The organism is Acidobacteriota bacterium (assembly GCA_040752915.1).
Taxonomy (GTDB): domain Bacteria; phylum Acidobacteriota; class UBA4820; order UBA4820; family DSQY01; genus JBFLVU01.
In genome coordinates this window covers 1-51,498 of the sequence record JBFMHB010000013.1, presented here as the reverse complement: position 1 = coordinate 51,498, position 51,498 = coordinate 1, and the positions used below count along the sequence as shown (strand labels likewise).

Sequence of the window (51,498 nt, the reverse complement as noted above, 5' to 3'; positions counted from 1 at the left end):
GTGGGGAGCGCGGCGGCCACCCCGGAGGCGCGGAAGGGGATCGGGACGGAAGGATGGGAAAGGCCTGGATAGGGCCGTGCCGACCCCATCCCGCTCCCCTCGCCCACTCAGCGAGGCCCCGACTCCCGGGCGATCAGGGCCGCGCCGAGGGCTCCCGCGAGCTGGGGCTTTTCGGGAACGGTGAAGGCCAGGCCGAGGACCGATTCGAGGCAGCGGACCAGATCGCCGTTGAGGGCCCCCCCGCCCGTGAAGGCCGCCGGCTCCTGGGCGCCCACCAGGCGCACGAGGCCGGCGAGCCGGCGGGCCATGGCCAGGTGCACGGCGTGGGCCACGTCGTCGGCCTTCTCGCCGCCGGCCAGGAGGGAGATGACCTCGCTTTCGGCGAAAACGGTGCAGGTGCTCGAAAGGACCACGTCCCTTCGGGAACGGAGACCCGCGGGCCCGAGGCCCTCGATGCCGGTGTGCAGGGTCTCGGCCATGGCCGAGAGAAAGCGCCCCGTCCCCGCGGCGCACTTGTCGTTCATGGCGAAGTCTTCCACCCGTCCGCCCGGCCCGACCCGGATGGCCTTGCTGTCCTGCCCTCCCACGTCCACCACGAGGCGCACGCCCTCCACGAGTTCCGCGGCGCCTCGGGCGTGGCAGGTGATCTCCGTCACCGAGCGCGCGGCCCCCGGGACGCTGGCGCGTCCGTAGCCCGTGCCCACCGTCGCCCGAGGTTCCGCGCCGGGCGAACCCGCCGAGCTGAGGGCCTCCCCGAGGGCGCGCCGGGCCGACTCGGCGAAGTCCGGGGAGGTCCGGACCAGGGACTCTCCCAAGCGCGACCCGTCCTCGCCCAGGATCACCGCCTTGGCCGTCAGGCTCCCCACGTCCACGCCCGCGTAGAGGTCCATGGCTTCACTCCCCGGCCGGCTTGACGAAGAACCGCTTCCACCTAAGGCCCCGGCTCCTGCGCGCCCTCGTCCAGGAGGTCATGCGTTCACTGGGCCGCTCGAGTTTCGGATGGTCTGCCCCTCCAGCGCCTCGAAGAAGGCCTCCAGGCGAGTGCGGGCCTGGGCCTCGGACCAGACCCGGTGGTCCGTCATGTCCGCCTCGAGCACCACGGAGGGGATGCCCGGTATGTCCATCAGGCTCTGCTTCAGGTCGTACTGTCCGATGGAGTAGGGCTTGCAGGAGCGGGCCGAGTGAAGCACCGCTCCGTCCACGGTGTATTCCCGCGCAAGGGTCTCGAGGAAGGCCCGGCGGTGGGCCAGGTCCCGGTTCAGGAAGATGCCCCCGTAGGTCCGGGCGAGGGCGCCGAAGGGGTCCTGGAGGTCCATCTGGTGGGCCGTCTCCGCCCAGGCGTGGGTGTAGGTCGCCACCACGGGGACGGCCCCGTGCTCGGCGAAGAGGCGGGCCAGGGGGCCGAGGGCGAACCAGATGGCGATGTTGTCCCAGAGGAGCCGGTGACGCTCCCCGGGAACCGCCGCCACCCCCCGCTCCACCCGGTCCTGAAGTTCGGCAAGAAGGCCCTCGTAGTAGCGCTCGCAGACGGGAAGGCCCCGGAGGGAAACGATGGGCATAAGATGGACGAAGGCGTCGAAGATCGTCATGGGGGCGGGCCGGCGGCGCAGGGTTTCGAGGACCCCTCCCCAGAGCTGGGAGGCCCTCCGCGAACTCTCCAGGACCTGAAGAAACCGCTTCTCGTCGAAGTCCTTCCGGGCGAAGCGCTCCAATTCCGTCACCGCCCGCCGGAGCTGGCCCTCCACGTAGGCGAAGGCGGGAGCTTCATCCCGCCCCCCGTGGAGGTATGGGGTGTCGAGCAGGATCAGGGGAATCCCGTGTTCCCGGGAGAGGGCCTTGAACCAGTAGAGCACCGTCTGGCAGATGTTGTTCGTGCAGAAGAGGAGATCCGGCGCGGGAAGAGAGCCGACGGGGGTCCTGCCCGAGAAGGCGTGGCCCAGGTCCACGCGCGCGTAGGAGCAGAGGTCCTGGGAATAGCCCCTCGCCTCGGCTTCGGCGGAGATCTCGGGGCCGAGCTTTCGCGCCCCGCACAGGGCCGAGTGGTTCTCGGGATAGACGGTGTAGAAGCCGAAGGCCCGCAGAAGCTCGACGGGAGCGCCGCTCGTCACCCAGGCCACGGGCATGGCGCCCTTGGCGTGCCGGGCCAGGGCGTAATGGCGGGCCATGATCCTCCGCAGGTCCGCCGTGCTCTTCAGGGGAGGGCCGAAGAGGGGATCGGGCGGTCGGGACTTCCTTCGGCCTCCCTTGAAAGCCAGCGCCGCCGGCAGGAGGGCATCCCTCACGAAGCGGTAGCGGAGCCTCGCGAAGGCGCTCACGGCAGGGTCTCCAGGAACGCCTCGATGCGGGTGAGGGTCTGGGCAGGGACCTCGCCTCCCATTTCCACCTCCAGAACGAGGCACGGGACGCCCCGGGATCGAAGGCCCTCGGCCAGAGCCGGGACGTCGAAGAGTTCGGGCTCGCAGAACTTGAGCGAAAGGAAGACCACCCCCCGGGCCGACGAGCGGCCCGCCAGGCGGGCAAGGAAATCGAGCCGGTCCGAGACGGGGGATCCCGCCGTGGAGCAGGGCGGCAGGGCGAGAAGGCGTCGGGCCACGGTGGAGAGGACCTCTCCGGCGGGCGGAAGGGCGCCGCGGACGAAGCGCCGACCGCAGGCGAGGAAGTCGTCCTCGACGATGCGAACGCCCAAGCCGTCCAGGCGGGCGAGGAGGCCGGCGGGCTGCGGAAGGACGCCCGAAAAGACGAGGGGAACCCCCGGGGGGGAAGGCCCGGATCGCTCCCTCCGGAAGGCTTCCAGCCGCTGGACCGCCTCCTCGGGCCACAGGTACTCGCAGGCGCGCACGGAAGCGTAGAAATCCTCGTTGGAGGCCGCCAGGCCCCCCGCGGCCCGGGCGTCGTAGAGGTCGTTCAGGGCGCGCCCCCTCGCTTCCCCCCAGGCCACCGCCCGCTCCAGGGCGCCCTCGCCGGCTCGCCCCGCCGCCTCGTCGAGCCGCTCCGAAAGGCCCGCCAGATGGTCCACGAGATACCGTTCCGCGAGGTCGTCGCGGCGGCCCTTGGGCGGGTAGAAGAAGAGGCAGGGCCGCTTCTCCCCGAGCAGGTGCGGGACGAGGGTGGAGAGGTTCTGAAGGGAGTCGCAGGTATGGGAAAAGAGAAGGAAGTCGGCCACTTCCGTCCCCCCCGACAGCCAGAGGGAGAGCCCCCGCTGCACCACGGAACAGACGTTGGCCTGAAGGTGCGCCTGGGCCGCCTGGCCGCCCGCGGGCGGGTCCCAGACCTCCACGGGGCAGACCTCGCGCGCCCACAGAAGCTCCGCCGGATACCGCGCGGGGAAGACGGCGGCCACTTTCCGGCCCCGGGACTTCTGTTCGAGGGCGTAGACCCTGCGGCTCGGAGTGCTCACGTCCCCTCCTCGGGCGGCGCCTCCAGCGAAGGCCTCCCGCCCTCCTTGAGACCCTCGCGGATCCTCGCCTCCAATTCCGCCGCCATGGCCCTTCGCGCCCCCGCCCCGTGGCGTCCGATGAGGTCCCTGCCGTAGACCTTCTCGAGCTGGCGGATTTCGATGTTGAAGGGCACCGGAAGCGGGTCCCCCTTGGGCAGCGCCCGTTCCGCGCCGACCAGGGCCACCGGATAAATGGGGACGTCGGGAAATTCCTCCGCCAGCGCCCCGATGCCCGGCTTGAAGGGCATGAGCACCCCCGGCTCCCCGCGGGTCCCCTCGGGGAAGATCACGAGGGAGCATTTCGCGCGAAGGGCTTCCCGGACGGGTTCCAGGGCCGCCGCGGGGTCCCCGCTGGCCCGTTGAACCAGGATCGTGTTGAAGGCGAGCTTCGCGCCCACGCCCAGAAACCCCTTTCCGAAATAGTCCGCCGCCGCCACGGCCCGCACCCGGCTCACCCGCCAGAGGGGAAAGAGCGAGAAGACGAGGAAGACGTCCAGGTGGGTGTCGTGGTTGGCCACGACGATGGCGGGCCAATCCCCGATGGTCTGCCGGGGTGCGGCGCCGAAGATGACCCTTAGCAGGAGCCTCAGGACCGCGTGGAGCAGAACGCGCATCGGCGCTCCCTAGAAGAACCGCCAGTAGAAGAGGTGAAAGGTGAGAGGCACGGTGAACACGAGGCCGTTGACGCGGTCGATGACCCCCCCGTGGCCTGGGAGGAGCGAACCCGTGTCCTTCACGCCGATGTCCCGCTTCACCATTCCGAAGACGAGGTCCCCGAAGAGGCCGAAGAACCCGATGGCGAATCCCGCCGCCGCGGCGAATTCCCGGGTCGCCCCTTCGCCGCCGAAGGGAGGGAGCAGCGGCTGGAGGGCCACCGACAAACCCGCCACCGCCAGCGCGGACAGCAGGCCCCCCGCCCAGGTCTTCCGGGGGTTCACCGTGGGCGCGATGGGGAGATCCAGCAGACGCCTGGCCCCTCCTTCCGGAAGCGCCGACGACAGCGCTCCGAGGGCCTTTCCCACCCAGAAGGCGATGACGTCCCTCGACTCGGTCAGGAAGAAGCAGAAGAACAGGAGCATGGGCCCGACGTTGATCATGAAGAGGGCGTGGCCCAGGCAGAAGGCGAAGAAGAGGGTCCCCAGGGAGATGGCGCCCATGGACTTCAGTGCTCCCTCGGTCCGGTCCTGGATGACGAAGAGGATGGGGATGAGGAGGAAGAAGTAGACCGGCACCAGGATGATGAACAGTTCGTACCACCGGATGTAGGCGACGCAGATGGAGAGCGGCACCATGCAGTAGGCGAGGAGGATGGACGGCCGGTCCCGGAAGGAGAGGATCTGGCCCGCGGAGTCGTCCCGCATGGGCAGGAGGGAAAAGTACTCCCTCAGCGCGGAAAAGCACAGGAAGCCCAGAAAGAGGAAGGAGACGATCCGGTGGGTGGAGAAGGCCAGCATGAAAACGGCCGCCATCCACCACCACGTCTCCGTCCGCGCGCCCACCTCCTGCGCCAGGGCGGCCTTCCTCCAGCGCAGGAAGACCGACACAGTGGTGAAGAAGCCCAGGAGGCCCGCCGCGGCCAGGAGGATCCCGAGCATGCCGCTCTCGCCCTTTTCCCGCAGTTCGTAGGCGGAAAAGGCCAGGAGGAGGAACGGGACCGCGAGGTGGGAGAGAGACCTCATCGGCCGACGGGGGTCCGGGCGTCGTAAGCCAGACCCTTTGCCCCGCGAACCGCGGCCCGGGCGCGCCATACGGCGGTGAGGCCCACCAGTACAGAAACAGCGGCGAGGTAGCGCGGCGTGTGGGCGAGGAGGCGGGGCTCGGCCCACAGCGCCAGGGAGAGCAGGGCCATCCAGAAGGCGCGGTCCGGCTTTCCGCCCAAGGCGGCCTCGTACCTTCGAACCCCTCCGGGGAGGCCCTTTCCCAGAACGCCGAAGAACTCCGCCGCCCAGGTGCACAGGAGGAAGACGGCCACCGTGAGCCGGGGTCCGTCGGGGACGAAGTAGAGAACTCCGTAGGCCAGGGTGTCCCCGACGACGTCCGCGCCCTCGTTGAGCACCTCTCCCAGGGCGGAGGCCTGGCCGCGCTCCCGGGCCAGCAGCCCGTCCAGGGCGTTGAGCGCCATCCGAAGGAGAAGGGCGGGCGGAACCAAGAGGAGCAGCCATCGGCCCTCTGGGAGGACCAGGCCTCCGTACAGGCAGGCCCCGGCTACGAGCGTCACGAGAGCCCCTCCCGCCAGGGCCATGTCGGGCGTCATCCAGTCCCCCGCCATGCCCCTCACGAAGGTCTGGAACCGGGCCTTCCAGCGGTAGATCATGGGCCCTCCCGCGCCCAGTCTAGCGCCCCCTCCGGCCCCCGCGCAAACGGAGCGGAGGGCCGGAACGGGACTCCTCTTCGCGGACCGGCGCGCGCCGCCGGGGGGCCGGGCGGAAGCAGGGTGTGTTCGGCCCCGGACAGACGCGGTCTCCCTTCCCTCATCCGGCGCGCCCCGCCCCTTGACAAGGGCGCGGGTGGGCCCTAACATTCACTTGTGGACCAAAGTGGACCAAAGTGGACCGGACCTCCGGACCCATGCGGCCACTGGGTCCGCCGGTGAGGGGTGGCCATGTTTCGCGGAAGCGCCGCGGCCAAGATCGACGAAAAGGGCCGCCTCAAGGTCCCGAGCAAGTTTCGCGAGGTCCTGAGGCAGAACTACGGCGCCCAGGTCTTCATGACCTCCTTTGGAAACCCCTCCCTGAAAGTCTACCCCCTCTCCGAGTGGATCCGGAACGAGAAGACCCTGCGTGAGGGCCAGTACGCCGAGGACCCCGTGGTGAACCGCTTTCTCACCACGGTGGGCCGGTACGGCGACGAGCAGGAAGTGGACGGGCAGGGGAGGCTATTCATCCCTCAGCACATTCGCAAGCACACGAGGATGGACGGGGACGTGGTGATCATCGGCCACGCCACCGGCGTCCTCGAAGTCTGGAACGAAGAGGTCCTGAACGAGTATGAGGCGCGGGAACCCCTGACGGAGGACGCGGTCCGGTACGTATCCAAGATCCTCCGGGAGGCGAGGGATGGAAGCGGAACCTCTCCACGTTCCGGTGATGGTTCGGGAGGTGGTGGAGGCCCTTCGTCCTGAGGGCGGCGGCTGGTTCGTGGACTGCACGCTGGGCATGGGCGGACACGGCCGGGCCATCCTCGAGGCCGGGGCTGGAGCCTGCCTCCTCGGGCTGGACCGCGATGCCGACGCCCTCCGCATCGCGGAGGAGAGGCTCTCCGGATCGGCGGGCCGCTTTCGGGCCCTGCACGCGAATTTCAAGGATGTGGACCGCTGGGCCCCCCTCCTGCCGGAGGCGCCCGCCGGAATCCTGGTGGACCTGGGAATGAGCGGATACCAGTTAAAATCCGGGCGGGGGTTCAGCTTCCAGGACGCCTCCGCCCTGGACATGCGCATGGACCCCTCCGGCGGAGAATCCGCCCGGGACTTGCTCAACGCGCTTCCCGAGAAGGACCTGGCGAGGCTCCTCCGGACCTACGGAGAGGAGCCCTTCGCCGGGCGGATCGCGCGAGCCGTCTGCCGGGAGCGGCTTTCGGCTCCCCTGGAGGACGCCGCCACCCTCGCCCGCATCGTGGAGGAGGCTGTGCCCGCCGCCGCCAGGGGAAGGATCCATCCCGCCACCCGGACCTTCCAGGCGCTCCGGATCGCGGTGAACAGGGAACTCGACGGATTGGGGGAGTTCCTCGAGCGCGCCGTGGGCCTTCTTCGAAGCGGCGGCCGTCTGGCGGTCCTCGCCTACCACTCCCTGGAGGACCGGACCGTGAAGGAGACCCTCCGGCGGCTCTCCCGAGGCTGCGTCTGCCCTCCGCGTCTCCCTTCGTGCGCGTGCGGCCGGTCCCCTTCCGTGGACCTTCCCCACCGGAAAGCCCTTCGGCCGGCCCCCGCCGAAGTCTCGGCGAACCCGGCCTCCCGGAGCGCGCGCCTGCGCGTGGCGGTGAAGCGATGAAGCGCGGGGAGATCCGGAACGAACCGGTGCGCCTGCCGGACCGGAAGGGGACGGCCGATCTGGTTCGCATGGTGGCGATGGCGGCGGCCGTGGCGGCGCCCGTGGCCCTCTACGTCCACTTCTCCTCCCGCCAGATCGAGGCCGAATACAAACTGTCGGGCCTCGTCGCGGAGCGGAGCACCCTCTCCCGTGAGCGGGATCGTCTCCTGCTGGTGAAGGCCTCCCTCCTCAGCCCCGATCGTGTGAAGGAGGTGGCCCGGCGGGACCTGGGCATGGTCGAGGAGGGCCCGGCGGAGATGACCGTGGGCGTCGTTCCCGACGCCCCTCCCGGTGGCGCCCCGTCCCGAAGCGCCGAGAAATCTCCCTCCGCCGCTCCGCCCGGGCGGCCCACGGCTGAAAAGCCCCGGTCCGGGGCGTCGGTCGCCGGGAGGCGGCGGTGAGCGCGGCCGTGCAACCGAAGAGGATGCTGATTCTGGTGTGCATCGTCGGGGTTGTGGCCCTGGGCATCCTCCTGCGGCTGATCCACCTCCAGATCCTTCAGGGGAGGCGATTCTCGGAGGTGGCGAGGGATCAGGCCCAGGAGATCATCGAAGTGGACCTGCCCCGGGCCAACCTCGTGGATCGCAACGGCTTCCCGCTGGCCGCCAGCACGCTCTGTCCATCGCTCTACACCTTCGATCCACAAAAAATCCGCGATCGGGAGGGGCTGGCCCGGTCCGTGGCGGCCCTTTCGGGAAGGAACGCAGGCGACATCCTGAAAGACCTGCGCACGCGCCGCAAGTTCACGTGGCTCGCCCGGAAGCTCCCCTTCGAGAGGTACCCGGAGGCCCAGGCCCTCTGCGACCGCTTCCCCGGGGTGAAGGTCATGGACGAAGCCGGACGGTACTATCCCAACGGCACGGCCGCGGCCAACCTCCTGGGGTGCATGGGCACGGACGGCGGACTTGCCGGGCTCGAACACCACTGGAACAAGGAACTCCAGGGAGGCTCCAGGAAGTACCTGGTCTTCCGGGACGCGCGTCCCACCCGGCTGATCCCCGTGGAGGTGGTCCCCAAGGTGGACCCGCCTCCCAGAACGGTCCGCCTCTCCGTGGACCTTCCCCTCCAAAGCCTCTGCGAGGAGGTCCTCCACGCCACGGTAAAGGACCTGAAGGCCCTGGACGGAGTCGTCGTGGTGCTGGACCCGCGCAACGGCGACATCCTCGCCATGGCCGTGTCTCCGACCTTTGACCCGAACCGCCCCCAGGATTCCCCCCGCGGAGCCTGGCGGAACCGCGCCGTGACCGACTCCTACGAGCCAGGAAGCACCTTCAAGGTCGTGACCCTCGCGGCGGCGCTGGATACGGGACGCTTCGGCCCGTACGATCCCGTCACGGTCGGGAACGGGACGCTCACCATCGGGCCCAAGACGATCCATGACGACGAGCCTCCGGTGAAGTCGGTCTACACCCTGGAGGAGGTCCTTCAGCATTCCTCGAACGTGGGGGCCGCCCGCGTGGGCATGGCCCTGGGCCCCGACGTCATGTACCACTACATGCGGCGCATGGGCTTCGGGGAGCCCACGTCCCTGGGCCTTTCGGGGGAAGTGGCCGGGCGCCTGAGGAAGCCCAAGGACTGGTCGGCCCTTTCTCTCCCCTCCCTTTCCTTCGGCCAGGAGCTTCGCACCACTCCCCTTCAGCTCGCCCTGGCCTACGGGGCCGTGGCCTCCGGAGGCCTAAAGGTGACCCCGCGCCTCCTGGCGGACGCGCCCGTGCCTCCGCCCCAGAGGATCCTGAAGCCCGACACCGCCTCCCACCTGACGCGGATGCTCGTGCGGGTCGTGGAGGAGGGAACGGGCAAGAACGCCGCCGTTCCGGGCGTGGCGGTCGCGGGCAAGACGGGGACGGCGCAGAAGCTGGGGGTCAAGAGTTCCGACGGGCGAAAGCTCTTTATCGCCTACTTCGTGGGGTTCGCCCCCGCCGAGGACCCAAGGGTCGTGGTCCTGGTCATGGTGGACGAACCCTTGGGACGAATCTACGGCGGCTCCGTATCGGCGCCGGCCTTTTCCCGAATCCTGGCGTACGCCCTCAAGCGTCTGTCCTACCCCGAGGAGCCGCCCGCGCAGGACCTCGCGCTCATGAGGAGGCCGCGGTGAGGGTCCCCGGGATGTCCCTGGCCGATCTCCTGGCCCTCGTCCCCCACTCGAGCGTCGAGGGCTCCGCCGAAGCGACCCTCACGGGGCTCACCTGCGATTCGCGCGAGGTTTCCCAGGGGGATGCCTTCTTCGCCCTTCGGGGATTTCGGGAGGACGGACGACGCTTCGTTCCGGAGGCGGTCTCCCGCGGGGCGGCGGCGGTGTTCTCCCACGCCGGTCCCGAAGGCGTGGCGCCGAAGGTCCCCTGGATCGTCTGCCCCAGGGATCGCGAGTCCTTTTCCGCGGCGGCGGCGGCCCTCTACGCGACGCGGGACCTGCCCGTCAAGATCGTCGGCGTGACGGGCACCAACGGAAAGACCACGGTGGCCTACCTCCTCCGGAGCATCTTCCGCCAGGCCGGCGGGTGCGGCCTCCTGGGCACCATCGAGTACGACGACGGGAGGGGCCTGACCCCCGCGGCGAGGACCACCCCGGAGGCCCACGAAATCCACGCCTGGATCCGAAGGCTCGCCGAGGGAGGGGTGCCCTTCGGAGCCATGGAGGTTTCTTCCCACTCCCTCGTCCTGCACCGGGTCCGCCACGTGTCCCTCTCCGCCGCCGCCTTCACGAACCTGACGCGGGACCACCTGGACTTCCACGAAACCATGGAGGCCTATTTCCAGGCCAAGAGGCAGATCTTCGACCTGCTTCGCCCCGGAGGGACGGCCGTCCTCAACCTGGAGGACGGGTTCGGCCTGAGGCTGGTCTCCGAGCTGGAGGGGCCCCGCATCCTGACGGTGGGGCTCTCCAAACCCGCCCAAGTCAGGCCCAAGCGCTTCACCATGGACCTCCAAGGGATCCGCGGCGTCTTCTCCAGCCCCTTCGGGGAGGTGGAGGTTCGCTCGTCCCTCCTCGGGAACTTCAACCTCCAAAACCTCCTCGTGGCCACGGGGGCGGCCTTGGCCGCCGGAGCCGCGCCCGACCAGGCGGCCGCCGGGATCGAAGCCATGAAGGGTGTCCCGGGGCGCGTGGAGCGGGTGGACGCGGGCCAGCCCTTCACCGTCATCGTGGACTACGCGCACACCGACGACGCCCTCAAGAACCTGCTCTCGACTCTCCGCGATCTGCGACCCGACCGGCTCCTGACGGTCTTCGGCTGCGGCGGGGACCGGGACCGGTCCAAGCGCCCCCTCATGGGCGCCATGGCCGCTCGGCTTTCGGACGTGGTGGTCCTCACATCCGACAACCCCCGGTCGGAGGACCCTTCGGCCATCGCCGCCGACGCGGAGGCGGGCATCCGCCCGGAACTCACCCCCCGGAAGGAGTACCACTGCATCCTCGACCGCCGGGAGGCCCTGGCCGCGGCCCTCCGGATGGCCCAGGCCGGGGACGTCGTGGTGGTGGCCGGCAAGGGGCACGAGAGGACTCAGACCTCCAAGGGGCGCGTCCGGCCCTTCCACGACCCGACGGTGCTTCGAGAACTGCTGGGAGAGATGGGATGGCCGGGATGATCCTGCCCCTGGACACCATCGCCGCCGTGACCGGCGGCCGCGTGCTGGCTCCGGCCGAGCGGCCCTCGGTGGGGCTCGCCCTGGATTCGAGGCGCTGCGAGGGAGGCAGGCTCTTCGCCGCCCTCCGGGGCACCCGGAACGACGGCCACGATTATCTCGCCGACGCGGCGCTTCACGGGGCCGCCGCCGCCCTCGTGGAGCGGGAGTTGCCCGTCCCGGCCGGCATGGGCGCCGTCCTCGTCCCCTCCGTCGAGAGGGCCCTCGCCGCCCTGGGCCGGCACGTGCGCGACGCCTTCCCGGGAACGGTGGCGGGCGTGGTGGGTTCCTGCGGCAAGACGACCACGAAGGACTTCTGCGCCGCCCTCTTGAGGAGGCTCGGCCCCGTCCACGCCACGGCCGGGAACCGGAACAACCTCCTCGGTCTCCCCGCGACCCTCCTCGAGGCCGACGCCTCGGCGCGCTTCTGGGTTCTGGAGATGGGCATCAGCCGTCCCGGAGAGATGGAAGACCTGGCCCCCATCGCGCGGCCCACGGCCGTGGTCTTCACGACGATTCAGCCCGTCCACACGGAGTTCTTCCCCTCCCTGGAGGCCATTCGGGACGAGAAGGCGAGGGTGCTGGCCCACGTTCCCGCCGGGGGACTCGCCGTCCTCAACCATGACGACCCCCTCCTTTGCGGCATGGAGATCCCCGGGGGGCTCCGCCGGGCGACCTACGGCCGGAACCCGGGAGCGGACCTGAGGGTCTTCCCGCTGGAGAAGCCCGGTCCCGAAGGGTCCCTGTTCGTCCTGGAACGAGGCGGCCGCCGGGCCGAGGGCATCCTGCCCCTGGCGGGGCGGCACAACCTCATGAACCTGGCCGCCGCGGCCTGTCTGGCCGTGGAGGAAGGGCTCTCCCTCGAGGAGGCGGCCCGGGTGGCCGCGGACCTCCGGCCCGCCCCCCACAGGGGGGAGAGGCACCACCTGGCCGGGTCGGTCCTGCTCCTCGACGACTCGTACAACTCGAACCCGGCGGCCCTCTCGGAGGTTCTTGCCGAGACCCGATCCTGGGGCCGGCCCGTGGCGGCCGCTCTGGGCGAGATGCTGGAACTGGGCCCCGCCTCCACGGAACTGCATCGGGAGGCGGGGCGCCGCGCCGCCCGAGCCGGAGTGACGGTCCTCCTGGCCGTGGGAGGACCGGACGCGGGAGAAATGGCTCGGTCCTTCGGCGAATCGGGGGGCGAGGTCCGGCACGTGGGCCACTGGAGCGAGGGGGCCCACTGGATCGAGGAGCGCCTCCCGGAGGGCGGCGCGCTGTTGGTGAAAGGGTCCCGAGGCATCGGGCTGGACGCTCTCGTGGCCTGGCTCCTGGAACGGAGGGGCCTCTGATGCTCTATTTCCTCCTCTTCCCCTTCCACGAGCACGCGGGCTTCCTGCGGATCTTTCGGTACATCACCTTCCGCGGCGCCCTGGCCATCGCCCTCGCGCTCCTGCTGAGCCTGCTCCTCGGACCCCGGCTCATCGCCGCGCTCCAGCGGATGAACCTGAGGCAGTACATTCGCGAGGAGGGCCCCAAGGCCCACCAAGTCAAAGCGGGAACGCCCACCATGGGGGGGCTCCTGATCCTCCTGAGCCTCACCGTGGCCTCGCTCCTTTGCATCCGCTGGGATTCCCCCCTCTTCTGGCTCCTTCTCCTGAGCACCCTTTCCTTCGGCGGCATCGGCTTCGCCGACGACTACCTGAAAATGAGGCGCAGGCAGAACCAGGGGCTCACGGCCCGGCAGAAATTCGCCCTCCAGTTCGCGGCCGCCTTCGCCGTGGCCGGATTCCTGTATTACTACGCCCAGGTCGGGCCCTACGACACCACCCTCACGGTGCCCTTCTTCAAGAACTTCCACCCGGACCTCGGGCTCTTCTTCATCCCCTTCGCCGCGGTGGTTCTCGTGGGCTCCTCCAACGCGGTCAACCTCACCGACGGGCTGGACGGGCTCGCCATCGGCTGCACGCTGATCGCCGCCTCCACCTACGCCATCCTGGCCTACGCCGCCGGCAACACGATCATCGCGGGGTATCTCGGCATCCCGTACGTTCGGGACACGGGGGAGCTGGCCATCTTCGCCGCCGCCCTGGCGGGATCGAGCCTCGGCTTTCTCTGGTTCAACGCGCATCCGGCCCAGGTCTTCATGGGAGACGTCGGGTCCCTGGCCCTCGGGGCCGCCATCGGGACGCTGGCCCTCATTATCAAGCAGGAGATCCTCCTGGTGGTCGTGGGGGGACTCTTCGTCGCGGAGGCCCTCTCGGTCATCCTCCAGGTGGCCTCCTACCGGCTTCGGAACAAAAAGCGCATCTTCCGCTGCGCGCCCCTCCACCACCACTTCGAACTGGGGGGGTGGGCCGAAACCCAGGTGGTGATCCGGTTCTGGATCGTGGCCATCCTCTTCGCCCTCATGGGGCTCGCCACGCTGAAGATCCGATGAGCGGAAGGGGACAGGGAGGCGGAATGAAACTTCTCGTCGTGGGCATGGGAGACTCGGGATTCGCGGCCGCCAGGCTCGCCCTGGAGCTCGGCCACGCCGTGGCGGCCTGCGACGAGCGAACGAGCGAGGACCTCGCGGTGGACCTCTCCCCGCTCCTGTCCCGGGGTCTCCTCTTCTACGGAGGGAGCCAATCCCCCGCCCTGCTCCAAGGCGTGGATTCGGTCATCCTCTCCCCCGGCGTCCCCCGCGCCTCGGACCTGGTCCGCACGGCTCTCCAGGCCGGAATTCCCGTGCTGGGCGAGGTGGAGTGGGCCTTCCGCTCCGCGAGGGGCCGCATCGCGGGCGTCACGGGAAGCAACGGCAAGAGCACCACCACGACCCTGCTCTCCGAAATCCTGGCGGCCCATTTCCCCGACGTTCGCGCGGGCGGAAACCTCGGGCGCCCCTTCTCCGAAATGGTCATGGGCTCGACGGAAGACACCTGGCACGTTTTGGAGCTGTCCTCCTTTCAGCTGGAGAGCATCGACACCTTCCGCGCCGACGTGGCTCTCCTCCTCAACGTGACCCCCGACCACCAGGACCGGTACGCCACCTTCGACGAGTACTCGCGAGCCAAGGCCCGCGTATTCCTCAACCAGAAGGCTTCGGACGCGGCCGTTTTCTCCGCCGCCGACGCCGAGGCCCTTCGGTGGGGCGAGGCGGCCCCGGGCCGCCGGTTCCCCTTCACGGCCGTCGGGACCCTGCGAGAGGGGGCCTTCGTCCGCGGCGGGCGGGCCCTCTGGGCCCACGACGGGCGGGAGGAGACCCTCTTTCCCCTGGAAGCCCTTCCCCTGCCGGGGCTCCACAACCTCGAAAACGCGCTCGCCGCCTGCCTCGCCGCCCGCCTGGCCGGAGTCCCGGAAGGAGGCCTGAGGGAGCCCCTTTCGCGCTTCAGGGGCCTGCCGCACCGGCTGGAAAAGGTCGCCTCGGCCGGCGGGATTTCCGTGTACAACGACTCCAAAGCCACCAACACGGATGCCGTCCTGAAGGCCCTCACCGCCTTCCAGGGAGGGGTCATCCTCCTCGTGGGGGGGAAGGACAAGGGGGCCGACTGGAATGTCCTCCTGCCCGAGGTCCGCAGGTGCTGCCGGGCCGTCCTGGCCTTCGGCGCGGCCCGGGAGAAGGCCGCCGCCGCCTTGCGGGACGGGGCCCCCCTCGTCGAGAGCCACCCGACTTTGAAGGAAGCCACCGACCGGGCGCTGGACCTCGCCAGGCCCGGGGACAGCGTGGTGCTCTCCCCGGCCTGCGCCTCCTTCGACGAGTTCCGCAATTTCGAGGACCGCGGGGAGAAATTCGCCGCGTGGGTCCGAGGGAGGATGGGCGAGTGAGCCGGACCCTCCGGTACGACCGTCAACTGGCCGTCGTCGTCCTCGCCCTCATGGCGGCGGGATTGGTGATGATCTACAACGCCTCGGCGGTGGTGGCGCTCAAGCACAAGGGCGACCCCATGTACTTCTTCACCCACCAGGCCGTCTGGATGGTCGTCGGAATCGCGGTCCTCCTCGTGGGCCTGCGCATCCCCTACACCTGGTGGAAGGACCGACGCGTGGTCCTCACGCTGCTGTCCGCCGAGTTCCTCCTTCTCGTGGTGGCGCTCTTCATGCCCGCCATCAACGGGTCTCACCGCTGGATCCGCCTCTGGAAGATGACGCTTCAGCCCTCCGAGTCGGCCAAGCTCGTGCTCGTGATCTTCGCCGCCTACCTGCTTGAGCGCAAGCAACGGGAGGGACGAGACTGGGTCCAGACGCTCGTTCCCCTCGCCGCCGTGGGAGGCCTCGCCTCGGTCCTCATCCTCCTCCAGCCGGACCTCGGAACCGTCGTGATCCTCTGGTTGATCCTCGGCTCCCTCCTTTTCGTGACCGGGCTTCCCTGGAAGTGGATCGCCCCCGCCGTCGCCGGGGGGTTCGCCGTCTTCCTCCTGCTGATCGTGGCGGCCCCGTACAGGTTCCAGCGCGTGTTCGTCTTCTTGAATCCAGGCTCCGATCCCCAGGGGAAGGGATTCCAGGCCCAGCAATCCCTCATCGCGGTGGGAAGCGGGGGCCTGTTCGGGAAGTGGTTCGACGGCTCCAGCCAGAAGCTCATGTTCCTTCCGGAGCCGCACACGGACTTCATCTACGCCATGGTGGGCGAGACCTTCGGCCTCCTCGGATGCACCGCACTCCTGGGACTTTTCCTGTGGCTCGGGTACCGGGGACTCCGTGCCGTGAAGGGAGCCCCGGACGAATTCGGGGCGCTCCTGGCCGTGGGGCTCACCACGTGGATCCTCGGACAGGCCCTGATCCACATCCTGGTGACCCTCTGCATGGTCCCCACCAAGGGCCTGCCCCTGCCCCTGTTCTCGTATGGGGGATCGAATCTCGTGGTGACGTTGTCGGGGCTCGGGATCCTTCTCAACGTGAGCCAGCATGAATGACGGGAGGACGCGGGTGAACAGGGAGAGGTTCCGGCTGATCGTGGCGGGCGGAGGAACGGGGGGTCATTTCTTCCCCGGCCTTGCCGTGGCGCAGGCCGTGGTCGCCCTCCAGCCCGACGCGGAGGTCCTCTTCGTGGGAAGCGCCCGCGGAATCGAAGCCCGCCTCGCCCCGAGAAACGGGTTCCCCTTCAAGGCGCTGCCCGCCTCGGGATTCGCCTCCGTGGGAGCCGCCGCGCGGGTCCGCGCCCTCGCCTCCGTTCCGGCGGCCCTCGCGCTGGGCCTGGGAACGCTCCTTCAGTCGAAACCCCACGCCGTCCTCGGCGTGGGCGGCTACGCCTCTGTCCCCATGGGGCTGGCCGCGGGACTCGCGGGGATTCCCCTGATCCTCCTCGAACAAAACGTATCGCCGGGCCTCGCCAACCGGCTTCTGTCCCGCTTCGCGGCCCTCGTGGCCGTCGCGTTCCCCCAGACCAAGACCGCCTTCCGCGGCAAGGGCCGCCTTCTGGGCAATCCCGTGCGGGCCTCCTTGACCGCCGTCCCTCCCGAGTCGGGACCCGAACGCCCCTTCCGCCTCCTGGTTTTCGGGGGAAGCGGGGGGGCCTCGGCGCTCAACGCGGCCCTGGAGGAGGCGCTCCCCGCCCTGCGCGCCTTCCCCGGGGGGGTGGAAATCCTCCACCAGACGGGCGAGAAGGATCTGGAGCGCGTTCGGACGGCCTATGAGGGCTCGGGCATCCCGGCGCGGGTGGAGCCCTTCCTCCACGACATGGACCGGGCTTACGCCTGGTGCCACGCCTGCGTCTGCCGGGCAGGCGCAACGACCCTCGCGGAGATCGCCGCCGCGAGACGCCCCGCCCTTCTGGTCCCCTTTCCCCACGCCGCGGGAGGACACCAGTCCGCCAACGCTCGGGGCATGGAGGAGCTGGGCGGGGCCATCCGGATCGAGCAAGCGGACCTCACCACCGGGATCCTCATGGAGGCGCTGGGCCGCCTGGCAGAGAGGACCGTCCGGGAGAGGATGGCGAGGGCCCTCGGGAAGGCCGCCCGGCCCGACGCGGCCCGCGCCATCGCCGAGTACGTGCTTCTCGCGGGAGGGCGGCCATGAGGCTCTCCCGGCTGAACCGCGTCCATTTCGTGGGAATCGGCGGGAGCGGGATGAGCGGCATCGCGGAGGTGCTCCTCAACCTCGGTTTCCGGGTCACGGGCTCGGACCTGAAGGAGGGCGCGGCCGCCAGGAGCCTGGCGGCGAAGGGCGCCGTCGTGTCCTTCGGCCACCGACCGGAGAACCTCGGCGACGCGCAGGTCCTCGTGTACTCCTCCGCCGTCTCCCCGAACAACCCCGAGGTCTTGGAGGCGCGGCGCAAGGGCATCCCGGCGATCCCGCGCGGCGAGATGCTCGCCGAACTCATGCGCCTGAAGACCTCCGTCGCCGTCGCCGGATCCCACGGCAAGACCACCGTCACGGCCATGGTGGCCCACCTCGCCCAAGCGGCGGGGCTGGATCCGACGGTGGTCATCGGCGGCCGCCTCTCGACCCTCGGATCGTCGGCGCGCCTGGGCCGGAGCGACCTCCTGGTGGCCGAGGCGGACGAGTCGGACCGCTCCTTCCTCCTCCTTCATCCGGTCCTTTCGGTGGTGACCAACATCGACTGGGAACACGTGGACTGCTACCCCACGCTGGAGGATCTGAAGGCCGCCTTTCTGGAGTTCGCCAACCGCGTGCCCTTTTTCGGCGGGTGCGTGGCCTGTGGGGACGATCCCAACGTGCGAGCCATCCTCCCGGAGGTTCGCCGGAGGGTGGTCACGTATGGAACCGAGTTCCCCGCCGACTTCGTCGCCGTCTCCATCGATCCCCCGCCGGGGTACGGGGAGGCCTTCGACCTTTACGCGGGCGGGGACCTGAGGGGAGAGATCGCGCTGAAGCAGGTCGGGCATCACATCGTACTCAATGCCCTGGCCGCCGTGGCGGTGGCGGAGGAACTCCAGATCCCCTTCGAGGCCATCCGCCAGGGGCTCGCCTCGTTCCCCGGGGCGGATCGCCGGTTCGAACACAAGGGCGAGCGCGCCGGAGTCCGGGTGGTGGACGATTACGGCCATCACCCCACGGAGATCCGGGCCGTGCTGGAGGCGGCGCGAAGGGTGGCGGGAGAGGGCCGCGTCGTGGTGCTCTTCCAGCCCCACCGGTACACCCGGGTCGCCGCGCTGATGGACGCTTTCGCCGAAGTCCTCGGGCAGGCCGACCTCCTCCTCGTTTCCGACATCTACGCGGCCTCCGAAGCCCCCATCCGCGGGGTCTCGGGGAAGGAGCTGGTCCGCAGGATCCGGCGACTCGGCCACAGGGCCGTCCGCCACTGCCCGCGGGTGGAGGACATGGCCGAGGCGATCCTCCCCGCCCTGCGGCCGGGGGACCTCGTGATCACACTGGGCGCGGGCCACATCACCACGGTGGGCGAGCGCCTTTTGGCTCTCCTGGAGGGGCTCCATGACGCTTGAATCCCTCCGAGCCGCCGCACGGTCCTGGGGAGCCGAATGGGTCGAGGGGGCCGAGATCCGCACCCTCCTCACGCTCCGTATCGGAGGAAGGGCCCTCTTCCTCCTTCGCCCGGGATCCTGGACCGCCGCCGCGTCCCTCCTGGAGGTTCTGGAGGGTGAGGGGCTCCCCTACCGGGTCCTGGGCGCAGGAAGCAACGTCCTGGCCTCCGACGGCGACCTTCCCTTCGGAGTCGTTCTCCTTCGGCGCCTGGGCGGGTCCGTGCGCTGGTCGGGCGAGGAAGCCGAGGCCGACGCGGACGTCCTGCTCCCCGCCCTCGCGGCCGAATCGGTCCGCCGGGGTCTGCGGGGAATGGAAGGGATGGGCGGCATTCCCGGCACCGTTGGCGGCGCCGTGATCATGAACGCCGGCGCCTTCGGGTGCGAGATGGCCCCCCTGATTCGAGAAGTCGGGCTTCTGGAGCCGGGAAAGGGCCTCGTGTGGCATCCCGCCTCCGATTTTTCCTTCACCTACCGACGCACCGACGTGGCGAAGAGGGGCATCGTCGCGGCGTGCAGGCTTCGCTTCGAGGTTGGAGACAAGAAGGACCTCCAGTCCGCCTTCGACCGCAACCAGGCACTGAGGGCCGAGCGCCAGCCCAAGGGCGTTCTCACCTCGGGGTCGGTCTTCATGAACCCCCCGGGAGATTTCGCGGGCCGGATCCTGGACGAACTCGGGTTCCGGGGACGAAGAAGAGGGGACGCCGGCTTCGCCGACAAGCACGCCAACTGGCTCGTGAACCACGGGGCGGCCCGCTACGAGGACGCCTGGGGCCTCTGCGAGGAGGCCCGTCGGGCGGCCCTTCACGCGGGATACGCGCTCGAATACGAGGTGGAGGTGTGGACATGATTTCCCCCGAATCCGTCGTGCGATCCCTCCTGAGGGCGCGCCGCCGGGAGCGTCCCGCCGTGACGACGCTGCAGCGGAGGGAGCGGCGCAGGACGGCTCGCCGAGTTCTCCTCTCGGTTCTCGCCGTCGCGTGTCTCTCCGGCCTCGCCGCCCTGGCCGGCACGGGTTGGAATCTGCTGAGGGAGGACAGCGCCTTCGCCGTGCGCCACATCCAGGTGGTGGGCCTCAATCGCCACGCCCCGGCGGATCTCCTCGATGCGCTTCGCCTCCTCAGGGGAAAGAACCTCGTGAGCCTCTCGCCCCAGGACGTGGCCGCCAGGCTCTCACGGTTTGCGTGGCTCAAGGGGTTCCTTTGCCGCAAGCACCTCCCCAACACCCTCATCGTGGAGGTGGAGGAGCGCGAGGCGCTCTGCACGCTTTCCACTCCACAGGGGAATTACGAGATCGACGGGGCGGGGTTCGCCTGGAAGGCGCCGCCGGGGGCCGGAGGACATTTTGCCCTGGGTCCGGGTTTGTCCCCGTCGGACCCGGCCGTGCAGTCCGCCGTTTCGGACCTGCTCCGCCTGGGGCTCGTCGGGCGCGTGACCGCCCTTTCGGCGGCGCCGGGAGAGCCGGGTCTGCTCCTTTCTGCCGAGGGAGGTTGGACCCTCGTGGCCGACCCGGAGAACCTCGCCGGGCAGTGGGACCGATTCCAGCGGGCACGGGCGTGGGCGGACCGTTTCGCAAAAGACAGGAAGACCGTGGACCTCAGGTGGTCGGGACGGGTGGTCCTGAGGGAACCCGAGGTTCCGCCCGAGGAAGATCCGCCGGCACCGCCCGGAGAAGGAGGGCCCCAGCATGGCTAAGGACACCCCCCACGTGGTGGGAATCGATATCGGCACCTCCAAGGTGGCCACGGTCATCGGTAAGGTACAGGAGAACGGCGCGCTCGAAATCACCGGGATCGGGAAAGCGGACGCGCGCGGCATGCGGCGGGGCGTCATCGCCAACCTGAACGAGGCGGCGGAGTGCCTCAAGGCCTCGGTGGAGGAGGCCGAACTCATGGCAGGCTGCTCCATCGACCGGGCCTACGTCGGCGTCGGCGGGTGCAACGTGCGCGGATTCAACAGCCGGGGCGTGGTGGCCGTCACCAACCGCGAACGCCTGGTGGGCCGCGAGGACATCCAGAGGGTTCTGGAGGGGGCGAGGACCATCAGTTTTCCCCAGGACCAGCAGATCTTCCACACCTTCCCCCAGGAATTCATCGTGGACAACCAGGACGGAATCAGCCAGCCCCTGGGCATGACGGGCAGCCGCCTGGAGGCCAACGTCCACATCATCACCGGACCCGTGACCTGTCTGCAGAACCTGACGACGGTGGTCAACCGGTGCGGGATCAGCGTGGCCGAACCCGTCCTCTCCCTCATGGCCGATTCCCAGTCGGTGCTCACCCCGGACGAGCGGGAGATCGGCGTGGGGCTCATCAACGTGGGCCACGGCACCACGGGGATCGCCGTATACGAGAAGGGGGCCATCTGGCACACCAAAGTCATCCCGCTCGGGGGGGAGCACTTCACGAACGACATCGCCGTCGGGCTCAAGACGGGGATCCTGGACGCGGAGATCCTCAAGAAGAAGTACGGGTGCGCCCTCACGAGCCTCATCGAAGAGGACGACATGATCGAGGTCCCCTCCGTGGCCGGCAAGAAGAGCGCCATGGTTCCAAGGTCCCGGCTGGCGGAGATCCTCCAGGGGCGAGCCGAGGAGCTCTTCCAGCTCCTCTTCGAGGAGATCCGGAGCGTGGGTCTCGAGAAGACCATCAACGCGGGTCTCGTCCTCACGGGCGGGGGCGCGAGCCTGCAAGGGCTCCCCGAGGTGGCGGAGGGCATCTTCGACCACCAGGTCCGGGTCGGGGAACCCATGGGCGTTCAAGGGCTCACGAACATCGTCTCCACACCGATCTTCGCCACGTCCGTGGGGTTGGCCGTGTACGGGGCCAAGGCCGAGGCCCAGGACGGGAAGGGAGCGAAGAAGGGCGGAATCTTCCGGAGGATCTTCTCGTCGCTCAAGGACACCTTCTAGCGGCCGGGAGGCCGCCGGATGCGGACATAGGGATGATCGAAAGGGGGTCGCACATGGATCAGGACGTGGGACTGAACTTCACCATGGTGGAGGACCCGGCGCCGAAGGGCGTGAGGCGGGTGCGGATCAAGGTCGTCGGCGTGGGCGGCGCGGGTGGAAACGCCGTCAACCGGATGATCCGGGCGGGCCTCTCGGGCGTGGAATTCGTGGCCGTCAACACGGACTTTCAGGACCTCGAGAAGTCCCTGGCGCCCACCCGGGTGGCCATCGGCCAGAAGCTCACCCAGGGACTGGGCACGGGCGGGTTTCCGGAGCGGGGCGAAAAGGCCGCCATCGAGGACACGGACCTCCTGGTGGAGCACCTCCAGGGGGCGGACCTCATCTTCATCACCGCCGGGATGGGCGGTGGAACCGGCACGGGAGCCGCCCCCGTTCTCGCCCGGCTCGCCCAGGAATCGGGAGCCTTGACCGTGGCCGTGGTGACCCGCCCCTTCTCCATGGAGGGAAAGGTCCGCGAGAAGAACGCCCTCTACGGCCTGGACCAGCTGAGGGAGGCGGCGGCCACCCTCATCGTCATCCCCAACGACAACCTTCTCCTCAACCTCCCCGAAGACGTGAGCGACGACGAGGCCTTCGAGGCGGCGGACGACGTCCTCCGCCAGGGCGTCCAGGGCATCACGGACCTCATCACCCGTCCGGGCAAGATCAACCTCGACTTCGAGGACGCCCGGACGGTCCTCTCCGCGGGAGGCCGGGCCGTCATGGGCATGGGCCAGGCGCTTGGCGCGGACCGCGCGGTGGCCGCCGCCTCCAAGGCCGCCAACAACCCCCTCCTGGAGGACGCATCCATCCAGGGCGCGCGGGCCATCCTGATCAACTTCACGGGAGGCAACCGGATCGCTTTGAAAGAGATGAAGGAGGCCTGCGACCTCGTCCTCGAGAAGGCCCACCCCGAGGCCAATCTCCTCTTCGGGACAAGCATGGACGAGACCCTGGGCGACGAACTCCGCGTGACGGTGGTGGCCGCGGCCTTCGACGACGCCGAGGTGAAGGCGCCGCGCAAGCCCTTGCTCGCCGCCGTCCAGGCCCCCGCGGCCCAGGTCGCGGAGGCGCCTCCGGCCAACGCCTTCGGGTCCGTACCGGGCGTGGATTCCGCCCTCCCTGCGGCGGCCCCTTCGGGGTTTCTGAGGGGCTTCGGCAAGAGGGGGCTTTTCGTCAACCCCAACGAGACACCGATCACGCCCGGCTCCCCCATGGAGCGGGACTACGAGGAGTATCAGACCCCGACCTTCATCCGGAAAAGCCGGGAATAGGAAAACGGGGCGCCGGAGCGCCCCCTCGCGTTTCGCGGTCCCGGCCGGACCCCGGGACCGGCACCTCCCCCGGGGCTTCGGCCCCAGATCCATCCCTCCCCGCATCGGGGCGGCGCGAGCCGCCCCCCTTTTTTTGGGGGGAGACAGGCGGGAAGGGGCCACCGGCCGGAGGACCCAGGGCAAGGAGGGACGGGGACGCGGCCTCTTCCCCCCCGGGCCTGCGTTCCTGGGTGGCGCGCCCAAGAACCGGACCCCCCGGCTCCTCGGCCGGCTCAACCCTCGCGCGAATGAACCGTACTGCCTCGGGCGGGCCGAGTTACCGTGCCCGCCTTTCGCCTCGTTTCCTGAGCCTCTTCCAGAGGTCCTGTTCGAGGAAGCTCCCGGAGACGTTCGCTTCCATCCTCCGGAACAGGGGGGCGGGCACGGCGAAGGTGAACAGTCCCGGATCCAGGTGGGGACGGGCCGAGAGGTCCATCCCCCCCAGGACGGCCCGGGGCGCCTTCCCCTTCGATTCGTGGAAGGGCAGGAGGCAGATGGACTGGCATCCGGAGGCGAAGGGAACCACAACGGCGTCCCCTCCCGGCCGGTCGTAATTCGCCAGGGTGGTGAGGGCCGCCACCTGATCCGGATTGGCCAGAAAGACGACCACGCGCGGCCTCTCCCTCCGCCCGTCCACCTTGGACAGGGCCTTGAACACGACGAAGGTCTCGGGGATGTCTTCGATGGGCAGCCCCGCCAAGAACTCCTTGGCCAGGGCGGGGCTCTTGATGAAGCGAAGCCCTCCGCCCCCCCTCTTCCCGCCCCCCGTGGACAGGAACCGCGCGATGTCGCGGCTCTTTTCGTAGCCGTCCCCGAAACAGAGGCCCGTCCGGCCGCCCACGCATCCCGTGGTGTTCCGGTCGAAGACGGCGGTGTACCCCCGAGCCGCGAACGCGAGCATCTCCATCACGCACCCCCAGCGCCGCTCCTTGAACTGGGCCGCTCCGCTGGGCCTCACGTCGGTAAAAAGGACGGCCACGGGCTCGTGGACGAACTCGATTTCTTGCGCGATTCGGCTCCTCATGGCGACCTCCGGAAGGCGAAATCTATGGTAATGCCGCCGCTCCGGCCGCGCCAGGGAAGAGGATGGCCCCGCGAGGGGTTTTGTGGGTTCATGCATTCTCGATTCTTCCCTTCAGGAAGTTCTGGTATGGTGGAAGGCGGTGGAGAGGGAGGCGTGATTCGGAGCCCCCAGGCTTCACGGGCAGGGATGATGGACGGGGACGCACGCGCCGTCGAACGGGTGATTGGTTGATCGCCCACCCTTCCAGAGAAGGGCATATCCTTCCCTGGACCTGGGCCGCCTTCGCGGTCCTCGTCGTCGGACTGGACCTCGCCGTCTGGTTTCTGATCCCGGACGAGGGCCTCCAGGGACGCCTGGCCCTGGTCCTCGAGCTCGTGAAGTCGGTGGCCGTCACGGCCCTCCTGTTCTACGCGGCCTTCCGGGCGCGTCCCGCCGGCCGCCCTCTCCATCCCGCCTGGACCGCCCTGGGGGCCGCTTACCTGACCTACACGATCGGGGACTTCTTCACCTCCGTCCTTGGCACGACCCTCACGACCCACGGGGGCATTTCGGCCCTGATGAACGCCTTCTACCTCGCGTTCTTCCCCCTCTTCCTGCTCGGCGTCCTCTGGCTCCCCAAGGCCCCCCTTCGCCGGATCGAACGGTGGCGCCTCCTTCTGGACATGGGGATCGTGACACTCGCCGCGGGGACGGTCCTCTGGATCGTCCTCATCGGCCCCTTCGCCGGCCGGCCGGAGACCGCGCCGGCGGCTCTCCTGCTCACCCTCGCCTACCCTCTCGGAGACCTGGCCCTGCTCTGGGCCGCCATGACGCTTCTCTTCCGCCACGGGGACCCGGCCACCAGCCGCGTCTTCCGGCTCCTGGCCCTGAGCGCCGCGATCCTCATCGTGACGGACGTGGCGTACAGCTACGAGATTCTCGCCGGAGACCGCTCCTTGAGCAATTGGCTGACCCTCGGGTACATCCTGAGCCACCTGACGGCGGGTCTCGCCGCCGTTCTGAGGATCCAGACCATCGAGTCCCCGGCCCGGCCCGACCAGCCGGAGGTGACCCGCCCTCCCCTCGTGGGCGCGTCCCTCGTCCTGGCCTACGGCGGGCTGCTGGCCGCGTGGCTGGCCACCCATAAAGCCTCCGGGGCCCACCCCTCGACGCTCGGCTCCCTGGCCGTCCTCGTCATGATCGGGCTGGCCTTCCTCCGGCAGGTGCTCGACATCCGCGAGATGAACCGCCTGAACCGCCGCCTCGAGGAGGCTCGAGCCGCCCTCGAAGACAAGGTCGCCGATCGGACCTCCGAACTGGCCAGAACGAACCGCGATCTGGCCGCGGAGGTGGACCAGCGGCGCAGAGCGGAAGCGGCCCTCCAGGCCAGCGAGGAGCGGTTTCGGACGCTCGTCCAGAATTCCTACGACATGATCACGGTCCACGACGCGACGGGAAGGGTGATCTTCGAAAGCCCGAGCGTGGCGCGCCTGCTTGGATTCGGACCGGACGGGCTTCTGGGACGGACCCCCTTCGAATTCGTACATCCGGACGACATCCCTGTCGCGCGGGAGGCCTTTCAGCGGGTTTCGAACCAGACCAACACGGGCATTCCCACGGTCTACCGCTTCCGCCACGCGGACGGCCATTACCTTCACGTGGAGACCCTCGGGAACAACCTCCTGGAGCACCCCGCCATCCGGGGCATCGTCCTCACGTCCCGCGACGTGACCGAGCGCACGAGGGCCGAGGAGGCCCTTCTCCGGAGGGTCAAGGAACTCACGGTCCTCAACTCCGTCGCCACCCTCGCGGCGGAGGCGATGGACGAGGCCAAGCTGATCGCGGACGCCACGGAGGTCATCCGCGACGGACTCTTTCCGGACAACTGCGGGGTGCTCTTGGTGGAGGCCTCCCGGGGTGTCCTGGTCCACACTCCGTCCTATCACTCCCGAGACCCGCGGGTTCCCCTCCGCCCGGTCCCTCTCGGGCGGGGAGTCACCGGAAAGGTGGCCGCGGCCGGAATGGCGCGCCGCGTGGATGACACCATGAAGGACCCGGACTACATCGCCATGGACTCGGCCATGCGGTCCGAGATCTGCGTCCCGCTCCGCGTCGGGACGAGGATCCTCGGGGTGCTCGATGCGGAAAGCGCCCAGCCGGCCGCCTTCAGCGAGCGGGATCTGGAAATCCTCTCCACCCTGGCGGGCCTCCTGGCCACGGCCATCGGACGGCTGAGAGCGGCGTCCGAAGTTCGGGAGAGCGAGGACCGCTTCCGCCGCCTCTCCGAGGCCGCCTTCGAGGGCGTATGCATCAGCGAGAAAGGCCGGCTCCTGGACGCGAACCAGCGCATGGCGGACATGCTGGGGTACAGCCTCCCGGAGGTGGTCGGGAAGGACATCCTCGAATTCATCGCCCCCGAGCACCGATCCGCCGCGGCGGTTTACCTGGAGGGCTTCTCCGACAGCCCCGCGGAGTTCCTGTCCATGAGGAGGGACGGAAGCACCTTCCCGGTGGAGTGCCGGGCCCGTCCCCTGCCCTTTCAGGGACGGACGGTCCGGGTCACGGCGGTACGGGACATCACCCGGCGCAAGGAGTCGGAGGCCAGGATTCAGCTCCAGCTCCGCCGGCTCTCCGCCCTTCGCGCCATCGACGCCGCCATTTCCTCCAGCCTGGACCTGCGCTCCACCCTCCACCTCTTCCTGGACCACACGATCTCCCAGCTCGAGGTGGACGCGGCGGCGGTCCTCCTCCTCAACCCCTCGTCTCGGACCCTCGAGTTCGCCGCCTCGCGCGGCTTCCGCACGGAGGCCCTCCGCCACAGCCACATCCCCCTCGGAGAGTGTTTCGCGGGGCGCGCCGCCATCGAGCGGAAGCCCATTCATGTGAGCGACCTCAAGGCCGCCCCCGAGAGCTTCGCGCGCTCCCCCCTTCTCCTCTCCGAAGAATTCCGCGCCTACTTCGCCGTCCCCCTGATCGCAAGGGGCCAGGTCAAAGGGGTGCTCGAGGTGTTCCACCGGACCTACCTGTCCCCGGACCGAGAGTGGCAGGAGTTCCTGGAAACCCTCGCCGGACAGGGAGCCATCGCGGTGGAGAACATGAGCCTCTTCGAAGGCCTCCAGAAGTCCAACCTGGAACTGTCCCTGGCCTACGACACGACCCTGGAGGGCTGGTCCAAGGCCCTGGAACTGCGCGACCAGGAGACCCAGGGCCACACCCGGCGGGTGGCCGAAATGACGCTCGACCTCGCGCGGGCCCTGGGCATCCCCGAGGCGGACCTGGCCCACGTCCGGCGCGGCGCCCTGCTCCACGACATCGGAAAGATGGGCATCCCGGACGGCATCCTCCTGAAGCCGGGCCCCCTCACCGATTCAGAATGGGAGATCATGAAGCGCCACGTGACCTACGCCCAGGAACTCCTGCACCCCATCGAGTTCCTTCGGCCCGCCCTCGACATCCCCTATGGGCACCACGAGCGTTGGGACGGAGGGGGATACCCCCGCGGACTCAAGGGAGAGGAGATTCCGCTGGCGGCGAGGATCTTCGCCGTGGTGGACGCCTGGGACGCCCTCACCTCGGACCGGCCCTACCGGAAGGCCTGGAAGCCCGAGAGGGTCCGCGCCTACCTGCGCGAGGAATCGGGCGTACGATTCGACCCCCGGGTCGTGGAGGCTTTCCTCAAGATGGAGCGTGAGAGGCCCGGGGCCTCCGCCTGAAGGGCCGATTCAGCGCGGCCGCTCCCGGTACCGATCGTTCTGTTTGAGGGCCTTCTTGCGAAGGCGGAGGGAATCGGGGGTCACTTCGAGCAGCTCGTCGTCCCCCAGGAACTCCAGGCACTGCTCCAGGTTCAGAATTCTCGGAGGCACGAGCCGGGCCGCTTCGTCCGCCGTGGAGGCCCTCATGTTGGTGAGGTGCTTCTCCTTGACGATGTTCACGTCGAGGTCCTTCTCCCGGCTGTGTTCGCCCACGATCATGCCCTCGTACACGGGCGTTCCGGGGGCGATGAAGAACTCCCCCCGGCTCTCGAGATGCTCGATGGCGTAGGCCGTGGCGCGCCCCCCCCGGTCGGCCACCAGAGCCCCCGTGAGCCGCCCGGGGATGGGTCCCTGCCAGCCGTCGTAACCGTCGAAGAGGTGATTGAGGATTCCCAGCCCCCGGGTCTCCGTCAGGAACTGCGTGCGCAGGCCGATGAGCCCCCGGCTGGGCATGCGCCAGTCCATTCGGATGCGGCCGGACCCGTGGTTGACCAATTTGATCATCCGGCCCCTCCGGGCCCCCAGGAGCTGGGTCACACCGCCCATGAAGGCCTCGGGGCAGTCCACCTGGACGATCTCCATGGGTTCGAGGACGCGTCCCTCCGGGTTCAGCCTCGTGAGGATCTTGGGACGGCTCACCGCCAGCTCGAAACCCTCTCGGCGCATGGTTTCGATGAGAATGGCGAGCTGGAGTTCGCCGCGGCCCATGACCTCGAACTGGTCCCCGGTGTCCGGGATGAGAATCCGGAGGCTCACGTTCCTCAAGGCCTCCTTTTCCAGGCGGTTCTTGATCTGACGGGCGGTGACGAACCGGCCCTCCTTGCCCGCGAAGGGAGACACGTTCGCGGAGAAGACCATGGAAAGGGTCGGCTCGTCCACGCGGATGCGGGGGAGGATCCGCGGGGACTCGGGCTCGCAGAGGGTGTCCCCGATGCCCACGTCCGAGAAGCCCGCCAGGGCGCAAAGGTCGCCCGAGCGCACCTCGGCCGCCTCGACCCGGTCCAGGCCCGAGAAGGTGTACAGGGCCGTGATCTTCCCCCGGACCTGCCGTCCCTCCTGGAGGAGCAGGTACTCGCGCCCCGCCCGCACCGACCCGCGCACCACCCGGCAGAGGCCCAGGCGTCCCACGTAATCGTTGTAGTCCACGTTGGTGATCCAGCCCTGAAGGGGCTCCTGGTCCCCGCACTCGGGGGCGGGGACGGTCGCCAGAATGGACTCGAAGAGCGGCAGGAGGTCCGAGCCGGGGGCGGCGAGGTCGAGGGTGGCCGTCCCCTTCCGGGCGTTGGTGTACACAACGGGAAAGCCGATCTGGTCCTCGGTGGCGTCCAGGTCGATGAAGAGATCGTAGATTTCGTTGAGGACTTCGGCCGGACGGGCGTCCTGACGGTCGATCTTGTTGATCACGACCACCGCGGGTAGCTGGCGCTCCAGGGCCTTGCGGAGGACGAACCGGCTCTGGGGCAGGGGGCCCTCCGCCGCGTCCACCAGGAGGAGCACGCCGTCCACCATGGTCAGGGCCCGCTCCACCTCCCCTCCGAAATCCGCGTGGCCGGGCGTGTCCACGATGTTGATCTTCACGTCCCGGAACGTGACGGAGGTGTTCTTGGCCAGGATCGTGATGCCCTTTTCGCGCTCCAGGTCGTTGCTGTCCATGACGCGCTCCTGGACCTCCTGGCCCTTCCGGAAGATCCCGGACTGCCAGAGCATGGCATCCACGAGCGTGGTTTTTCCGTGGTCCACGTGAGCGATGATGGCCACGTTTCGAATCTCTTCGCGGCGCACGCGTGCCTCCGATGCCCGGACCGGCGGGCGGCGTCCTCGGCGATTGGGTGGGGCCGGGCCTGGGGCCCTGGAGTGAGGGTGCCCACCTCCGTGGAGGAGATGGGTATCCTACCGCATATCTCCGTCCTGTTCAAGGAGATGAACGGGAAGCGCCGCCGTCGTCCACCCGCCACCCCCTTCGATGCGCTCCGGACCCCCGATCACTCCTTCCGTCCGGACAGGAGGGCCCGGATTTCCGCGAGGGAGGCCTCGATTCGGTCGAGGCGGTCCCGGATCTCCTGGAATTGCCGTCCGAAAACCTCCATCTCCTCGATTTCGCGGATGAGTTCGGGAAAGAGCCCCGATTCGGCGCCTTCACCCCCGCCGGATTCGGGGGCCTCCTCGGGGTAGAAACGCCTCAGGGCCTCTTCCAGGCTCGACTGGGGCGCCACCATGGGCACCACCGACTTGCCCGTGACCTTTTCGAGGTTCTCGATGGTGTCCAGGTCCATGGGATCCGCGAGCGCCACGAACAGGCGCGCCCCGTCGGACTTGATCGGCAGAGCGTGGAAGCGCAGGGCGAGCCCCCTGGGCACGAGGGCCAGGACCGAGGGGGCGATCTCCAGGTTCGCGAAGGAGACGCAGGGCATGTTGAGCTGGCGGGAGAGGAAGGCCGTCAGCACGTTCTCGTCGATGAAGTGGAGCTGGATGAGGGTGGATCCGAAGCGAGTGCCCCTCAGTTTCTGCTCCTCGAGGGCGATCTGGAGCTGGACTTCGTCGATGAGGTTGGCCTCCAGAAGCAGGTCCCCCAATTTGGGCCGTCCCATGTGGATTCGCCTCCTTATAGCGTACAGTACACCGGGAGCCTCCCGGGCGGCAAGGAGCCTTTCCGGGCATCGGTTGAGGGGACCAACCATGGGACGAAGGCATGGCCTGGCCATCCTGATCTGGGCGTGGACGTGGGGCGGCGCACTCCTGCGGGGCCAGGCTCCGGCCGGAGCGTACTCCGCCGTGGACGCCCACGCCCTGGCGGCCCCCGTCGAGGCCGAGCGCACGGTGGAGTCCCTGGCGGCATACCTGACCGGCCCAGGGAGCCCCGCCCGCACGGAGGAGGAAAAGGCGAGGGCCCTCTTCCGCTGGATCGCGGACCGGATCGCCTACGCCGAGCCGGAGGGGACCGTCGAGGCGCCCCCCGCCCAGGTCCTCTCCGCCCGGGAAGCCGTGTGCTTCGGGTACGCCGGCCTTTACGAAGCCCTCTGCGCCGCCTCGGGCCTGAAATGTGCCGTCATTTCGGGATTCGGAAAGGGAAGGACCTACCTCGTGGGCGACGCCACGGAAGGCCCCCCCAACCACGCATGGAACGCGGTCTGGGCCTCGGACCGCTGGAACCTGGTCGATTGCACCTGGGGGGCCGGACGGACCGATGAGAAGGGACGTTTCGTCCGCCGGTTCGACGGCTTCTTTTTTTTCACTCCGCCCCGGCTCTTTTTCGAAACCCACTTCCCCGACGATCCCTCCCATCAGTTTCTGGACCCTCCCCTGTCCCGGAAGGCCTTCGAGGCGCTCCCCCACGTCCAATCCACCTTCCATGAGCTGGGGCTTTCCTGGATCGGGGGCCCTCCGGCGCGCCTCCGGGTCGGCGAAGAGGCGGTCCTTTTCGTTGAAGCGCCCCGGAACGTGTGCCTCATGGCCCGTCTCCTGAGCCGGGACGGCGCGGACCAGGGCGACCGGACCCTGGTCCTGCGGAGCGAGGGAAGGGTCACCGTGCGCGCCCTCTGCCCCTCCCGGGGCCTCTACGTCCTCCGTCTCCTCGCGCGGAGGGGCGGGGGTCCGGAGCCCCTCGCCTGGGCGGCGGACCTGCTCGTGGAGGCCTCGGCGGGCGCGGGGCCGGAGTCCCGGTTTCCCTACCTGTACCAGGAATACGTGGACCTCGGTTGCGCCCTGCTCTCTCCCCTTCGAAGCCCCCTGGGGACCGGGCGGAGGGAGACCTTCCGCCTCACAGCTCCGGGAGCGGTGGAGGCCGTCGTGGTGACGGGCCGCAAGTGGGAGCGGCTGAGGCCGGGTCCGGGGGGGTTCGAGGGAACGGTCAAGATTCGGCCGGGGGAGATCAAGGTTGCGGCCCGCTATCCGGACCGCACCGGGTATACGGTTCTGATCCGCTTCGACGCGGCGCCCCCGGGCCAAGACAGGTCCGCTCCCTCGAGAGGACCCTCCGAAAGCCCTGAGGCGCCCTAGAGGGCCAGGAGCGCCGCCTCCACCTCGTCGATGACGTAGTCCGGCGTGGAGGCCCCCGCCGTGAGCCCCACCACCGAAAACCCGGCCAGCCAGGCGGGATCGAGGTCTTCCTTCCCCTGAACGAGGGCCGAAGGCTTGATGCGGGAGCAGATTTCGAACAGGTGCCGGGTGTTCGCCGACTGCTTCCCGCCGATCACCACCACGGCCCCCACGGAGGGGTCCTGCGCGAGTTCCCGGGCCGCGTCCTGGTTTTGTTTCGTGGCGTAGCAGATGGTGTCGGCCCGGCGGGTGTTGGGGTTCCGGGACTCGATGTGGGTCACCACGTCTTCGAAATCCTCGGCGTTGAGGGTGGTCTGGTACAGAATCCGGAGGGACGGGTAGGCCTCCCAGGAGATCTCCCGCGCCTGGTCCAGGCCCTGAACGATGTGGTAGGTGGAGGGATCCAGGTCCCGGGTGTATCCCACCACTTCCCGGTGCTGGGGGTCTCCCACGAAGACCAGGTGGGCGCCCTCCTCCAGGGCCGCTTGCGCTTCCTTGTGGATGTCGTACACGAATTTGCAGGTCGTATCCAGGATCTCCAGGCCGAGGCCGCGGGCCCTCTCGTGGAACGAGGGTGGGACGCCGTGGGCCGAGAAGACCACCACGGGCTCCGCGACCTCCTCGAGGCTGTGGACCGTCCTGATTCCCAGCCTCTCCAGGTCCTCCACCACGCGCTCGTTGTGGACCACCTGGCCCAGGATGGCCCCCCGCCCCCCCTGGGCGGCGAACCGGCGGACCTTGAGGTCCGCCACCCTGACGCCCGAACAGAAACCGTACTTCTTGGCCCGAACGACCTTCATGGTCCTCTCCAACGACGCGGCGCGGCCGGTCATTCCGTTCCCCCGCGCCGGCAGTATAGGACATGTGGCGCCCGGGGGAGGGCGCCGGGCGGGAGGGGACCGGCCTCGCCGTTTCCATCTCTCCGGCCGCAAGGCAGGCCGTTGCATCTTCGCCGTCACGGGTCTAGGCTCGTCGTGCGGGGACGGCATGAAGCGAATTTTGATCGTGGACGATCACCGGTCCTTTGTGGACCACTGGAAGGCCTTTTTGGAGGACCGATACCCCGGCCGGGTGGCGGTGGAGACCCAGACCGATCCCATGTCCGCCGTCCGGTCCTTCGGCCCCCACCTCCACCTGCTCATGCTGGATCTGGAGATGCCCGTGCTGGACGGCCGGAAACTCCTGGACGTGGCCGTCGCCCAGGGGGTCGACCGGCGCCGCGTGGTGATCACCAGCGGATGGGACGCCGAGCGCCTTCACGCGCTCTTTCCGAGGGGCTCCTGCCTGGCCGTGATCAACAAGGAGGAGCCGGCCCAACAGGCCGCCTTTCTCATGATCCTCGATTCGGTGATGAAGAAGCCGTGAGGCTGTGGAAAACTCTGGCCGCAGGAGGCAGGCGCCTCCCGCCGGGGCGTGGTCCCGTAAACTTCCGGCGGCAACCCGACGTATGTCTCCTCTTGGAACGGAGGATGGAATGAAAAAGCACCGGTCCGGCGGGTTTCTCTGCGTCCTCACCCTGGCCCTTCTCGGGACGGGCGCGGCGGTCCGGGCTCAGGAGGGAGAAGGGACCCTGTCCCTTTCACTCCAGGATGCCCTGAAGATCGCACTGGAAAAAAACTTCGACGTGCGGGTCCAGGAGATCAATCGGGACCAGGCCCAGGCCGCGCTCAAAGGAGCCTACGGCCTTTACGACCCGAACCTCTCCTTTGACTGGTCCACGGGGGTCAACCGCCAGCCCACGTCCAGCGTCCTGCAGGCCGGGGGCTCCGCGAGCCTCTACATGAGCCGCCAGGACCAGTACAACCTGGGGCTCTCCCAGTTCGCGCCGTGGGGCCAGACCTTCACGCTCCAATGGGACAACTACAAGTCCCGCACGAACTCCCTGTACTCCATCCTGAACCCCACCTACGGGAGTTCGGCGGCCCTCGGGACGACCGTGCCTCTCCTGAAGGGCTTCGGAAAGCAGGTCGCCAGCCGCTCCGTCCTCCAGGCCAAGATCGACCGCACCGTGGCCGACGCCCAGTATCAAGCGGGCCTCCGTGACGCCCTCGTCCAGGTGGAGCGGGACTATTGGAACCTCGTCTACGCCATCCGCGACCTGGAGGTGCGCCGCCGGTCCCTCGACCTGGCCAAGACGTTCCAGGAGGAGACGCGGAAGAAGATCGAGGTGGGCGTGCTGGCCCCCATCGAGCAGGTGGCCGCCGACGCCCAGGTGGCCGCCCGCGAGCAGGAAATCATCGCTTCCCAGCAGGCCGTGGGGGACTCGGCGGACATCCTGAAGCTCGCGTTGGGGATCACCCAGGACAGTCCGGAATGGCTTCAGGAGATCCAGCCCACCGACGAGGCCGTGGTCACCGGAGGGGAGTACGAAGAGAAGGACCTTCTCGCCCAGGCCCTGAAAACGCGCCCCGAATTGATCGCCGCCAAGGAGAAGGTGGAGCGCGCCAAGCTCGATACGCGTTGGTCCAAGAACCAGACCCTGCCCAGCCTGGACCTCTCGGCGGGCCTCACCTACAACGGCATCTCGGGCTACTACGTCAACCCGCTCACGGGACAGGTGAGCGACCTGACCTTCCCCGACGCATGGGAGCAGGTCACGGGCCTCGATTACAAGTCCTACTACGTGGCCCTGGCCCTCAAGGTCCCCCTGGGCAACCGGGCCGCCCGTTACCAGTTCCAGCAGTTCCGGCTGGCCCAGACGGCCCAGGAGATCGCCCTTCAAAAGCAGACCCTGACGATCGCCAACGAGGTGCGCTCCAGCCTGAGGGGGTTGGAGGCCGCGCGGAAGCGCGTGGCCGCCGCCCGGCTCACCCTCCGCCTTCAGGAGGAGAAGCTCGACGCCGAACGAAAGAAGTACGACAACGGCCTGTCCACGGCCTTCAACGTGCTGTCCTACCAGAACGACCTGGCCGCGGCGGAATCCGGCCTCCTGAGGGCGATCCTCGATGCGAAGCTGGCCATGTCCGCGCTGGACCGGGCCGTGGGGGTTTACTTCGAGACCCACGGCATCGAAATCAAGTAGTTCCTGAGGTCCTTGATCGCTTGATCGCCGGATCAACCGGTCGCCGACTTCTCGGAAGGGGAGGAAGTCATGAACGAGAACAACCCGACCCACGGTGAAAACCGCCCGGAGGCCGTACCCGCGGAGGCCCCCACTCCGTCCGCGCCCGCCCCGGCCCCCATCGCCCCCCTGCAGGCCGTGACGGGGGCGTTTCTCTCCCCTGGGGAGACGTTCAAGCGGATCGTGGAGCGCCACTGGACTCTCGTCGCCGTCCCGCTGGTCCTCATCATGATCTTCAACGTGGTGAGCGTGGTCTTGATGCGGAACCGGGTGGACATGAAGCAGTTCGTGCGGGACCAGATCCGCCAGAGCCGCTTCGCGGACCAGCTCAGCGACGCGCAGATCGAAGAGGCCGCCGAGAGGGAAGCCTCCCGGCCCGCCGCCTTCACCGCCTTTTTCGCCTGCCTCTTTCTCGTGGTGACGGTGCTCTTCCTGGCGGCGCTCTTCTGGCTGGTGCTCCTGGCCTTCGGTTTCGAGATCAACTTCAAGAGGAGCCTGCTGGCGGTGGGCTTCGCCATGCTCCCCATGACGGTCGCCGCCGTCCTCTTCATCGTGATCCTCTTCGTCAAGGACCCCAACTCCATCGACATCCAGAACGCCCTGGCCACGAACCCGGCGGCCCTCCTGGACCGCGAGTCCACCTCCAAGCCCCTGTACGCGCTTCTCCAGTCCCTGGACCTCTTCAAGGCCTGGATGATCTTCCTCCTCTCGGTGGGGCTGGCCGCCGCCGCCCGCTGTCGGGTGGCGCCCGCCGCCGCCGCCGTGGTGGTCCTTTACTTCGTCTGGGTCGGCGTCCGCGTGGCGCTCGCCGCCATTTTCTAGGTGCCCGCGATGACCAAGAAGCGCCTCTGGATTGTCCTGTCCGCCGCCGCCGTCCTCCTCCTCGTGATCGTCCTGACCGCCGTCAACAGCCGGCCCAAAGGGTTCGAAGTGGAGGTCCTCAAGACCGAACGGGGCGAGGTGTCCCCGACGGTTACGGCGGACGGGCTCATCGCCGCCAAGAACGCCGTGAACATCTCCTCCCAGGTCATGGGCGAAATCGTGTCCATCCCCTTCCTGGAGGGAAGCGCCGTTAAAAAAGGCGATATCCTGGTCCAGATCAACCCCGACACCTACCAGCGGGACGTGGCCTCGGCCCTGGCCAACCTGCAATCCGCCGAGGTGGGCGCGCGGCAGGCGCGGGTGACTCTCGCCCAGCGCAAGAAGGATTGGGAGCGGGCCGAGGACCTCTTCCGCAAGGGGATCTTCTCGGCCTCGCAGAGGGACGACGCCCGCCTGGCTCTGGACCAGGCCGAACTCGCCGAAAGCTCCGCCGCCTCGGCGGTGGCCCAGGCGAAGGCCTACTTCCAGAAGGCCCAGGACAACCTGGCCAAGACGACCCTGCGATCGCCCATGGACGGGGTCGTGACGGCGGTGAACGCGAAGGTGGGCGAAACGGCCGTCATGGGCACCATGAATTTCTCGGGAACCGTCATCCTCACCGTTTCGGACCTCAGCGAGATCATCACCGAAGTCCAGGTGGACGAGGCCGATTATCCCCGGCTCAAGCTCGGCCAGCCCGTCGTCGTCATCGTGGACGCCCTGGGCGGAAGGCGCTACGACGGAAAGGTGATCGAGATCAGCGCCTCGGCCCGGCCCGGGGCCAGCGGCACCCAGGCCAACATCCGACAGTTCCTCGTGAAGGTCGCCGTCACCAACCCCGATTCGGACCTCAAGCCGGGCGTCACCGCCCGCGTGCGGCTCCTTGCCGACAAGCGGGAGAACGTGATCCGCGTCCCCGTTGGAGCCATCCGCACGGAGGAGAAAAGCGGCGAGCAGGTCTTCTACGTCTTCGTCTCCGACAAGCAGAAGGCCGCCAAGAAGATCGTTCAGACCGGCCTGTCGGACGACCTCTTCACCGAAGTCACCGAGGGCCTCGAGGAGGGGGACGAGGTCGTCATCGGCCCCTACAGGATTTTGAGGAACCTCAAGGAGAACGACCGCCTCCGGCCCAAGGTCCTCAAGCCGGAGGACTTCGTGAAGAGCCGCACCGCGCCCAAGACGGAGGAGCCGGGTGACTGACGACGTGCTCATCGAGGCGCGCGGCCTCGTCAAGGACTACCCCATGGGGGACGAGGTCTACCACGCCCTCCGCGGGGCGGACCTCACCGTGCGACGCGGCGAGTTCATCGCCATCATGGGTCCCTCCGGATCGGGCAAGTCCACGCTCCTCCATCTCCTCGGCTGTCTGGACACGCCCACGTCCGGCACGTACACGCTGGCCGGCACCCCGGTCCACAGCCTCCCGCCCGACGAACTCGCGGAGGTGAGGAACCGCGAGATCGGCTTCATCTTCCAGATGTTTTTCCTCCTCCCCAGGGCCAGCGCCGTGGAGAACGTGGAACTGCCCCTCATCTACGCCAAGGTCCCCCCCGGCGAGCGGCGCCGGAAGGCCATGGAGGCCCTCCAGTTCCTCGGCCTGGAGACCCACGCAGCCCACCGCCCCAACCAGCTCTCGGGCGGCCAGCGCCAGCAGATCGCCATCTGCCGCGCGCTCGTCAACAAGCCCAGCCTCATCCTCGCCGACGAACCCACGGGGAACCTCGACTCCAAGACGAGCGAGAACATCATGGGACAGCTCGTGCGGCTCAACCGGATGGGCAACACCCTCATTCTCGTCACCCACGAGCCCGACATCGCCGCCTACGCGCCCCGGCAGGTGCGCATCCGGGACGGCAGGATCGTCTCCGACGAGGTCGTGCGCAAGGCGGAGGGAGGCGAGCCATGACCGCCGCCATCCGAAAGGAACAGATCTACGGTTTCTGGGGAAGCGTGGCCGAACTCGTCCGCATCGCGCTCAGGGCCATCCTGGCCAGCAAGATGCGCTCCTTCCTCACGGTCCTCGGCATCATCATCGGAGTCCTCAGCGTCGTGGCGGTGGTTTCCATCATGCAGGGCGTCTTCGCCGCCTTCTTCGCGGAGTTCAACTCCCTGGGCGCCGACACCATGTTCGTTCGGCCCAACTACGAGATGTCCAGGAGCCGGGTGGATGCGGTGAAGCGCCTGAAGATGACCTACGCCGACGCCCTGGCGATCAAGGACGGGGCCCCGCTCGTCAAGGAGGTGGCCCCCTTCGTCATGCGCGGGGACACCATCGCCTACCGGAGCCAGCGCGACACCACGCAGATCATCGGTACCACGGAGCCCTATGCCCCCATCAACAACCTCGACCTGGAGTCGGGACGCTTCATCGGGCCCATGGACGTGGCCACCCGCCGAAAGGTGTGCGTGGTGGGCCAGGACATCCTGGACAAGCTGGCCATGCCCCCCCAGTGCCTCGGAGAGGAGATCCAGATCGGACGGGGCACCTACACCATCGTGGGCCTGCTCGAGAAGAAGGGCGGCTCCTTTGGCCAGAGCCAGGACGACCAGATCTTCATCCCCTTAACAGCCGCCACCCAGCAGTACGGGCAGGACATCGCCAACACGGTCTTCATCCTGATCCAGATCCTCGACCCCAAGCAGACCGACAACGCGGTGGAGCAGATCTCCACGGTCCTGCGCCGCACCCACGGCATCCGCTTCGGCCAGCAGGACGACTTCCGCATTTTCACCGTGGAGGCCATCAAGAGGGTCATCGACCAGTTCACGGGCATCTCCACGATGGTGGTCACGGCCATCGTCTGCATCACCCTCGTGGTCGGGGGCATCGGCATCATGAACATCATGCTCGTCTCCGTCACCGAGCGGACCCGCGAAATCGGCATCCGGATGGCCGTGGGCGCCAAGAGGGTCCACATCCTCTACCAGTTCCTCATCGAATCGGTGACCCTCTCGACCCTCGGGGGCATCGTCGGACTCTTCCTGGGCGTGGGCCTGTCCCACTTCGTGGTCTTCGTCCTGAGAAAGACCGTCTCCGAGACCTTCCCGCCGGCCTACGTGCCCTTCTGGATCGTCCTGCTCTCCCTGGGGTTCGCCGCCCTCACGGGCGCGGTCTTCGGCGTCTACCCCGCCGTCAAGGCCAGCCGCCTCGACCCCATCGACGCCCTCAGGTACGAGTAGGGATCCCTTTCGGCCCGACAACGACGCTTGCAGGATGAGACCCGAACCTCCCCGCGCAGCAGGGAGGTTCGCTCTTTTCGGGTTCGGAGGCTCCCGCCTCCAATCCTCCCGCGCTATAATCCCTTCTCCAAGGGGGGCGCCATGAAGACGCGCGTGACGGAACTCTTCGGCATCGAGCATCCCATCGTCCTGTCGGGCATGTCGTGGATCTCCACGCCGGAACTGGTGGCGGCGGTGTCCAACGCGGGAGGCCTGGGCATCCTGGCGACGGGCGTGTACAACGCCGGGCAGACCCGCGAGGCGATCCGCAGGGTTCGCTCCCTCACCGACCGCCCCTTCGGCGCCAACGCCACCCTGTACTTTCCCGGAGCGAGGGAGAACGCCCAGGTCCTCTTGGAGGAAAAGGTCCCCGTCATCAATTTCTCCATGGGCAAGGGGGACTGGATCGTGAAGGGCGCCCACGCCTACGGCGGGAAGGTCATCGCCACGGTGACGACGGCCAAGCACGCCCAGAGCGCGGCCTCCTACGGGACCGACGCGGTCCTCGTGACGGGGAACGAAGCGGCGGCCCACGGTTCGGGGGTTTCATCCATGGTCCTCATCCCCAGGGTGGCCGACGCCGTGAAGGTCCCCATCGTGGCGGCGGGGGGCTTCGCCGACGGCCGGGGCCTCGCGGCGGCGCTCGTCCTGGGGGCCGACGGCGTGGCCATGGGAACGCGCCTGATGAACACGAAGGAGAGCCCGGCCCACGAAGGGTGCAAGGCCGCGTGCCGGGAGCGGGAGGCCGAGGACACCCTCTACACCACGCGGTTCGACGGACAGCCTTGCCGCATCCTCCTTTCCCCCGGAGGAAAGCGGGCGGTGAAGCGCGGCCTGGACCTGAAGCGGGCCGCCTTCAACGGGGTGGAGATCTCACGGATGCTTGGCGTTCCCTACCTCAAGATGGCGGCGGGGGTTCTCGCCTCGGGGTGGAAAAACACCCTCCAACTGGCCCACCTGGCCAACGCCTTCAAGGGCTTCCGGCTGGCCTGCACGGAGGGGGACCTGGAGCGCGGCGTCCTTCCCCTCGGGCAGGCCTCCAGCCTCATCGCGGACACGCCCACGGTGGCCGAGGTGCTGAGGCGAACGGTGGAGGAGGCGGAGGCCCTTCTCGCGCGCCCCCGCGCCCTCTGAAGCCCTACGGCGCCTCGATCCATTCGGCGACGAAGCGGGCCACGTCCTCCCAGCCCTTCTCCTGAAGCACCCAGTGGGCGTGCTCCGGAAAGACCTTGCAGGGGGCGCCGTACTTCTTCGCCACGTTCTTCACGACGGCGGCGGGGGTGATGCGGTCCCTCCCCCCCGCCACCACCAGCACCGGACAAGTCACCATCTTCTCGTCCACCTCGGCGGCGCGCCGGCCGTCGAGGAGCCAGAAACCGATTTCGAAGGCCGCCCGGCCCGATTCGTGGACGAACTGCGCGTAGGCCTTCCGCCTTTCGTCCTCGGGCAGGAGTTCCATCATGGAGTAGACCGCCTCGGCGTAGGTGATCTTGAAGGGCTTCCGCCAGAAGCCCCAGGTGGTCATGGCGCTCCAGAAGGACCGGATCACCGAAAGGCGGAGGGCGAGGACCCCCCGCGGCGCCGCGGGAGTGAGGAGCACCGCCTTTTCGCACAGTCCCCGGGAGGCCAGGATCTGGGCCAGGATGCCCCCCATGGAATGGCCCACGACGACGGGCCGCTCGGGCAGGGCCCGGATCTGGGCCTCCAGATCGGCGGCGTAGTCCAGAAGGCTCGTGACACCGAGTCCCTCGGGCGGCGGGGCCTGCGGAGGGACGTCGTGGTGGCGCAAGGTGGGGGCGTGGCAGGTGTGGCCCCGCTCCTCGAAAAAGGACCGGTAGTTCGTCCACAGGTGCGCGCCGCCCCACATGCCGTGGATGAGGAACAGGGTCCTGCCCATCTCTCCCCTCCTTCCTTTGCGCCAGGATCGGCCTCCTGAGGACGCCCAGTCAATGGGCCCGGCCGGCCCACGGAGCCGGTCCGGCTTGCCGGTATTTACCCGACCGCATCGGGAACGAGCGTCCCTCTCTAACCTTCCGCCTTTACGGGGGTCACGGTTTGCGTCTAGAATCACCGCGCCTGGAGGCGCCATGGTGTCCGAGAGAATCCGCGTCCGTTTCGCGCCGTCTCCCACGGGTCACCTCCACCTGGGAAACGTGCGGACGGCTCTTTTCAACTGGCTTTACGCCCGCAAGAACGGCGGCGCCTTCATCCTGCGTCTCGAGGACACGGACGCCGCGCGGTCCACGGAGGAGAGCGTCCGCTCGGTCCTTCAGGACCTGAGGTGGCTGGGCCTTCACTGGGACGAGGGACCGGAGACAGGGGGGCCCTTCGGTCCCTATCGCCAGACGGAGCGCTACGGCACCTATCGGGCGGCCGCGGAACGCCTCCTCCAGGAAGACAAGGCCTACCCCTGCTTCTGCTCCCAGGAGACGCTGGACGCGGGCCGCGAGGCCGCCCGCGCGGCCCAGCGGACCTTCGTCTACCCGGGCACCTGCCGACATGTGGACGCGGCCGAGCGGGCCCGGAGGATCGCCTCGGGCGAGCCCCATTCGCTCCGCCTCAAGGTCCCGCTAAAAGCCGTCACCTTCACGGACCTGGTGCGCGGGCCCGTCTCCATCCACACCTCTCAGTTCGGAGATTGGATCCTCACCCGCCCGGACGGTTCGCCCACCTACAACTTCGCCGTGGTCGTGGACGACGCCCTCATGGGCGTGACCCACGTGATCCGGGGGGAGGACCACCTCTCCAACACCCCGAAGCAGATCGTCCTCTACGAGGCCTTGGGGTTGGAGGCGCCCCTCTTCGGCCACCTCTCCATGATTCTCGGACCGGACGGGGGCAAGCTCAGCAAGCGCCACGGCGACGTCTCCCTGGACGCATTCCGCTCCCGCGGTTTCCTTCCGGAGGCCATGGTGAACGGACTGGCCCTCCTGGGGTGGTCCGATCCCGGAGGACGGGAGGTTCTCTCGGCCCGCGAGATTCTGGAGGCCTTCTCGCTGGAGCGCGTGAACAAGGTGGCCGCGGTGTTCGACGAAGGGAAGCTGCGCTTCCTCAACCGGGAGCACCTCAAACGGATGGCCCCGGAAGCCCTGGCCTCGGCGCTTGCCCGGCCCCTTCGCGGGGCGGGCCGGCTTCCCGAGGGGGATCTCTCCGCCGAGGCGCTCGCCTGGCTGGCGGACCTGGGTCAACTTCTCGTCGAGCGGATGGATCTCCTCTCCGAAGCCATCGCCGCCTCCGACCCCGTGTTCGTCTTCGATCCCGAAGCCATGGATGAAGCGGCGCGCGCCGCGCTTGCGGAACCCGGGGCCAGGGAGGTGGTTCGCGCCTTTCTCGATCGAGCCGCGAAGGCGGACCTCGCCCTTCCCGGAGCGTATCGTGAGGTGGTCCTCTCCGTTCGGGACGCGCTCCGGGTCAAAGGGAAGGCGCTCTTCCACCCCATCCGGGTGGCCCTCACGGCCCGCGAATCGGGCCCCGACCTGGAGCGCCTGGTGCCCCTTCTGGAGCGCGGCAGCCGCCTGGATCTGCCCGTGCCGGTCCTCCCTCCCGCCGAGCGCATCCGAAGGGTCCTGCGGGTCATGGAGGGGGCCCAAAAGGCGTTCTGAAGAGACGAGCCCGGGCGGGACCGCCTGTCAAACCCGGAATGAGCGAAAGGATTCCGGAGCGGGGCGGGACCTGCTCAGGGCCTTGGTCGAACCGGAAAAAGCCTGAGGTCTTACCGGGGCTTCCCCAGTCCGTCAATTCTCAGATCCTTCGCCCCGCCTTGTCGCCCGAGGCCGCGCGAAGTTCGGCCGCCAGGGGGCCGGCATCGTATAGAGCCTCCAGGGTTTCCAGAACGGCGCTGGAGGCCACGGCCACGCACCGCGCCCGGGACTCGTCGTAGTAGAAGCGGCGGGAGAGCCCCTCCCGGTTCCGGTCGAAGACGACTCCCACGACGTACCCCTCTCGGTCGAAGCAGGGGCTTCCGGAGTTGCCGCTGATGGTGTCGCAGGTGGCGGCAAAATTGAGGACGGTGGCGAGGTCGAGCCGCCCCCGCCCTTCCTGGTACCTTTGCGGCAGGGCGTAGGCTCCCCTGCCCCCGAAGGCCGCGCTCCGATCGTACAGGCCGAAGAAGGTCGTGAAGGGCGGAACGGTCTGGGACGGGGTCTCGTAGCCGGCCACCCTTCCCCACGTCAGGCGGGGCGAGAAGGTGGCGTCGGGGTACAAGGACTTTCCGTGAACGGCGAAGCGGGCCCCGGCCAGGATCTCGGCGGCCGACTCGAGGGGGGCGGCCACCTCCTCGCGCAGGCGCCGGCTGCGTTCCCGAAGGATGGGATCGGCCCTTCGGGCCAGGGCCAGAAGGGGATCGGCGGACGCCCTGACGGCCTGTTCACCGCCATCCAGGAGCCCTTTCCGCACCGAGAGGTCGCCCAGCCGGGTGCCGCCCACCGACTTCCGGGCCACCTCCTGGGGCGACTCCCCGTCGAGAAGTGCGCGGACCAGGGGGTCGTCGGGGCCCAGTTCGGTCCGGAGCCACTCGAGGGCCGTGGCGAGGTAGGCCTCCTGGAGGTCCGCGTGGAGGGGGGCCGGACTGAGGATTTCGGACCTCAGGGTTTCGAGGTTGGCCTCCTGGTAGGGCTCGAGGCGGCTCCCGTCGGGTTTGGCCGTCTCGACGGGATACCGCACCAGGGCGAGGGCGAGCTTGCAAAGCGTCCCGCCGGGCATGTCCCCGCCGTAGAAGGTGGCCTTGAAGCCCCTGCGGCGGACCTTCTCCGCCCGCGCCGCCTCGCGCAGGGCCCGGCGGACCTCCTTCCGGAGGGAAGGTCTTCCCGAGAGGGCCTCGAGGAGGGCCCGCTCCTCCCGCCTCTTTCCCTCCAGCAAGTCCGGATCGCGCAGGGCCTCGAGTTCCCCGACCACCGTCCGCCGCGCGTTGCGGATGCCGTACAGCGCCCCGTAGGCCCTGCGGGTCTCCTCCGTACCCCGCGCACCGTACGCTTCGAGCCCGGCGATGAGGGCCTCGATCTGCGCCAGGCGGGTGGGGTAGGACAGGTCGCGAAGCGTCTCGATCTGGGAGGCCGTAAGGAGCCGGAGCGTGGCCCCCGGGTTCCCCGCCACGAAGACGACCTCGCCTTCGCTCGGAGGGTTCTCCCGAAGGGGCAGGTAGTGCGTCACCTCAAGGGGCCGGCCGTTGTCGTACACGCGGAAGAGAGCCACGTCGAGGTCGTGCCGGGGAAAGGCGAAGTTGTCCGCGTCCCCGCCGAAGAAACCCACGGCCTTCTCGGTGGAGAAGACGAGGCGGATGTCGGTGAAGCGGCGGTAGAGGTAGATCCAATACTCCCCGCCGCGGTAGAGGGTCTCGCTCTCGCACAGGAGTCCGGTCTCGCGCATTCTGGCGGAGGCGAGGCTCGCCAGGACCTCCCGCCTCCTGGCCTCCGCTTTCTTCGAGGAAAGGCCTGCCACGGCCTCTCGCACGGCCTGGGTGACGTTCTCCATGCCCTCGAGGCGGTGCACCTCCAGGTCGGGGCATTTCAGCTCCTGTGCCTCGGTAGGGGCGTAGAAGCCGGTGCGCACGTAGTCTTTCTCCGGAGTGGAGACCTTCTGGAGCTGGCCCAGGGCAAGGTGCTGATTGGTGAGCAGGAGTCCGCGGGGGCTCACGAAGGCACCCGAGCCCCCGTCGTTGATTCGCACCGAAGCGAGACGCACCCGCTCGATCCACGCCGCATCGGGACGGAAGCCGGTGCTCCGCTCGATCCGCTCCACGGGAATGCTGTCGAAGGTCCACATCCCCTCGTCGGCCCGCACCACGAAGCCGGAGGCCGATACCACCGCCCAACCCAGGAGAATCCCCGCCGCGATCCTCATCGCCCTCCCCCCCCTTCGCCCCCCGTCAGCGGGGCCTCCATGACCAGGGCCGGCGCCCCGTCGGAGTAATACCGTTCGATCCGGCCGAGTTCGCCGAAGCCGTGCTTTCGGTACAGGGCGATGGCGGGAGCGTTGGACTCCCTCACCTCCAGGTGGATCCGCTCCCCCCCCAGGGACCTGGCCTGCTCCAGGGCGTGGACCAAGAGCGCCTCGCCCAGTCCGCGACGGCGGAACTCGCGGCCCACGGCGATGTTGATCAAGTGCGCCTGTTCGAAAATGACCCACAGGAAGGCGTACCCGGCGACCCGCCCCTCCTGCTCCACGACGAAGCTGGAGCAGAAGGGGTTGGACATCAGTTCATGGCGGAGAGCCTCCAGGGGCCACGGGTTGGGGAAGGAGTCCGCCTCGATGGCCGAGACCTCCGGGAGGTCCCTGGCCGCCATGGGCCGCACCGCCCCCCGCACGTCCGGCCCCTTTCCCATCGGCCCTCGCCCTCCCGCCGGCCGCCTACGGCAGCGGGTGGCCCGTGATCCGCTCGTACGCCTCCCGGTACTTCTCGGAGGTCCTGGACACCACCTCCTCGGGCAGGACGGGCACGGGCGGCTCCTTGTTCCACCGGATGGACAGCAGGTAATCCCTCACGAACTGCTTGTCGAAAGAGGGCTGGGACTTTCCCGGCTCGTAGAGGCTGGCGGGCCAGAAGCGGCTGGAATCGGGCGTCAGGACCTCGTCGCAGAGGATGACCTCGCCTTCGTACAACCCGAACTCGAACTTCGTGTCGGCGATGATGATTCCGCGCTGGAGGGCATAATCCGCGGCGTAGTTGTAAACCGACAGCGTCAGCTCCCGCACCCTGCGGGCCAGACTCTCGCCGAGGAGGGAGGTGGCGGCCTCGAAGGAGATGTTCTCGTCGTGTCCCGTCTCGGCCTTGGTGGACGGCGTGAAGATGGGTTCCGGGAGCCGGTCGCTTTCCTTCAGGCCCTCGGGGAGCCGGATGCCGCACACCGCGCCGGTCCTGCGGTAATCGTTCCAGCCCGAACCGGACAGGTATCCCCGCACGACGCACTCCACGGGGAGCATTTCGGCTTTCTTGGCCAGCATGAAACGCCCTTCCAGTTCTTCCTTGTAGGGGCAGAGAGGCGAAGGCAAATCGTCCACGTCCGTGGAGATCAGGTGGTTCTTCACGATGTGCTTCGTCTTCTCGAGCCAGAACTCGGTCAGGAGATTGAGCACGCGGCCCTTGTCGGGGATCCCGTTGGGCAGGACGTGGTCGAAGGCGGACAGCCGGTCCGTGACCACGATGAGGACCTGGTCCTCCAGGTCGTACATGTCTCGGACCTTGCCGCGGGAGATCCGTCGGATTCCTTCGTAGTCGGTTCGGGTGACCACCGGTCGCATGCGCACGTCCTCCCATCCGGGGGATCCGGACCCCCGGGGTCCTTGCCAACCGTTCAGGGGCGGTCCCCGCCGCCCGCGGCGCCGGCTCGCGCGGAGGGGAGCGGCCGGTCCACGGTCACGCGCCTTCCCTGCCGCGCCACCGTCAAGTCCTTGCGCCGTCCAGCGGCCTGGGAGAATTCCTCCGCCTCCCCTTCGCTGTCCCACTCCGTCGCCCAGGTGAAGGCCCGGCCGTTTGCGGGCCCCTGGTACACCCGGTAGGCGTCCCCGGCCCAACCTTCCGCGGCCTTTCGGGCCTGCTCCTCCCCGGCGCCCCACTCCATCAGGAGGATGCGCACGTTGAACTCCCCCCACACTCCCTGGGAGACCTCGGCCCACCCGGACGGCAGTCCCGAAAGGGAGGGGGCGGCCACCCTCATCGGGGGGTCGGTGCGGTTCAGGGCCTTCTCCGGGTGCAGCACCTGCTCCATGGAGAGCGGGGGGGCACGGTAGAGCCCGTTGAGCTCCGCCGCCCCGCCCCGGTCCACCGCCGCCTGAACCAGCGCCAGCCCAACCATGTACCCCGCCAGGAGGTTGTCCTGGATGTAGGCGGGCGCCGACTGCCCCAGAAGTTCCCTCCCGAGGGCCAGAGAGCCCATGAAATCCGCCGCCTCGGCCTGTCTCGCGGGGGAGAGCTTCAGGGCCCCGTACAGGTACCGCATCATGACCCAGGTCGCGTCTCCCTCCACCAGGCAGCGCGCCGCCGAGGCGCGGTCCTCGTTTTCCCGGTCCTCGATGGGCAGGTCCAGAAGCGGAAAGTGCTGGTCCACCAGCGCGTGCGCCAGTTCGTGCACCAGAAAGACGTCGGAAAGCGAGAAGCCCTCCACCTCCAGCCCCGCCAGAAGCTCCTCCTCACCCAGGGGGGCCGCGCTCACGTAGAGCACCTTGTCCCGGGGATCGTAGAGCCCGACCACTTGTTCCTCCAGCAGGGACTGGAGGACGGCCCGGAGGTTCATCTTCGGGGGGATCAGGCCGAAGGCCTTGAGGACGGCCTCGTTCTTCGGCCACTCGGCCTCAGGAAACTCCCGCTCCATTTCCCGACGCACCACGGTCCGAAGCACGTCGGGCTCCACCCTCCGGATCGGGACGGGGCGCTGGAAGGAGAGTCCGCGGAGGACCTCCACCTGTTTCTGGAGGTCCGCGATGCGGTCCTCTGCCCCCCACGCCGAGAGAGTCAAGAAAGCCAGGAGCGCGAATCCCGCTTTGCGCATGGGGACATTGTCCCATCGGGACCCTGGGGGGTCAACTTCGCCTTCTCGCCGCGAGGACCTTCAAGAAAGAGGCTCGTCTGGAGAATCTGTGCAGGCCCCTGAGCTAAATCGCCGTCCGCCAAAGGCGGATGGCGGCGTCCCGGCGCCGTTGGGCCAGATGCGCGAAAGGCGAGCGGGCGGACACCGACTCGTACTTGGGTACGTGGAGCGTGTCCGCCCGCGAAGCCTGACAAAGCAGATGGTCCGACGCCGCCGGCGCACTCATTGGGGTGGGGGGGGGCGAACGGAACCAGCCAGACAGGCCGGCCCGCCCGAAGGGCGGCCGGGCGGGAGAGGCGCCGGGAGGAAAGGCTCTAGGAAGACCGCCTGATGGCCCTCCTACGATGCCCTCCGAAGAGGCCCTTGGTGAGGAGGGCAGCAGGGGACGCCTTTCGGACCGGCGCCTCCCGCCCAAAGCCAAGCGCACCCAGCGCTTGGTCGGCCTGCCCCACCCTTCGAGACGCACAGATTCGCAAGAGGAGCCAAGAAAAAAGGCGGGCCCGCGGGCCCGCCTTCTTCAAGGGTCGGGATGTCGTGGAGCGGAATTACTTCTTCCCGCTCGCGGGCCTTTCGGAGGCCGCGGCCACCTTCACCAGGAGGGGATCGCCGTCGTAGCCCAGCGCCTTCCAGTCCATGCGCTGGCCCGTGTCGTGGCAATCCAGGCATCCCAGGGCGTGCTTCGAGGGGACCACCTCGTGGTAGATGCCCATGTACCGGACCGTGTCCACCCAGAAGTACCGGGCGTCGTGGACGCCGTAGGCTTCCTCGGCGGCCCCCCGGATCGCCTCGTCCAGCTTCCCGCTGGCGAAGAAGGCCTCCACTTCGATGGGAAGGATGTACTCTTTGCCCTCGAGCACGGGCATGCGGCCCCGGTGGAGCTTGAAGGGGAAGATCCGGGCCTTCGGGTCCTTGCGGCTCCCCTCGGGGGCCATCATGGAGACGGTTCCGTCCGGGTTCTTCCGGATGGCGTGGCCGGGTAGGAGCGCCCGCGTCTTGCCGTTGTACCAGGCGTACACAGGGGTCACGTCCTTCTGAAGGGTGATGGTGGCGGCGTACTTGTCCTTCTCCGCGTCGTAGGAGGGTTTGGACCAGTCCCGCACCATGTCCGTCGCGTCGGCTTTGGCGAAGGTCGGGATGTGGCACGCGGCGCACGCCACGCGCGCGGCGTGGGTGTTCAGGATCTGAGAGGCGTGGGGCTTCCCTCCGTGGCACTCCTCCGTGTCGCAGGAGAGGGGCTTGGAGGGCATGTCCGTCCCCGAAAGGTCGGCGCCCCGGCCGCGAACGCGGTGGTCCTCCCCGGCGTGGCAGTCCACGCAGCTCAGGCCCGCCCCGTCCTTCGCCATGTGCACGTCGAACTCGCGGGAGCACTCGGTCAGGGCGTATTCCAGGTCCCCGCGCTTGAAGTTGGGACCGCCCCCGGAGCCCGCGTGACAACGCAGGCAGGTGGCCAGGGTCGGCATGCCGATGCGCTTGGCCACCGAATCGAGGCCTTCGGGGTTCTTCCAGAGGATGGGCCGCCACTCCCATCCGCCCTTTCCGTTGTCGTACAGGCTCCGCTGGTAGCCCCGGGCGTGGCACATGAGGCAGTCGATGTTCTCGAGCTGTTCCGGAGACATCTTTTCCGCGGGCAGGAGCCCCAGGCCGGCGTGGCACTTGGAGCATCCCTGGGTCAGCAGGTCTCCCCTCGAGTTCCGGGTCTCGCCGATCCAGTTCTTGATGGGATTGGTGCAGAAATCGTTGGTCGTATTGATCTTGCCCAGGCTCTTTCCGTCCGAGTTCACCAGGTCCGGGGTCTGCCCGCGCCACTGGTAGTGCTGGGAGTGAAAGAAGGTCTCGGCCTCCTTCTGGTGGCACTGGAGGCAGGTCTTCGTCCCCTCGTAGTGGTCGAAGTACTTCTGGTGGCTGTACTCCTTCCCGGCCGCGGCCGCCGCGGGCGCGGCGGCCAGGGCCAGAAGGAGCAAACCGAGGGCGAGGCGCCGCATGGGACCCTCTAGAACCTCACGCTCATGGAGAGGGTGGCGACGCCGGCGCTGGAATACGTCGGGTAGCCCAGAACGGGCCTGGAGTCGAGCTTCTTGGGCGCTCCGATGTGCCAGCCGGAGCCCGAGTACTCGTAGTCGTAGTAGGTGTAGTCGAGCTTGAGCTGGAAGCGCTTGTTGATGCGGTGGAGCAGGTAGGCTTCCCAGACGTCGCCGCGGGTGTTGGTCTTCGCGGCGAGGATGTCGTCCTGGGCCGGCGTGAAGTTGAACCAGTACTTGGAGCCGTGGTTGTACTCGAGGCCGACGCTGGTGGCCTTGTTGGCGAAGTTGTAGCGGCCGCCCACGTAGATCATGGACCCGGAGTGGGACGTGGGGGTCTCGAAGGGATCGCAGAAGAGGCCGCCGAAGGGCGTCGTCACGTTGTCGGGCCGGCTCTTTACGTAGTTCACGTTGGCGAACCAGTCGAAGGGGCCGTCGGTGCGCTGGACCAGAAGGCCCGCGATGTCCATGTCGCCCAGGTTGGCGGAGGGGGAGTACCGCATCAGGACGGGAGCGGCGATGGGGGCGCCCGTCACGGGGTTGTTCGGAAGGACGATGAGGCCGTTGAAGCCGTCGGTCAGGTTGAAGGCTCGGGCCACGGTGGTCTGGACGAGCATCTTTTCGGTGCTGTAGATGTCCCAGTTGAATCCCAGGAACTGGGCGTCCTTCAGGCGGTCGGCGGGTTGCAGGAGCTGTTCGCCGTTGCCCCATCCGCTTTCGTAACCGAGGCCGTAGCAGAGCCGGAAGGTGGACTTGTCGTTGATGTGCCAGCCCGCCGTGATGCCGTCGAACTGGAAGTCGATGAGGGAGCCCATGGGCGTCCCGGCGCGCAGCTCCCCTTCCCGCAGGTTCATCGGCGGGCCGTTGGTGGAGGGACGACGGCCGATGGAGAGGTAGATGGGTTTGCCTCCGATGTTGTTCCAGGTGAAGTAGGCGCGGTCCACGCGGAGGACGTCGGAGTTGGGGACCCCCGTGGTGTTGCCGTCGATGGCGAAGCTGTTGGACTGGCCGTTGAACATCTGCACGCCCGTGGAGTCGCCCCAGGTCTTGTACATGGAGAGGCGCCCCGAGAAGGTCACGTCCTTGGCCACATCGGCGTCCATGTTCAGGCGCAGGCGACTCGTGTACAGGATGCTGTTGTTCCAGTCATACCCGGGGCGGGCGGCGTAGGGCGTCAGGGAGGACATGAGCATCTGCTGCATCTGGGGGGGGAACATGCCCATGGTCTTCTTGAGCTGGTCAAAGGTGAGATGGTCCGTGAAATAGAGGTAATCCCCGTAGTGGCTGGCGATGAAGGACTGCACCGCGCCGGGGTTGGGCGGAAGCATGCCCGTGGCGCCGTAGTAGAACAGCGTATTCACGACCATATTCTGCATGGCCATCCCGTCCACGTAGGCCGGCATGGAGCTGTCGAAAGAGTGGGCCTCGAAGCGGAAGTCGCCGCCCCAGCGGATCCGGTCCAGCGCGTCCTTCTTCTCCACGGAGTCGAGGCGCTTGCCCATCTCCTTGAGTTCCTGCCGGATGGCCTGCACGTCCGCGCTCGCCGCCGGCCCCTTGGACGCTTCGATCTGGCTCAGACGCTGTTCGAGCTCCGCCAGCCGGCGGCGCATGGCCTCCACCTCGTCGCCCGATTGGGCCCAGCCGAGCAACGAAAAGGCCGCCGCCGCGAGTACCGCAAGAATGCGCTTCATGGTCTTGGTCTCCTTCGTCACGGGAGCGGCATCAGCCGCAGGTCATGGGGTGCTCGGAATCGGCCGCGTGATCGACGATCCACTCCTTTAGCACCTTCAGCATATCGGGCGTGATCGCTTCGGTGACGGGCTTGTTCCCGTGCGCGGAATCAATGACCGCCTGATGCGCCGAGACGTACTTGGTCTCAAAAAAGCGCTCCCACTGCTCGCCGATGAGGGTCATGGGCGTGTACTCCCCCGACTTGGACCCTTCGGCGTGACAGGGCTTGCAGTACTCCTTGAAGAGAGTTTTCCCGTCGGCCGGAGCGTCCTTGGCCAGGACCACCACCGCCACGAGAGCCATCCCCACCACCCAGGCGACTCGGTGGGGGATTTGCCCTTCTCCATTCCGCTTCACCATTCTTGCCTCCTTGATCGACCGCGCCGCGCGGTTGGACACAATGATACACGCCTTGCCATCTAACGGACAGCACACCATTTGACCCGCTTTGCGTACTGGGTTATTTGCACCACCACAGTCCCTGTCGTCATTTGCCCATGTCCGTTGCTCGGACGCCCTGGACCCACCGTGTTGCCCAGCCTACCGTCCGCGTG

43 protein-coding genes are annotated in these 51,498 nt (G+C 68.4%); 25 read left to right on the top strand and 18 right to left on the bottom strand.

From position 1 onward, the window contains the following. Positions 1–107 precede the first annotated feature (107 nt). The 6 genes from AB1824_04275 to AB1824_04250 all read right to left on the bottom strand — a co-directional run bounded on the left by AB1824_04275 (position 108) and on the right by AB1824_04250 (position 5,750). Positions 108–890: an acyl-CoA dehydratase activase gene (locus AB1824_04275; protein MEW5764172.1), complete on the bottom strand. Its 783-nt coding sequence runs from the start codon at positions 888–890 to the stop codon at positions 108–110. 78 nt (positions 891–968) lie between these two features. Further along, on the bottom strand, positions 969–2,315 hold the full coding sequence (locus tag AB1824_04270; protein ID MEW5764171.1) for a 2-hydroxyacyl-CoA dehydratase family protein: 1,347 nt from the start codon (positions 2,313–2,315) through the stop codon (positions 969–971). Then, positions 2,312–3,397, bottom strand: coding sequence for a 2-hydroxyacyl-CoA dehydratase family protein (locus AB1824_04265; protein ID MEW5764170.1), 1,086 nt, complete (start codon positions 3,395–3,397; stop codon positions 2,312–2,314). Before AB1824_04265 ends, AB1824_04270 begins: the two co-directional genes overlap by 4 nt. After that, entirely contained in the window at positions 3,394–4,050 is a 657-nt protein-coding gene (locus AB1824_04260; GenBank protein ID MEW5764169.1) for a lysophospholipid acyltransferase family protein, read from the bottom strand. The genes AB1824_04265 and AB1824_04260 overlap by 4 nt, the downstream gene beginning before the upstream one ends. Positions 4,051–4,059: 9 nt before the next feature. Continuing rightward, complete coding sequence (locus tag AB1824_04255; protein ID MEW5764168.1) at positions 4,060–5,115, bottom strand: phosphatidate cytidylyltransferase; 1,056 nt, start codon at positions 5,113–5,115, stop codon at positions 4,060–4,062. Next, positions 5,112–5,750, bottom strand: coding sequence for a CDP-alcohol phosphatidyltransferase family protein (locus AB1824_04250; protein MEW5764167.1), 639 nt, complete (start codon positions 5,748–5,750; stop codon positions 5,112–5,114). Before AB1824_04250 ends, AB1824_04255 begins: the two co-directional genes overlap by 4 nt. Before the next feature lie 288 nt (positions 5,751–6,038). On the opposite strand from AB1824_04250, the gene AB1824_04245 reads away from it, so the two are divergent. Genes AB1824_04245 through ftsZ form a run of 15 tightly spaced genes read left to right on the top strand, consistent with a single transcriptional unit; the run spans position 6,039 to position 22,703 of the window. After that, positions 6,039–6,557, top strand: coding sequence for a division/cell wall cluster transcriptional repressor MraZ (locus AB1824_04245; protein ID MEW5764166.1), 519 nt, complete (start codon positions 6,039–6,041; stop codon positions 6,555–6,557). Next, positions 6,493–7,422, top strand: coding sequence for a 16S rRNA (cytosine(1402)-N(4))-methyltransferase RsmH (gene rsmH, locus AB1824_04240; protein ID MEW5764165.1), 930 nt, complete (start codon positions 6,493–6,495; stop codon positions 7,420–7,422). The genes AB1824_04245 and rsmH overlap by 65 nt, the downstream gene beginning before the upstream one ends. Next, positions 7,419–7,862 (top strand): cell division protein FtsL, encoded by a 444-nt coding sequence (locus AB1824_04235; protein MEW5764164.1) that lies wholly within the window; start codon positions 7,419–7,421, stop codon positions 7,860–7,862. The genes rsmH and AB1824_04235 overlap by 4 nt, the downstream gene beginning before the upstream one ends. Beyond that, a complete protein-coding gene (locus AB1824_04230) occupies positions 7,859–9,556 on the top strand; it encodes a penicillin-binding protein 2 (protein ID MEW5764163.1) in 1,698 nt (565 codons plus the stop codon). The genes AB1824_04235 and AB1824_04230 overlap by 4 nt, the downstream gene beginning before the upstream one ends. Then, positions 9,553–11,046, top strand: coding sequence for a UDP-N-acetylmuramoyl-L-alanyl-D-glutamate--2,6-diaminopimelate ligase (locus tag AB1824_04225; GenBank protein MEW5764162.1), 1,494 nt, complete (start codon positions 9,553–9,555; stop codon positions 11,044–11,046). Before AB1824_04230 ends, AB1824_04225 begins: the two co-directional genes overlap by 4 nt. Beyond that, positions 11,034–12,413 carry a UDP-N-acetylmuramoyl-tripeptide--D-alanyl-D-alanine ligase gene (gene murF / locus AB1824_04220; GenBank protein MEW5764161.1) on the top strand — a complete coding sequence of 460 codons (1,380 nt, stop codon included), beginning with the start codon at positions 11,034–11,036 and terminating at the stop codon, positions 12,411–12,413. The genes AB1824_04225 and murF overlap by 13 nt, the downstream gene beginning before the upstream one ends. Then, positions 12,413–13,501 (top strand): phospho-N-acetylmuramoyl-pentapeptide-transferase, encoded by a 1,089-nt coding sequence (gene mraY / locus AB1824_04215; GenBank protein MEW5764160.1) that lies wholly within the window; start codon positions 12,413–12,415, stop codon positions 13,499–13,501. The genes murF and mraY overlap by 1 nt, the downstream gene beginning before the upstream one ends. Positions 13,502–13,524: 23 nt before the next feature. Further along, on the top strand, positions 13,525–14,868 hold the full coding sequence (gene murD, locus AB1824_04210) for a UDP-N-acetylmuramoyl-L-alanine--D-glutamate ligase (protein MEW5764159.1): 1,344 nt from the start codon (positions 13,525–13,527) through the stop codon (positions 14,866–14,868). Then, positions 14,865–15,953: a putative lipid II flippase FtsW gene (gene ftsW / locus AB1824_04205; GenBank protein ID MEW5764158.1), complete on the top strand. Its 1,089-nt coding sequence runs from the start codon at positions 14,865–14,867 to the stop codon at positions 15,951–15,953. The genes murD and ftsW overlap by 4 nt, the downstream gene beginning before the upstream one ends. Positions 15,954–15,966: 13 nt before the next feature. Next, a complete protein-coding gene (murG, locus tag AB1824_04200; GenBank protein MEW5764157.1) occupies positions 15,967–17,055 on the top strand; it encodes an undecaprenyldiphospho-muramoylpentapeptide beta-N-acetylglucosaminyltransferase in 1,089 nt (362 codons plus the stop codon). Beyond that, positions 17,052–18,443, top strand: a complete 1,392-nt coding sequence (gene murC, locus AB1824_04195) for a UDP-N-acetylmuramate--L-alanine ligase (protein MEW5764156.1) — start codon at positions 17,052–17,054, stop codon at positions 18,441–18,443. The genes murG and murC overlap by 4 nt, the downstream gene beginning before the upstream one ends. After that, the gene (locus tag AB1824_04190) at positions 18,433–19,329 is read left to right on the top strand and encodes an FAD-binding protein (protein MEW5764155.1); all 897 of its coding nucleotides are present in this window, start codon (positions 18,433–18,435) and stop codon (positions 19,327–19,329) included. Before murC ends, AB1824_04190 begins: the two co-directional genes overlap by 11 nt. After that, complete coding sequence (locus AB1824_04185; GenBank protein MEW5764154.1) at positions 19,326–20,174, top strand: FtsQ-type POTRA domain-containing protein; 849 nt, start codon at positions 19,326–19,328, stop codon at positions 20,172–20,174. The genes AB1824_04190 and AB1824_04185 overlap by 4 nt, the downstream gene beginning before the upstream one ends. Next, positions 20,167–21,390, top strand: a complete 1,224-nt coding sequence (ftsA, locus tag AB1824_04180; GenBank protein ID MEW5764153.1) for a cell division protein FtsA — start codon at positions 20,167–20,169, stop codon at positions 21,388–21,390. Before AB1824_04185 ends, ftsA begins: the two co-directional genes overlap by 8 nt. 53 nt (positions 21,391–21,443) lie before the next feature. Beyond that, entirely contained in the window at positions 21,444–22,703 is a 1,260-nt protein-coding gene (gene ftsZ, locus AB1824_04175; GenBank protein ID MEW5764152.1) for a cell division protein FtsZ, read from the top strand. A gap of 316 nt (positions 22,704–23,019) precedes the next feature. On the opposite strand, the gene AB1824_04170 is transcribed toward ftsZ, so the two are convergent. After that, positions 23,020–23,766, bottom strand: a complete 747-nt coding sequence (locus tag AB1824_04170) for a DUF169 domain-containing protein (protein MEW5764151.1) — start codon at positions 23,764–23,766, stop codon at positions 23,020–23,022. A gap of 227 nt (positions 23,767–23,993) precedes the next feature. Here AB1824_04170 and AB1824_04165 point away from each other — a divergent pair, with 227 nt between their 5' ends. Next, positions 23,994–27,458 carry a PAS domain S-box protein gene (locus AB1824_04165; protein MEW5764150.1) on the top strand — a complete coding sequence of 1,155 codons (3,465 nt, stop codon included), beginning with the start codon at positions 23,994–23,996 and terminating at the stop codon, positions 27,456–27,458. Between the two features lie 9 nt (positions 27,459–27,467). On the opposite strand, the gene typA is transcribed toward AB1824_04165, so the two are convergent. Both typA and AB1824_04155 read right to left on the bottom strand, forming a co-directional pair. After that, positions 27,468–29,279 (bottom strand): translational GTPase TypA, encoded by a 1,812-nt coding sequence (gene typA, locus AB1824_04160; protein MEW5764149.1) that lies wholly within the window; start codon positions 29,277–29,279, stop codon positions 27,468–27,470. A 200-nt stretch (positions 29,280–29,479) separates the two neighbouring features. Beyond that, positions 29,480–30,085, bottom strand: coding sequence for a hypothetical protein (locus AB1824_04155; protein ID MEW5764148.1), 606 nt, complete (start codon positions 30,083–30,085; stop codon positions 29,480–29,482). A gap of 88 nt (positions 30,086–30,173) precedes the next feature. Between AB1824_04155 and AB1824_04150 the strand changes: the two genes are divergently transcribed. Next, positions 30,174–31,493 carry a transglutaminase domain-containing protein gene (locus AB1824_04150; GenBank protein MEW5764147.1) on the top strand — a complete coding sequence of 440 codons (1,320 nt, stop codon included), beginning with the start codon at positions 30,174–30,176 and terminating at the stop codon, positions 31,491–31,493. Here AB1824_04150 and ispH read toward each other — a convergent pair. After that, positions 31,490–32,332 (bottom strand): 4-hydroxy-3-methylbut-2-enyl diphosphate reductase, encoded by an 843-nt coding sequence (ispH, locus tag AB1824_04145; GenBank protein ID MEW5764146.1) that lies wholly within the window; start codon positions 32,330–32,332, stop codon positions 31,490–31,492. The two genes, AB1824_04150 and ispH, sit on opposite strands and share 4 nt — an antisense overlap. A 187-nt stretch (positions 32,333–32,519) precedes the next feature. On the opposite strand from ispH, the gene AB1824_04140 reads away from it, so the two are divergent. From AB1824_04140 to AB1824_04110, 7 genes are all read left to right on the top strand, one after another. Next, positions 32,520–32,897 carry a response regulator gene (locus AB1824_04140; GenBank protein MEW5764145.1) on the top strand — a complete coding sequence of 126 codons (378 nt, stop codon included), beginning with the start codon at positions 32,520–32,522 and terminating at the stop codon, positions 32,895–32,897. Positions 32,898–33,006: 109 nt separating this feature from the next. Further along, positions 33,007–34,554 carry a TolC family protein gene (locus tag AB1824_04135; GenBank protein ID MEW5764144.1) on the top strand — a complete coding sequence of 516 codons (1,548 nt, stop codon included), beginning with the start codon at positions 33,007–33,009 and terminating at the stop codon, positions 34,552–34,554. Between the two features lie 69 nt (positions 34,555–34,623). Further along, entirely contained in the window at positions 34,624–35,415 is a 792-nt protein-coding gene (locus tag AB1824_04130; protein ID MEW5764143.1) for a Yip1 family protein, read from the top strand. 9 nt (positions 35,416–35,424) lie between these two features. Then, the gene (locus tag AB1824_04125) at positions 35,425–36,654 is read left to right on the top strand and encodes an efflux RND transporter periplasmic adaptor subunit (protein ID MEW5764142.1); all 1,230 of its coding nucleotides are present in this window, start codon (positions 35,425–35,427) and stop codon (positions 36,652–36,654) included. Further along, complete coding sequence (locus tag AB1824_04120; GenBank protein ID MEW5764141.1) at positions 36,647–37,360, top strand: ABC transporter ATP-binding protein; 714 nt, start codon at positions 36,647–36,649, stop codon at positions 37,358–37,360. The genes AB1824_04125 and AB1824_04120 overlap by 8 nt, the downstream gene beginning before the upstream one ends. Beyond that, complete coding sequence (locus AB1824_04115) at positions 37,357–38,634, top strand: ABC transporter permease (GenBank protein ID MEW5764140.1); 1,278 nt, start codon at positions 37,357–37,359, stop codon at positions 38,632–38,634. The genes AB1824_04120 and AB1824_04115 overlap by 4 nt, the downstream gene beginning before the upstream one ends. A gap of 141 nt (positions 38,635–38,775) precedes the next feature. Continuing rightward, entirely contained in the window at positions 38,776–39,807 is a 1,032-nt protein-coding gene (locus tag AB1824_04110) for a nitronate monooxygenase (protein MEW5764139.1), read from the top strand. A 4-nt stretch (positions 39,808–39,811) separates the two neighbouring features. On the opposite strand, the gene AB1824_04105 is transcribed toward AB1824_04110, so the two are convergent. Then, complete coding sequence (locus AB1824_04105) at positions 39,812–40,570, bottom strand: alpha/beta hydrolase (protein ID MEW5764138.1); 759 nt, start codon at positions 40,568–40,570, stop codon at positions 39,812–39,814. 190 nt (positions 40,571–40,760) lie between these two features. On the opposite strand from AB1824_04105, the gene gltX reads away from it, so the two are divergent. Continuing rightward, positions 40,761–42,275 (top strand): glutamate--tRNA ligase, encoded by a 1,515-nt coding sequence (gltX, locus tag AB1824_04100; GenBank protein MEW5764137.1) that lies wholly within the window; start codon positions 40,761–40,763, stop codon positions 42,273–42,275. Between the two features lie 139 nt (positions 42,276–42,414). Here gltX and AB1824_04095 read toward each other — a convergent pair whose 3' ends face one another. The 7 genes from AB1824_04095 to AB1824_04065 form a co-directional block, all read right to left on the bottom strand. Beyond that, positions 42,415–44,511 carry a S46 family peptidase gene (locus tag AB1824_04095; GenBank protein ID MEW5764136.1) on the bottom strand — a complete coding sequence of 699 codons (2,097 nt, stop codon included), beginning with the start codon at positions 44,509–44,511 and terminating at the stop codon, positions 42,415–42,417. Further along, positions 44,508–44,993 carry a ribosomal protein S18-alanine N-acetyltransferase gene (gene rimI / locus AB1824_04090; protein MEW5764135.1) on the bottom strand — a complete coding sequence of 162 codons (486 nt, stop codon included), beginning with the start codon at positions 44,991–44,993 and terminating at the stop codon, positions 44,508–44,510. The genes AB1824_04095 and rimI overlap by 4 nt, the downstream gene beginning before the upstream one ends. Positions 44,994–45,018: 25 nt before the next feature. Further along, positions 45,019–45,909, bottom strand: coding sequence for a phosphoribosylaminoimidazolesuccinocarboxamide synthase (locus AB1824_04085; protein MEW5764134.1), 891 nt, complete (start codon positions 45,907–45,909; stop codon positions 45,019–45,021). Between the two features lie 53 nt (positions 45,910–45,962). After that, positions 45,963–47,156 carry a hypothetical protein gene (locus tag AB1824_04080; protein MEW5764133.1) on the bottom strand — a complete coding sequence of 398 codons (1,194 nt, stop codon included), beginning with the start codon at positions 47,154–47,156 and terminating at the stop codon, positions 45,963–45,965. Between the two features lie 584 nt (positions 47,157–47,740). After that, positions 47,741–49,177, bottom strand: a complete 1,437-nt coding sequence (locus AB1824_04075; protein MEW5764132.1) for a hypothetical protein — start codon at positions 49,175–49,177, stop codon at positions 47,741–47,743. Between the two features lie 8 nt (positions 49,178–49,185). Further along, positions 49,186–50,904, bottom strand: a complete 1,719-nt coding sequence (locus tag AB1824_04070; protein ID MEW5764131.1) for a DUF3373 family protein — start codon at positions 50,902–50,904, stop codon at positions 49,186–49,188. A 31-nt stretch (positions 50,905–50,935) separates the two neighbouring features. Then, positions 50,936–51,304: a c-type cytochrome gene (locus AB1824_04065; protein MEW5764130.1), complete on the bottom strand. Its 369-nt coding sequence runs from the start codon at positions 51,302–51,304 to the stop codon at positions 50,936–50,938. Positions 51,305–51,498: the final 194 nt, after the last annotated feature.

Bases quoted from the DNA above. Each gene is read 5' to 3' on its own strand.
- AB1824_04115 (MEW5764140.1), top strand. From the start codon at position 37,357: ATGACCGCCGCCATCCGAAAGGAACAGATCTACGGTTTCTGGGGAAGC.
- AB1824_04125 (MEW5764142.1), top strand. From the start codon at position 35,425: ATGACCAAGAAGCGCCTCTGGATTGTCCTGTCCGCCGCCGCCGTCCTC.
- AB1824_04085 (MEW5764134.1), bottom strand. From the start codon at position 45,909: ATGCGACCGGTGGTCACCCGAACCGACTACGAAGGAATCCGACGGATC.
- AB1824_04110 (MEW5764139.1), top strand. From the start codon at position 38,776: ATGAAGACGCGCGTGACGGAACTCTTCGGCATCGAGCATCCCATCGTC.
- AB1824_04065 (MEW5764130.1), bottom strand. From the start codon at position 51,304: ATGGTGAAGCGGAATGGAGAAGGGCAAATCCCCCACCGAGTCGCCTGG.
- AB1824_04135 (MEW5764144.1), top strand. From the start codon at position 33,007: ATGAAAAAGCACCGGTCCGGCGGGTTTCTCTGCGTCCTCACCCTGGCC.
- murD (MEW5764159.1), top strand. From the start codon at position 13,525: ATGAAACTTCTCGTCGTGGGCATGGGAGACTCGGGATTCGCGGCCGCC.
- AB1824_04130 (MEW5764143.1), top strand. From the start codon at position 34,624: ATGAACGAGAACAACCCGACCCACGGTGAAAACCGCCCGGAGGCCGTA.
- AB1824_04080 (MEW5764133.1), bottom strand. From the start codon at position 47,156: ATGCGCAAAGCGGGATTCGCGCTCCTGGCTTTCTTGACTCTCTCGGCG.
- rsmH (MEW5764165.1), top strand. From the start codon at position 6,493: ATGGAAGCGGAACCTCTCCACGTTCCGGTGATGGTTCGGGAGGTGGTG.
- AB1824_04070 (MEW5764131.1), bottom strand. From the start codon at position 50,904: ATGAAGCGCATTCTTGCGGTACTCGCGGCGGCGGCCTTTTCGTTGCTC.
- gltX (MEW5764137.1), top strand. From the start codon at position 40,761: ATGGTGTCCGAGAGAATCCGCGTCCGTTTCGCGCCGTCTCCCACGGGT.
- murF (MEW5764161.1), top strand. From the start codon at position 11,034: ATGGCCGGGATGATCCTGCCCCTGGACACCATCGCCGCCGTGACCGGC.
- AB1824_04245 (MEW5764166.1), top strand. From the start codon at position 6,039: ATGTTTCGCGGAAGCGCCGCGGCCAAGATCGACGAAAAGGGCCGCCTC.
- AB1824_04105 (MEW5764138.1), bottom strand. From the start codon at position 40,570: ATGGGCAGGACCCTGTTCCTCATCCACGGCATGTGGGGCGGCGCGCAC.
- AB1824_04250 (MEW5764167.1), bottom strand. From the start codon at position 5,750: ATGATCTACCGCTGGAAGGCCCGGTTCCAGACCTTCGTGAGGGGCATG.
- AB1824_04235 (MEW5764164.1), top strand. From the start codon at position 7,419: ATGAAGCGCGGGGAGATCCGGAACGAACCGGTGCGCCTGCCGGACCGG.
- AB1824_04190 (MEW5764155.1), top strand. From the start codon at position 18,433: ATGACGCTTGAATCCCTCCGAGCCGCCGCACGGTCCTGGGGAGCCGAA.
- ftsA (MEW5764153.1), top strand. From the start codon at position 20,167: ATGGCTAAGGACACCCCCCACGTGGTGGGAATCGATATCGGCACCTCC.
- AB1824_04155 (MEW5764148.1), bottom strand. From the start codon at position 30,085: ATGGGACGGCCCAAATTGGGGGACCTGCTTCTGGAGGCCAACCTCATC.
- AB1824_04260 (MEW5764169.1), bottom strand. From the start codon at position 4,050: ATGCGCGTTCTGCTCCACGCGGTCCTGAGGCTCCTGCTAAGGGTCATC.
- ispH (MEW5764146.1), bottom strand. From the start codon at position 32,332: ATGAAGGTCGTTCGGGCCAAGAAGTACGGTTTCTGTTCGGGCGTCAGG.
- AB1824_04170 (MEW5764151.1), bottom strand. From the start codon at position 23,766: ATGAGGAGCCGAATCGCGCAAGAAATCGAGTTCGTCCACGAGCCCGTG.
- rimI (MEW5764135.1), bottom strand. From the start codon at position 44,993: ATGGGAAAGGGGCCGGACGTGCGGGGGGCGGTGCGGCCCATGGCGGCC.
- AB1824_04185 (MEW5764154.1), top strand. From the start codon at position 19,326: ATGATTTCCCCCGAATCCGTCGTGCGATCCCTCCTGAGGGCGCGCCGC.
- mraY (MEW5764160.1), top strand. From the start codon at position 12,413: ATGCTCTATTTCCTCCTCTTCCCCTTCCACGAGCACGCGGGCTTCCTG.
- AB1824_04140 (MEW5764145.1), top strand. From the start codon at position 32,520: ATGAAGCGAATTTTGATCGTGGACGATCACCGGTCCTTTGTGGACCAC.
- ftsZ (MEW5764152.1), top strand. From the start codon at position 21,444: ATGGATCAGGACGTGGGACTGAACTTCACCATGGTGGAGGACCCGGCG.
- AB1824_04075 (MEW5764132.1), bottom strand. From the start codon at position 49,177: ATGCGGCGCCTCGCCCTCGGTTTGCTCCTTCTGGCCCTGGCCGCCGCG.
- AB1824_04255 (MEW5764168.1), bottom strand. From the start codon at position 5,115: ATGAGGTCTCTCTCCCACCTCGCGGTCCCGTTCCTCCTCCTGGCCTTT.
- AB1824_04095 (MEW5764136.1), bottom strand. From the start codon at position 44,511: ATGAGGATCGCGGCGGGGATTCTCCTGGGTTGGGCGGTGGTATCGGCC.
- AB1824_04275 (MEW5764172.1), bottom strand. From the start codon at position 890: ATGGACCTCTACGCGGGCGTGGACGTGGGGAGCCTGACGGCCAAGGCG.
- murC (MEW5764156.1), top strand. From the start codon at position 17,052: ATGAGGCTCTCCCGGCTGAACCGCGTCCATTTCGTGGGAATCGGCGGG.
- AB1824_04150 (MEW5764147.1), top strand. From the start codon at position 30,174: ATGGGACGAAGGCATGGCCTGGCCATCCTGATCTGGGCGTGGACGTGG.